This is a genomic window from Colwellia meonggei (genome assembly GCF_057537295.1).
This window is the reverse complement of record NZ_BAAJLZ010000004.1, coordinates 230,686-288,356: the sequence shown is the minus strand read 5'-3', so window position 1 is coordinate 288,356 and position 57,671 is coordinate 230,686. Positions and strand designations below refer to the sequence as shown.

The following is a 57,671-nucleotide window of genomic DNA, read 5'->3' as shown; positions in this document are numbered from 1 at the left end:
CTTGAACAATAACCATATCCATCAACACTCAAGTCTGTCGAGTAGTTCCAAACCCCGCCACCTTGAATATAATTGTCATTCGCGCTAACAGCAACCAATCTATATTGTTGACCTGAAAATAAATTAATATTCACTAAAGAGTATCTATACGAATTCAAAATAAAATCACTAGAATCTACGTCTGTTGAAGCTAATAAAACTCCCGAAGTTTCATCAAAAATTCCAACTTTTATTGAATCACTTAAGAAGCCATTCCCTAAATAATCGTATGCTCCAAGTGAAGTTACATTAATATCGTTAGCGCCAACAGTAAAAATAGTACCAAACGACCACGAGCCATTTGTACCAGGCGAGTTTTCAGAAACCACCGTTCTCATTACAGAGGCATTTGCTGACATAGCAAATAAAGATATAAATAAAAAACCAATAACTTTTACTAACTTCATAACATGTTTTCCCTAAACACTTATAAATAACATACAAGCCAAAGCAAACCTCTTGCCAAAAAGTTAATGCATTGTTTTAAAATGAATTATTTTAATTAATTCAACATTCACATTATAAGTTGCAAAATATTCTGACATTAATATCTTAATATCAATGCCAATAACATATCACCCTAAACATATACTAATCCACATATTGATATTCTAAATTCATGCAAGTTTTCTTAGTGAGAAAATAATAGCAGTTGTTATAATAGCCACATAAACCATTACGATAACAACTATGAATTACACCACAATTGAAGAATTAAAAAACGCTTGGATATTCAAGCATAAAAGTTTACCTATTACTGATAGCGATAAAGAAAAAATTAAACCTATGACCGCTAATAGGGCAAAAGTATTGTGGGACGGCAATATTAGTAAGCAAGTTGATCACCCTGACTTTTTCAAAAAAGGAGATTGGGTTGAAAGTGGCAGTTCATGGCTCGATAGTGGTAAATGGGAAAGTACCTGGGACGGTGATGATAAACAATTACCGGAGCAAATACTGCAGCATCTAAATTGGGATAACAACACAGTAGTTTATTACTGCAGTAGTCGCAATAATGTTATTGAAACGACTTGGGCAGTATTTAAACGTTGCTGGAAAAACTTTTTATTTATGGATGATGGGCCAATTTTAATTGGTAAGAAGCGTAAAGAGACGGTGCAATTTTTATCAACAGGCTATTTTAAAATAGGTAATAAACCAAGCTAAATAAGTTGAGTTTATCTAACTTAGACTTCGATTAAAGGAGCAAAATGCTCCTTTTTCATCAAGCATTTTTTAAAAAACTACCGACAGCTTAGCCCCTGTGTACGCCTGGCTATCAGCTTTCCAGTGCTCTCCATCAACTTGTCTATAACGAGTAAATGCTTCAATTTGCAAGTGCTCGAATTTGAAACCAGCGCCAACGCCAACATAACCATCAATGTCATTTGAGTCATCATGGTGGCTTCTATTTACCACAACAAAATCATTATCGTCATCATTGTGAAAAACTCGGTAATGATGATCTTCATCTCGATCCTGAAATGCCAACTCCCCTAGATCAAAACCGACTTCTGCATAAGCGAAAATGTCAGAAAAATAACCAAATTTAAAGCCAGCTTCCCAAGCGATATAATCATGCTGAGTACCTTCTCGGTCTGTCACTTCTGCTTTACCAATTGAGGTTAACACCGACATACCAAAATTTGAATCTCGGTTAGTTAACCAAATTTCACTGCCAACTCCCGAAATATAATCATCACCGTTAACTTCATTTTTAATAAAAAATCCAAACTTTGGTGATTGACTAGCGCTGGCACTAAAGGCAGATAAAAACAAAATAACAACCAGCGGTGTCATTAAATATTTAATACCAAAAGCTATCGAGTTTTTGTGACTTACTGAGCGAGATAACATAAGTGTCCTTACCAAACGTTTTACTAAAGCTGATGAATACAGCATAAAGTAGAGGAGTGTTCACTTCAGTAATGAAACTGTTAGTTAATCAAGGCAATGTGTTAGAAAGTGTAAGGAATAAAGGAATGGAAAGTAAAAAGGTAGCCTAAGCTACCTTTTGAAATAACACAGAAAAATAAAGTATTACTGAGCATCTTCGCTAGAGAGCATTACCGCAAACCAGCGCCCTTCTGCGGAGTTTTCTAATGCTATTTTAATGACCATAGTTAATGGCACCGATAACAACATACCTACTGTACCAAGCAACCATCCCCAAAAAATTAATGATAAGAACACGACTAACGTTGAAAGCCCTAAGCCTTTACCTAAATAACGAGGCTCAACCACATTACCCATAACCGTATTAATAGTTAAATATCCTAAACCAATAAAACCGGCCGCTGCAGGCCCTAATTGTAATACCGCTAACGACATTGCAGGTACTGCGGCAATAATAGAACCAATATTTGGAATATAGTTGAGTAAGAAAGCTAATACACCCCATAATAAAAAGAAGTCTAAACCAAATGCCCACAACATAACCGAAACACAAACACCGGTTGCTATGCTTACTAAAGTTTTTATTGCCAAATAGTTATTCACAGATTCCAAGAATTGGTCAATTTGCTTTAAACGCGCTTCAGGATCATCCAACGCTAGATGTAACTTATGAGAGACGGTTGATGCTTCAAACAACATAAATATTACGGTGATAATAATTAAGAATAAGTTCGCCATTACGCCACCTAACCCGCTGAGCATATTAGCTGCTAAGCCCATAGCTGCTGCTGGGTCAAAATACTCAATTAATAGATCAGAAGAAATCTTAATATTATATGCATCAAGCTGTTGAGTTAACCAAACAAACTCTTCTTGAAGTTGCGCGCGATAGTCTGGCAATAGTTGCGATAGCTCATTAAGAGAGTTTCCAACTAAGCCAGCTAATGATAACGCGATTGAAACAAAGATACCGATAACAAAAATAACGGCAATCGGTTTGGGAATTTTATATTTAGCCGCTTTAACCACTAAAGGGTTACAAATAATGGCGATAAACGCTGAGAGTAAAAATGGCACTAACAAAGTAGCGGCAGTTTTTATGCCAGCTAAAACCACAAATAATGCCGCCGTAACTAATAAAAACTTTACTGCGCCGTCGGACTTTCCTTGTAAACCCATTCAAATACCTAACATGTTATTATTTTTAGAATTAGCTGCACTATACGCGATTTACTAGCTTTTTCGCTAGTATTAAATCGCGTATAGCGTTGAGCAAAATAAAATTTACATCGTTCGGCGAATTAAGGTAACACTAGATAAATTCAATAATCGCCAGCAACTTAACATGCCAATTAGGCCAACAAATAGCGCGCCAGCACCAATACCCACTAACCAATATTGAAAGTGAAAACTGCCTGACATTTGGAAGACTTGGCTTTGCAAGATGTAAACTGCGATTTCCATACCAATACTCGCCATTAAACCAGCAATAGCACCTAAGGCAACAAATTCATACAATACGCTGTTACGCAGTAATTTACCTTTTGCCCCAAGTGTTCTCAAAATTGCTAATTCACGTTCACGCTCTTCCATGCTGGCTTGCACTTGCGCAATTAACACTAAACTTCCTGCCAGTACCACAAGAATAAGAATTAATTGAATAGCTACCGACACTTGCTCAATAATATTATTGAGTTGTGCCATTATTGCAGCAAAATCCATTAAGGTAATGGTTGGGAAATTAGCCATAAAGCGGTAAACCATATCACGGTCTTGATCGGTCACTGACCAAGCTGAAATAGCCGTTGTTGGAAACTGCTCAAGCACACTCTGGTTAAAAATCATGATGAAATTTAACTGGCGACTTTGCCAATTCACTTCACGAATACTTGTAACCGGTACGGTAAATTCATCTGAGCCTAAAGTAAAAGTTAATTCATCGCCTAAGTTAATTTCTAAACGTTCAGCCATTACGCTTTCAATCGACACTTGTGGTGTTTCATCTTCAACTTGCCACCACTGGCCCTCAATAATTTCATTTTCCACGGGCAATTCATTGCGCCAAGTTAAGCCAAGTTCACGTCCAGCGCCACGTCGACCTTCTTGTCGTTGTTCATTGTCAGCGTCATTAGCTTTTTCATCTTTTGCTTTATTATCTGATTCTGCGCTATCGCCTTGACGACTGTCATCGTCTTCACGAATGGTTTTTTCACCATTTATTGCCGATAAGCGACCTCGATAAACATTGTAGAAACCTTGGTTAGCAATATTATTGTCATTCACAAAGTCCTGCAAAGGAGATACTTGTTCAGGCGTTATATTTATTAAATAGTGATTAGGAGTGTCTTCCGGAAATTGCTGTTCCCATTCCGATAATATCGAGCTTTTCATTACTGTAATTAACAATAACAACTTAATAGCAATGGTAAAGCTAACTAACTGCACACTGTTTTCACTGGCGCGGCGTTTTAGATTAGCCAAGGCTAAATGCCATGATTTACCCGCTTTCGTGCCAACTGTGCGACCTGCACTCATTAAGCCACGGCCAAATAACAACAAAATAAAAGAAACAAAAATGCCGCCCAATAATAATGCCGCACTCATAATGAGGTTTTGACTAAAAATAAATAGTAGTAAAAATAACGCCATTAATGGTGGTAATTGATGCCAACCAAATCGAGCTACTTTTAATTGACTAAAGCCACGAATAACATTAAGTGGTGAACTTGCCACTAAGGTCATGATGGGGTGAATGGCAAAAGCAACGGCACATAATAAGCCAGTAAAAATAGCCGTTAAAAATGGTACAAAAGTTAATGGCGCATCATCCAACGATAAATAACTTGCTATGGCATTTACGCCAAGTAACAGCAAGCCATAACCGACAATTAAACCAACCGCGATGCTTAAGCAGCTTAGTAATGTCCAATGTAGGCAATACAACTTACGCACGTGAGAAATGGACGCTCCCATGGCTTTAAAAATAGATACAGTTGACTGATGACGTTGGCCATAACGACGACTTGCTACCGCAACAGCAACAGCAGCTAGTACAATGCCCAACATACTTGCCAAGGATAAAAACTTTTCAGCCGTATCAAGTATTCTGGATAAGCGGTTTTGCGCCGCTTTAGCGTCATACCAACGTTGGCTTTCATTTATTTGCGGCTTTATCCAGTCTTCAAATGCTTCAATATCATCGGTTTCACCGGCAAATAAATATTTATATCCCATGCGACTGCCTGGCTGAATTAGTTCAGTTTGCGGCATATCGGCAATATTTAAAATAATGGTTGGACCGGCGATAAAAGCGCGATACGAGCGATCAGGAATATCGGTAACAATACCCGCAATCGTAAGTGGCGCAACACCAATTTCTACTGTGTCACCGATATTGACATCAAGTCGACTTAAAACGCTGGGCTCTACCCATACAGAGCCTGGCTTAGGCGCATTAACAATTTCACTATTTTCTTGCGTTAATGACTTTTTAACGCGAAGTTCGCCGCGTAATGGGTAAGTTTCTGAAACGGCGTCAATTTCGCTAAGCAGCATATTATCGCCAGCAAAAGCCATTGATTCAGTTTCAATTTTTCTCGCGTGCAATAACGACAATTGTTGGCTTTTATCTAAAATACTTGTATCTGCCTCGGAGGACATGCGTAAAACACGATCAGCGCCGATAGTATTTGTACTATTAGCAACAATTGCATGTTTTATTTGTCCAGAAAAGCCCGTTAACGAAAATACCGTTGCCACAGCAAGTACAATAGCAAGGAAAATAATGGTGAGTTCACCGCGTCGAAGTTCATGGTGTAATAACCGTAACGACTGCGTAAACCACATAGATGATTTATTAGTATTAGTTACGCTCATATTAACCTACTTGTGGCACTGAACTTGGGGCATTTACGTTGCCGTTGTCATCGTTATCTAGATCGCTTTCTTGAATAACAATTTGGCCATTATCATTGGCCGTAACAGCATCAATTGTATTCGATGATGGTTTTTCTTGCAGTACACCGCTGTCCATTTCTACTTGTCGTTGACATCTAGCGGCAAGTTTTGGGTCATGTGTAACCAGCACTAAGGTAGTACCTTCGTTGGCATTTAATTCGAAGATTAAGTCAGTAATATGTAGCCCTGTTTTACTATCAAGATTACCCGTAGGTTCGTCAGCGAATAAAATATCAGGCTTTGCAATAAAGGCACGAGCAATAGCAACGCGTTGTTGCTCACCACCTGAAAGTTGTGATGGGTAATGATCAAATCTATCGCCTAAGCCAACCTTTTTCAATAACGCTTCACCGCGTTCTTGTGCGTCAGCTTGGTTTGCTAATTCAGCCGGTAACATGACATTTTCTAATGCCGTTAAACTATTGATCAATAAAAACTGCTGGAAAATAAAACCCACATGCTGCGCGCGTACTTGACTTCTTTGTTCTTCATTAAACTGGTGAAGTGGCTGATTTTTAAGGTACACTTCACCTGAACTAGGTAAATCTAACCCTGCTAATATTGACAGTAAAGTGGTTTTACCTGAGCCAGAAGAGCCGACAATAGCGATTGACTCACCTGCCGCAACTGTTAAATTGAGTGGCTGAAGCAAAGCTAAGGTTTTGTCTTCAACTTGAACTGATTTAGTTAAGCTTTTAACGCTTAAAATACTCTCGGAATTTACATGCATGAAAAATTATCCACTTTTTATATTATTTATTAGTTTGTTCATTGTTACTACGGTTAATGCGGCAACTAAGCCCAAAACCAATATATTACTATTAGGTGATAGTATCAGCGCAAGTTACGGGATGAAACCCACTCAGGGTTGGGTCCACTTATTAAACCAGAAACTTGCTCAACAAAATCAACCATACACAATTATAAATGCTAGTGTTAGTGGAGAAACGACGAGTGGCGGTTTATCAAGGTTAGCGGGCATTTTAAACAATGAAAATGTAAATCATTTGCTTATCGAATTAGGCGGAAATGACGGTTTACGCGGATACTCACCTAAGCTAATTAAAAATAATTTGTTACAAATGATCAAGCTAGCACAAGATAAAAACATAAAAGTATCAATGATTAAGATAAAAATAACACCTAATTACGGCCCACGATACAATAAAATGTTTGAACAAGTATTTGAAGATGTAGCAGCCGAAACTGAAATAGAGTTATTACCGTTTTTCATGGAGAAAGTCGCAACAAACAAAGCATTAATGCAAGCTGATGGCATTCATCCCAATGCAAGTGCTCAGCCTATTATTGCAGACTATGTTGAACAACAACTTGCAACTTTAATGACCGTGGAGCCTTAACACTAAATGGAATTTATTTGGATTGGATTTGCTTTTATATGTGGCTTGCTAACTAAGGTTATTGCCTTACCTCCTTCTATTGGATATTTAGCAGCAGGTTTTATTTTGCATTTTTTAGGTTATCAAGCCGATAGCATGGTAACTGCGCTAGCCGATATTGGTATTACCTTAATGCTTTTTACTATTGGATTAAAACTCAATATCAAAGATTTAATAAAGCCTGAAGTTTGGTTTGGTAGTTTAAGTCATACGTTATTATGGCTAGTTGCAGGTGTTGTACTATTAAAAGCTATTGCGCTTATCACCATTCCATTCATTAGTGGTTTAGATCTCACAACCTCAGCGCTGATAGTTTTCGCATTAAGTTTTAGTAGTACCGTTTGTGTGGTCAAATTAATGGAAGATCACGGAGAAATGCGCACTCGCCACGGCAAACTTGCCATTGGCATACTGGTGATGCAAGACGTAGTCGCGGTGATTTTTTTAGTATTGGCGACTGGAAAAGTGCCAAGCCCATGGGCTGCTACACTCTTGCTATTAATTCCATTAAAGCCGCTGATAAAAAGAACGATAGACAAGGCAGGTCATGGCGAATTGATCCCTTTAATGGGCTTTTTCGTTGCTTTTGGGGCTTATGAATTATTTGAATTAGTAAAAATTAAAGGCGATTTAGGCGCCCTACTTGCCGGTATGTATTTAGCTTCACATAGTAAAGCCAGTGAAATTACTAAATCACTGTTAAGCTTCAAAGACTTATTCTTAATTGGCTTTTTCCTATCAATTGGTTTTACTGCTTTGCCTACTTTAGAAATGTTGCTGATAGCTTCAATTTTAACCTTACTTTTGCCAATCAAATTTTTACTATTTTTCTTTATCTTAGTAAAACTTAATCTGCGCGGCAGAACCGCATTTTTATCCGCTTTGGCGCTAAGTAATTTTAGCGAATTTGGGCTGATAATAGCATCGCTAAGCAGTAAATCAGGTTGGTTATCGCCAGAGTGGTTAGTTATTTTATCGCTAGCAGTTTCATTATCGTTTATTTTAACCAATGTTTTATACAACTTTGCCCATGACTACTTTGCCAATAATAAAGAGAAGTTTAAACGCTTTGAAAGTGAAAAACGTTTAGCGGAAGACAATTTTGTTCAGCCTTGTTCTGCCCCAATAGCCATTATTGGTATGGGCCGTGTCGGAATGGGTGCATATAAAGCCTTAAACGCACAAACAGAAAACCAAGCCTGGGGCTTAGACACAGATAAGAATAAAGTAAAATGGCTAAATGAGAACGGTATTCAAGCTTATTTAGGTGATGCGGAAGATGCCGACTTTTGGGAAAGCATTGATCTCAGTAAAATTGAATTAACATTGCTCGCCCTGCCATCAGTACAAGATATTATGAACATTACTGCACAAATTAAGCGTACAAATTACCAAGGGAAAATTGCTGCAATTGCCCGTTACGATGATGAACGCATCGCTTTAGAAAGCTTTGGTGTTGATAAGGTATTTAACTTTTACAACGAAGCAGGTGTCGGTTTTGCAGAAGAAAGTGTCAGTTTAATCAAACAAGTTTAACATTATATAGTAACTAAATAGCTACTGGGCAGTGCACTACCCTCAGTAGCTATTTTTATAACTGACTATAAATTTCGCGCATAAAAAAACCGACATAAGTCGGTTTTTTTATTTTCACTTTTAGCACTGAATATCTGCGTAAAAGCAAAATAAATAGTGGCATCCCTAAGGGGATTCGAACCCCTGTTACCGCCGTGAAAGGGCGGTGTCCTAGGCCTCTAGACGATAGGGACACTAAAACAATGTGATTAAAGTTATAAAATAACCCATTCACGTTTTGTATCTGATTGCTGAACATTAAAAACGTTCATCAATCTAAGTTAATGGTGGCATCCCTAAGGGGATTCGAACCCCTGTTACCGCCGTGAAAGGGCGGTGTCCTAGGCCTCTAGACGATAGGGACACATTAATACCAAATGGAATACTTAATTATAATGCTACCGTAAAAAGCTCTAGCCTAGTGAACTTATGATAACTTTATATATTCCATAGTATGTGTCAAAAACACTTACCATAAACTTGTCTAACTAAAAATGAGTGGCATCCCTAAGGGGATTCGAACCCCTGTTACCGCCGTGAAAGGGCGGTGTCCTAGGCCTCTAGACGATAGGGACACATATAAACTCGAAACACTTAGTATAATAAAACCGTATAAAGCTCTAGCCTAGTGAACTTATGATTTACATATATATTTCTTGTTTGTGTCTAAAACACGAACTCATTTTCTTTTTTACTTCCGTAGAAGTCTTCCGAAGAAGTGGCATCCCTAAGGGGATTCGAACCCCTGTTACCGCCGTGAAAGGGCGGTGTCCTAGGCCTCTAGACGATAGGGACACTAAAACGATAAAACAAACTTTTCAGTTTATTTTTGCAATCCGATAATTTAACAATTACCCAATCGCGTTTATCTTTTTATCTATCTTTTAGAATTGCATAAGCAACACTAAATAATATGGTGGAGCTATGCGGGATCGAACCGCAGACCTCTTCGCTGCCAGCGAAGCGCTCTCCCAGCTGAGCTATAGCCCCACATAGAAATAAAATAAGTGGCCTAATACTTATCTTAATTCTCCTCCAAACAAGTAATCGAGTTACTCGTTGAAAGCGAGGCGCATTCTAAGCAGCGACCATGATACTGTCAACACTTATTTTAGATATTAATACATTTTTTTCAAAGTTTTTGCTCAACTGATTATTTAAAGACCAAGTTGACTATTTTTTGCCTTATCAACTGCTTATATTGCTAAATTTTACGTAAGCTCAGTTAAGAAAACAAAAAATATCAATGCTAGTTTATTCTTTGCAATAAACATCTTATGATTAAAAAGCGCCGTCACATCGCTACTAGGTAGAGAAACTGTGGCTTGTTGCTTTATTTAACGTATAATTAACGTTATGGTTAAAGCTCAATTGAAAAGAATAATAGTTATATGCAACTAAAAGAGCTCAATGTTGTTGCCATTGGTGGAGGTCACGGTTTAGGGCGTGTGCTTTCTACCCTTTCCTTTTTAGGAAACCAACTAACAGGTATTGTCACTACAACAGACAATGGCGGTTCTACGGGTCGTTTAAGAAAACGTAGTAGTTCTATTGCTTGGGGCGACTTACGTAATTGCCTGACACAATTAGTTGACGAACAATCAGTTGGTAGTCAACTATTCGACTTTCGTTTTGACGGCCAAGATGAACTTGGTGGTCACAACTTAGGTAACCTTATCTTATATGGCTTAGGCCAAATACATTCTAGACCGCTAGAGTCAATCAAATTAGTTCGTCGACTACTTGGTGTTAAAACCCCGGTTTTACCTATGTCAGAAACACCAACTGATTTAATGGCCTTTTATCCCGAAGGACGTTGTCGAGTTGGCGAGTTATCGGTTGATGAAATGCCTGTCATGCCAAAAAATTTAATGTTGGCGCCTTTGGTAAAAACACTGCCTAATTGCACTGATGCGATTTTAAATGCTGACCTTATTATTTTAGGCCCTGGTAGCTTCTTAACCAGTATTGTTCCACCATTACTGGTACGTGATATTAGCAACGCGCTTAAACAAACCAAAGCACACAGAGTCTTTATCGACAATATTGTTGCTGAAAACAGTCCAGCTAGTGATTTATCACTAGATGAAAAACTCGATTGGATTGAAGAGAATATTGGTTGTTTACCAATTGACAGTGCTATTTGTCACGATCACAGTGTTACTTCAAATCGTATTGGGGTTTGTCATCATGAATTAAGTAGTGACACGACAGCGCATTATCATAGTCGAGATAAACTGATCGAGGCGTTAAATATGTGCATATCAAAGGCCCTTTCAACTGCCGAGCCACAACAAGCAAGTGCAGTAAATTCCAACTGAACGTAAATAACGTAATAACATTAAAAAAGCCAACGAATAATCGTTGGCTTTTTAGTAATTATAGGGTGATTTATTAGAAGTTACTTCTGTCGTTCGTCTTCACTAATACGACTAGCAACCGCGCCCATTTGACCTTTATATTTAGCGTCATCACGCTTATTGTATGGTCTTAATGCACTCGATGACATAGTTTCAAAATTAAGCGCTGCAATTTTCATTTTTGGACGCAATGCTAGCGGAAGTTTACCACTGTTATAAAATTCTAAGACGATTTGCCCTGACCAGCCAGGATCAATTCGATGTGCTGTAACGTGCACCATAAGCCCTAAACGAGCAAGCGAAGAACGACCGTCCAACCAACCAACGATATCATCAGGCAAAGTCACAGACTCGTAAGTTACCGCTAATGCTAATTCTCCTGGGTGCAAAAAAAATGCTTCACCGTCAGGAATATAAATTTCATCGCTCATTACTGAGTTCATGGCTTTTTGCATTTCATCTTTCGGGCCACTTAGGTCAATATATGGCGCGGTATGATCCTGAAAAACACGAAATTCGTTCCCTAAACGAATATCAACACTTACACCTGAAATCATGCTGCTATCGGGTGTTGGCGCTATTTTAATTCGCCCTTGGCTAATACTTTCTTCAATATCTTTGTCACACAATCTCATGATTATTCTTCTTAGATTTAGGATTTAAATTCTTTAAACGGCTGATGCGACCATTTAACTAGTAATTATGCAGTGATTCTTTTGCAGTGCTATACCTCAACCACATTCGCAGTTGTTGGGCTACGCATATCAAGTTGATAAAAGCTTTGCGCTGCAACATTTCGTGCTATTTTACGATAGAGCTGAGCCAATTCGCCAGCGCTATCTTCATTTATTAAACAACTACCACTGTCAGCCTCTTCTCGAATGCGAATATCTAATGGTAACTGGCCTAATAATTTTGTTTTAGCAGTATTAGCGATACGTTCACCACCACCTTCACCAAATAAATGAGCATGGTGGCCACAGTTATCACATTGGTGATAACTCATATTTTCAATAATTCCCAAGACAGGCAGTTTAACTTGCTCAAACATCGCCATACCTTTTACTGCATCGACTAAGGCAATATCTTGTGGTGTGGTAATAACGAGCGCACCTGCAACAGGTACTTGTTGAGCTAACGTTAATTGAATATCACCAGTACCAGGCGGCATATCTACAATTAAATAATCTAATTCAGGCCAGTCAGTTTCATTAAGCAACTGTGAAAATGCTCGACTTGCCATTGGCCCACGCCAAACGGTTGCGTTAGCATCATCAACTAAAAAACCTATCGACATTGCCGTTAAATTGTTGGATTCAAGTGGAGTGATCAGTTTACCGTCACTTGAGGTTGGCTTTTCTCCTTTTAAACCCAACATAGTTGGGATTGAAGGGCCATAAATATCAGCGTCTAAAATACCAACATTACACCCCTCTGCTATTAAGCCATAGGCTAGATTCACCGCGGTAGTAGACTTCCCCACCCCGCCCTTACCTGACGAAATAGCAATAATATTTTTAACACCCTTAATAGCATGTTGTCTGACAGGCTCAATTTGGTATTGAATATCAAAATGAATAGGTAAGTTAATCAATGCCGTTAATTGTTCAGCAATTTCATTCAACTCTCCGTCACACGGAAATGGCAACTGTGCAGTAATTACTATTTCGTCTTTAATGGTACTCATGCTAATTGATTGACTTACTGATAAAAAACCAGCCGGAAATGAGTCAGAACGATAAGCAACAAGAAAATTACTAATTGCCTGCTGAGTTTCGGCAGAAGTGTCATTTTTAGAAAACATATTTTTAGTAAACTTATTTTTTGATAAAAAACTTGAGAACATTTTTAAAACGCGTTTTATCTAACCTTTTATCACATAAAGGCGATAATTCTTAATGAAAAGTAATGACAAATTCTGTACCATTCACCGCATAATTACCACCAATAATATGTAAACTTTATATGTCTGTATCAAAGTCATCTGTATCATCAGCAGATAAACGTAAAATTTTAGTTACTTGTGCCCTTCCTTACGCCAACGGTTCAATTCACCTTGGTCATTTATTAGAGCATATTCAAACCGATATTTGGGTTCGCTTCCAACGTATGCGTGGTCATGAAACTTACTTTGTATGTGCAGATGATGCCCATGGCACACCTATCATGCTAAAAGCACAAGAACTTGGTGTTACGCCTGAAGAGATGATCGCCGGTGTTCGTGACGAACACATGGCTGACTTTGCCGATTTTCATATTAGCTTTGATAACTATCATTCAACACATAGTGACGAAAACAAAGCTTTTGCCGAAGAAATTTATAATCGTTTGCATGCTAAAGGTCATATAAAAACACGCACTATTTCGCAGTTATACGACCCAGAAAAAGGTATGTTTTTACCAGATCGCTTCGTAAAAGGTACATGTCCAAAATGTAAGAGCGAAGACCAGAACGGTGATAGCTGTGATAACTGTGGTGAAACGTACTCACCTACTGAAGTATTAAATCCGCGTTCAGTGGTTTCAGGTGCTACACCAGTTTTACGTGACTCAGAACACTATTTCTTCGACTTACCAGCTTTTGGCGAAATGTTACAAGAATGGACACGCAGTGGCTCACTACAAGAAGAAATGGCAAACAAGCTAGGCGAGTGGTTTGAGTCTGGTTTACAGCAATGGGATATCAGTCGTGATGCGCCATATTTTGGCTTTGAGATCCCAAATGCCCCAGGTAAGTATTTTTATGTTTGGTTAGACGCGCCTATTGGTTACATGGGTAGTTTTAAAAACCTTTGTGATAAAACAGGCATCGACTTTGATGCTTTCTGGAAATTAGATTCAGACGCTGAGCTTTACCACTTCATCGGTAAAGATATTATTTACTTCCACAGTTTATTTTGGCCAGCAATGCTAGAAGGCGCAGGTTATAGAAAACCAACATCTGTATATGCGCACGGTTTTGTGACCGTAAATGGCGCTAAAATGTCTAAGTCTAAAGGGACTTTTATTAAGGGCCGTACTTATTTAGAGCATTTAAATCCAGAATATTTACGCTATTACTACGCAGCAAAATTAACCAGCCGCATTGATGACTTAGACTTAAATTTGGAAGACTTTGCTCAACGCGTTAATTCTGACTTAGTGGGTAAAGTAGTTAATATCGCTTCTCGTTGTGCTAGCTTTATTACCAAACGTTTCGACGGCATGTTGTCTACAAACATTGATGACCAAGCCTTAGCTGATGAAGTAATGGCTGCGGGTGATAGTATTGCCGCACATTATGAGTCTCGTGACTTTGGTCGTGGAATGCGTGAAATCATGGCGTTGGCTGATAAAGTAAACGAATACATCGCCGTGAAAGAACCTTGGCAGTTAGTGAAAGACGAAACTAAGCAGCAAGAAGTACAAGATATCTGTTCATTAGGTATCAACATGTTCCGTACCTTAATGATTTATTTAAAGCCTGTGCTTCCGGTTTTAGCCGACAGCACGGCAGCATTTTTAAATGATGAATTAATTTGGGAAGGTCATAAAACGTTATTAACAGATCATAAGATTAATAAGTTTAAAGCCCTACTTCAGCGTGTTGATATGGATAAAGTCAATGCTATGACTGATGCGTCTAAAGAAAACTTATCAAGCAAAGCAGAAGAAACTAAAGCGAAAAAAGCAGATAAGAAAAAATCTAAAAAGTCAGAGCCAAAGCAAGAACTTACTGGCAAGCCATTAGTTGATGACCCTATTTCAGAAGAAATTCAGTTTGATGACTTCGCAAAAATTGATTTGCGTATTGTTAAAATTGTTAATGCTGAACATGTTGAAAAAGCCGATAAACTTCTAAAATTAACTTTATCTCTTGATAGCGAAGAAGGTGGTGAAACACGCCAAGTATTTGCAGGTATCAAGTCAGCTTACCAACCTGAAGATTTAATTGGTAAGCATACCGTTATGGTTGCTAACTTAGCACCACGTAAGATGCGCTTTGGTATGTCAGAAGGCATGGTACTAGCGGCAGGACCAGGTGGCAAAGATCTTTGGATTTTAAACCCTGATGACGGCGCACAACCAGGCATGCGTGTTAAATAATTAACTGACATTCATCTAGCAATATAGGCAAACCTTTACGCGAGTTCAGGTTTGCTTTTTTATATGCAGGAATTAGATTGCGAGCAGATAAAAAATTAATAAATAATATGGGCTTAAATACAATTAAAGTCTCAGTTTCGCTCTATTCAAAATAAGCCATTAGCAATCTTGCATCTATATATTTTATTCACTTTACTATAATGTACAAAGTAATAACTCAAATAAGACATAACCTTAGCTGAAAATGAGTAAATTTAAACTTAGTCAAATTCCATTATCTGCGCGCATTATTGTTGCTATGACTATTGGCCTTATTATTGGAAGCCTTGGTTCACCACTTTTCTCAACCGTAAACCATTTAGCAAATGCCTTTGTAATGCTATTACAAATGACAGCACTGCCTTATATTTCCTTATCTTTAATGGTGGGGATTGGAAGCTTATCTGCAAGCAAAGCGAAATCAGCTTTAAAAAGTAGTGTGATATTAACCATGCTACTTATCAGCGTAATGTTATGCTTTATTCTTATCGCACCTTTATCATTCCCAAACTGGCAAACAGCTGAATTTTACAGTGCCAATACCATTAAGGTCAGCCAAGAGTTCAATTTAATTACCTTATTTATTCCGTCGAATCCTTTTAATGCTTTTGCAAATGCCATTATCCCTTCCGTGGTCCTCTTTAGTGTTTTTATTGGGGTTGGTTTAATGCCAATAAAAAATAAACGGCAAACCTTAAGCGTGCTCAATAATTTACAGCAATCTGTTAGCAATATCAGTAACCTTGTGATGCGCTTTGCTCCCATTGGCGTATTTTGTATCGGTTGGCGAGCAGCTTCCACACTTGATGCTTCTCAGCTGGATGGTTTAATGATTTATGTCGCCAGTGCTTTAGTACTCGTTGCCCTACTTTCTTTCGTTGTATTCCCTGCAATTTTAGCCACGATTACCCCTTTTAGTTATCGCGAAGTTTTAAAAGCTTCCCGAGAAGCCATGATCACTGCGTTTGCTACTGGCAGCTTTTTTGTTGTTATTCCTATTATTGTTGAAAAAACTAAGCACCTCATTGCAACGCAATATCCACAAACAGCCAATGCCGATAAAATATCAGACGTTATTGTGCCGATAAGTTTTAGCATGCCCGTAGGTGGTAAATTACTAGCATTACTGTTTGTACTATTTGCGGCGTGGTTTTCTGGCGCATACATTAGCTTTGAAGACTACCTGCAACTCATTGTCATTGGTATTCCACAGTTATTTGGTACTAGCACTTTAGCAATGCAAAATTTATTGGAGTTATTCAATGTTTCGGGTGCAATGTTTGACTTCTTTATTGTCGCTGAGAACTTAGCCGTTGGTCGTTTATCAGCACTATTATCAGTGACTTTTGCTAGTTGTTTACCATTGCTCGTCGCAACCAGCATGGCAAAAGCTTTTCGTATTAAAAAAATTACGCTAATAAAGAATTTGGCTTTTATTCCGGTGCTGTCTGTTGTGGCATTTATTAGTCTCAAGTTTGCATTTAGTTCAATAAGTTACCAATACCAAGGTTATAGTAAATTTATCGAGCGTGATTTTTTAATGGAAAACGTAACCAGCAAATATTTAGATAAACCTGACGCATTCAGTACCACAGCTCAACCATTCACAGGTGTTCTTGAACGTATTAAACAACGCGGCTTTATTCGGGTTGGTTATTTTCGAGATGACCTACCTTATTCATTTCATAATAATGATGGCAAACTTGTTGGTTTCGATATTGAAATAATGAATCAATTAGCGATAGATTTAAATGTTGATATTGAGTTCGTAAAAATCTTTCATAATCAAGCAAAGCCATTGCTTGAGTCAGGCTATTTAGATATTACTTCTGGTGTTCCTGTTATTCCTGACAATATGGCTCAATTCACTTTAACAATGCCTTATAGCACTCAAAATATTGCGATTGTTGTAAAGGATAAACGACGAGCAGAATTTACTGATTGGGATACCATATTACAACGTGAAGATTTAACGTTAGGGATCCCTGAGACCTTTTTCTATAAAAAAGCGGTAGCTCGCAACTTTACCAAAGGCAAAGCTTGGGAAATTTCAACACCAAGATTATTCTTCAAGAGCGAATTCGAACATATAGATGCAATGATATACGGCGCTGCAGCATCCTCAGCTTGGACATTACTTAACCCTGACTACACCGTGGTTGTACCAAAACCTGAACTTGCGCCTTTGTTTATGGCATTTCCAATTAATAAAGATGATCATGCCTTTGAACTATTTATGCGAAATTGGATCTCAATGAAACAACAAAGCAAAACTATAGATAAACTCTTCAATTATTGGATTGAGGGTAATTCCAGCTTAGCAAATTAAACTCTAATGCTTCATCATAGAGCTACAGATAAGAATCGACTTAAAATGACTTTAAAAGCAATGACTAAAACAAAGCAATTATTTACCAAACGTAACACTAGCTGTTTGATAGCCACATTAATATTTACCACTGGTTGTGCAAAAATTAATGATATATCCACTAATTTAGATCGCGATAACTTCAAACATTATTTTTCGCCAACAAAAGTGAAAATTGTTGAAAGCGAAAAGGACTTCTCTGGCAAGTTTAAATTTGTCGGCTTGGTTGAAGGTGAATCGTGTCAGGAAAAAGCGCATCATGCTGCCCCAAATGAAATTGATGCTCGCACAGAAGCAAGACGTAACGCCTATGAGTTAGAGGCGAACGCCATAATTTTTAGTCAATGTGTGATGATAGAGTCAGATCAGGCAGCAAAATACTGTGTTGCTTCAACAGTTTGTTATGGACGCGCTTACCAGGTTGAACAAACAAACAATGACTAATAACGTTAACTTTGATGTTATTGGCACTATAGTTTCCCCATACAAAGAAAAGTTTGCGATACCACGTCAACCCGGTATTGTTAGTGCCGCGCAAGGAAAAGTGATATTAAACGGTAGTGCAAATAACATGGATGCTGTGCGAGGTTTAGAGCAGTTTAGCCATATCTGGCTGCTTTTCGTTTTTCATGGCACACAAGATTTAGGCTGGAAACCTCTCGTGCGACCACCACGTTTAGGCGGTAACAAAAAGCTTGGTGTTTTTGCAACTCGCTCCACATTTCGGCCTAATCCTATTGGTATGTCAGTGGTTAAGCTCGATAAAATTGAACAACAAGGTTCGCAGGTCATCCTTCATATTAATGAATTAGATTTACTCGATGGCACGCCTATAGTCGATATTAAACCTTATGTTCCTTACGCTGATATTATTGATCATGCACAAGGTGGTTATGCACATCAACCACCAGAAACTAACATTAATGTCGAGTTTTCAGATGATGCAAAAACGATTTTAGCTAAAGTAGTTTCAGAGTATCCGACATTACAAAGTCTTGTTGAACAAGTGTTAAAACAAGATCCTCGCCCTGCCTATAAACAAAAAAGCATTGACGAAAAAGTCTACGGGATGACGTTATATGATTTTAATATTCAATGGCAGGTGGTGGGTGCTTCAACACTGCGGGTAATATCTATCAACATAACCAAAAATAAATCATAAATATAAGCATGTTGTCCGATTTTCGCGACTTTTCCAGTACCGCATATGTAATAGTGACACAGACTTTAAACCAACTCATTAAGGAAAAGTATTGAAAGGCTCAAATTCACATAATTACCAAGCAAGCATAGAGTTACTTTTACTAGCTTCTATTTGGGGTGCATCTTTTATGTTTATGCGGGTAGGTAGCCCCGAATTTGGCCCAGTTCTTTTTACAGCAATTAGAACAGCTATTGCCGCTATTTTTTTATTTAGCTGCTTAGTACTTTATAAACAAACGAATGCACTTAATGGTCGATGGCGACAAATATTTATTGTTGGAGCATTAAACACCGCAATACCATTTGTTTTATTTGGTTACGCAACTCTAACGCTTACTGCGGGCACCACATCGGTACTTAACGCCACAACTCCAATGTTCGGAGCTTTAGTGGCATATTTTTGGTTAAAAGATAAATTAACTTTCAGTGCAACAATTGGTTTATTGATTGGTTTTTTCGGGGTTTATTTATTAGTCTCTGAAAACCTGCACTTCACGAGTACCGAAACTCAAGGCAATAATGCTTTATTACCAACCTTAGCGGCAATGTTAGCAGCGCTTTGTTATGGTATTTCAGCGAATTATACTAAAAAGCATTTTACTAGCATAAAACCGTTGGCATTAGCTGCCGGCAGCCAAATTTCAGCGATGTTAATGTTATTACCTGTCAGTTTGTTTTTTATCCCCGAAAATGTCCCAAGCAATAATGCCATTTGGTCAGCATTGCTTATCGGTATTATCTGTACAGGGATAGCCTACATTTTATTTTTTCGCCTTATTGCACAGCTTGGTCCTGCAAAAGCAATTTCTGTCACTTATTTAATTCCGGCCTTTGGTATTTTATGGGGGGCATTATTTCTTGGAGAAACCATTAGTTTAACTATGTTGATTGGCGGTATAGTCATTTTACTTGGTGTAGCTCTCACCACTGGCGTCATTAAAAGAAAATAATACTTATTTCGCGAAGTACTGCATCCAATTATCGACGTATATAAAATAAATAAGCTAAAACAAGAAAAGGCTGTTATTACAGCCTTTTCTTGTTATCAGTCGCAAGATAAAAATACTATTGTTGCTTAACAACTTGTCCTGACTTCATAACAAAATCAACATCAAGTAGTTCATTAATATCATTTAGCGGACTTGCATCTGTGGCAATAATATCAGCAATTTTACCAACTTCTAAAGTGCCTAATGTTTTGCTTTTTCCTATTAAGTCAGCACCATGAATAGTCGCCGAGATAAGAATGTCTTGTGGTGTCATACCTGCTTCAAACATCAATTGCGCTTCCCTAGCATTAGTACCATGCTTTGAAACACCACTGTCAGTACCATAGGCTATTTTAACGCCTGACTTATAGGAGCGTTTAAAATTTTCAATCATGTCACCGCCAACCCGAATTGCCTTGGCTTTAATTTCAGGTGACATAAAATTGGTGGTTTTGGCTAAATTCACCACAGTATCACCTGCCATTAAGGTAGGTACTAAATAAGCACCACCTTTTTTAAACAGTTTAATACTTTCTTTATTGGCATAACTACCATGTTCAATACTATCAACGCCAGCTCGTAATGCCGCATTGATACCGGCGGCGGCATGGGCATGGCTCGCTACTTTTCGCCCTAATGCATGCGCGGTATCAACCACCTCTTTGATTTCATCATCCGCCATTTGTTGGCCGGTGCCAGTATCAGTGTCTGACAAAACACCACCTGTTGAAGTTATTTTAATGACATCTGCACCATATTTAATGGCATGACGTGTCGCTCGGCGACAATCATAAGGGCCATCACATACCGTTTCAGCTGTATTCATTTTCATTAAATCAGGTGCCATACCATCAACATCACCATGACCGCCGGTTACAGCAACACTAGTTCCCGCAGCAATAATTCTTGGCCCAAGTACCCAGCCGCGATTTATACCATCGCGTAAAGCAAACATTTGCTCTGCACTACTGCCTAAGTCTCGCACTGTGGTAAAACCTGCCATCAGGGTTTTCTTAGCAAAATAGGCACTTTTCATTAAAGTATCTGCGTCAGATAAGTTAACGGTTTCACTATCATTTTTAGGCCCCAGTTCACCTTGCAGATGTACATGCATATCCATTAGCCCGGGCATAACAAAACTTGATGATAAATCGATTAATTGCGCATCATCAGCAAAATCACTTGCGGCAGCAAAACCTGACTTAATTGCTGATATTTTGCCATCAGTGATCACTAACGTTTGTTGTTTGAGTGGCGCTTTACCTGCAGTAACAAGTAATTCCCCAGCATGAATAACGGAAGTATCTGCCAGCGCAGGTTGCGATAGTGCTGCACTAACCAATAGCGCAACCGATGTCATTGATGATTTTAAGGTATTCATTTGCCAAGCCTTATTGTTATTATTTAAGCAGAATAAAGACAATAACAGTATGACAAAAAAGGTTGCAAGAGAAATCGACAAACGGTGAATTTATTCAGCTCAATAACTGTGCAAACTAGTTTGAACTCTACTTAAATATTCCAACAATAAAAAAACCGGCTTATAGCCGGCTTAATAAGTTATGTTGCTATACAACTTAATGGTGATGACCGCCAACACCATGAGCATGGCCATGTTCAACTTCTTCAGCAGTTGCTTCACGTACATCAACAACTTCTAAATCAAAAGTTAAAACTTTACCCGCTAGCGGTGGGTTTATATCAACAGTAACCATAAACTTACCTGCTTTAACAACCGTAACCTGGCGTTGACCTGCATCAGTATTAACAACTGCGGTCATGCCCTTTTTCCACTTAGCACTAGGTGTAGGTAAACCTTGTAAATGTTTTACCGGCACACGTTGAATTGCATCATCTTGACGCTCACCGTAGGCATCTTCAGGTTGTAATGTTACTGAAAACTTATCACCAGTTTCTTTATCGGCCAAAGCGTTCTCAACACCAACCAACATGTTCTTATAACCGTGCAAATATGCAAGTGGGTCACCAGAATAAGAGTTTTCTAATTCAGCTCCTGCTTCATCTTTTAAGGTATAGTGAAACTGAACTACAGTTTTATCGGTAATCTTCATTTATCTTCCATCAATGGTTTTATTCAGCTGCATTTTAAATAACAACTATATTTGCTCGGGAGTTTAACAAATTACCAATAACCACACCACTGCCATTTAATACTGGGTATCTAGGTCCAAAGTAATAAAATAACAACGCTGGCAATGATTAAAAACATACCTACATACTCAATTGCTGATATTTTTTCTTTGAAGAAGCGATAAGTAATAAACAAGGTGATAAAAAACTCTACTTGCCCTAATGCTTTAACAAATGCTGCATTTTGTAAACTGGCGGCGGTAAACCAACCAATAGAGCCAATTACACTGGTAATACCGACAAATAAACACAAACGCCATTGAATGAACATTGTCAGTAATTGTTGCTTATCTTGAAAATAAATATAAATAAGTGACATTAATGATTGAACAGTGATCATAAACACTAAAGTAATAGCTGCACTTAACAGTAAATCAGTATTTAAGGCTAAACTTGATTGGCGGATCAGCAAAGTTGTGATCGCTAATCCTAAACCCGAAGCTAAGCCAAACCCTGCCCCGGGATTTTGAAAAACATCACTAAAAGTAAACTTCACTTTCGAAACAAGTAATACACCGACAACGCCAATAATCACTGAAATCCAACCTAGAATAGACATACTGGCTGAGAATAATAACGCCCCAACCACAGCCACTTGAATGGCTTCGGTTTTTGCTAAACTCGTCGCTACAGCAAAATTTCGGTACTTAAACGCGGCCACTAAACAGACAGTACCGATAATTTGCATAACACATGCAACAAGTGCATATTGCAAAAATTGAGAATTTAAATGGGGTAATGGCAATGCTCGGTAATCAAGCATCCACCATAAATATAACCACGCGAACGGCAAGGCATAGATATATCTAACACCTGTGGTTGCCATCGCATTTAAATGCGTTGTTAATTGCTTTTGCCCCGCGGTGCGAATAGCTTGCATCAATGCTGCGAGCAAGGTGAAGTAAATCCAAATGTCCAAAAAGATCTCAAATATCCAGCCAGTTAAGAGCAATATTGTATGGTCTACGCATAGGAAAAACTATAATCGAATTGGTATATTCAATATCCAATCCTTATATTTTTGATATCTTTGCTGCCGATATTATTTTAACTAGCTCTGTCGTTAGTGCCCTGCTACATTAGCCACTAACATTACAGCAATACCATAATTGCTAAGGGAAATTCTTATGCGCCTATTATTACTACTTTTACTTTTGCCATTTATTAGCGTTTCGCAAGTGATCGGAAGCGACAACCATGGTTTTCAATTAAAAATTGAAAGAGAAGTAAACGTCGATAAAGCCACGGCCTATCAACAATTCATTAATGTCGATCAATGGTGGAATGCTGACCATACATGGTTTGGTAATTCTGAAAAACTTTCTCTTGAACCTGTGGTTGGCGGCTGTTTTTGCGAAATTAACGGTGACAAGCAAGCGATGCACATGACTATTTCTTATGTTGAGCCAAATAACGAAATTAAGATGATTGGCGGTTTGGGACCATTACAAATGATGGGATTAAATGGTGGTATGTCATGGAAGTTTGATGCGATTGATGACAAACGCACAAAAATTACCTTTCATTATCAAGTGTCTGGTTATGTTAATGGTGGCTTAACCAAACTAGCACCAATTGTTGATCAGGTGCAGCGTCTGCAATTAACTCAGTTAGCCAATCTGCTTAATACTGGGAATGCTGACGGGACAGATACGGCACAATAACTGGTCTAACCTGTTGAGTTCTATTCCATAAAGAGGTAACTTAATTACACTTAATTTGCCTCAGCCCTTTTTATGAATAAACTGCATCACATAGATGGATATATAGAAACCATTCTGCTCGCTGAATATCCTGATAAATTTCTATTACTCGACGGTTGTTGTCGCGCAGACATTAGCATTATTGAAAACTTTATCTGCAACGAACGTCAGCGTTCAATGTCTGAACTCGAATTAATTGTCGTCACTCATATGCACCCAGATCATGCTGGAGCAGCACAAGCACTTCGAAAAAAATACGGTTGTAAAATTGCCACAGCTAATGTTGCGGGCCAATGGTACTCAGGCATAGACGGAAAACTTATGCACATTACCGACATGCTGCTAACTTGGTGGGTGGCAGGTAAAATGAAAAAGCCAAAACAACTGATTTATTACCCCAGCACTTTAACACCAGATTATTACCTAACGGATTGTCAAAACTTGCCTGGTTTTCCCGACTGGCAGGCGCATTTCACTCAAGGCCATACCGACCGCGATTTATCATTACAACATTTACCAACAGAACAAATATATGTTGCAGATTTAATGGTGAAAGTAAGAGGAAAGTTTATTCCCCCTTACCCAGTTTTCTATCCAAATCGCTATCGTCAGTCTTTGGCAAAAGTTAAAGCACTTAATGCTAAGTCATTGTTATTAGCTCATGGCGCAAAAGTGCAACTTAGCGAACAAGAATGGCAACACCTAATAGCACTAGCGCCAACTAAGCCAGTCACCCATTGGCGTTCGGTAAAAACTAAACTTAAACGCGTATTGTTCAACCGATAACGCTAAATACCATTGAGCGAAGCTCCCTAGCTTTGGTAAATCCAAGCTAGGAATGATTTAGACTCAGTCACATTGGTAAATTGAATAATTTTTTTACCTAATTTATCTGTAACTGCTACAGCATTTTTATTTACGGAAACTGCACGAACCGGTGATACGATCGAATACGTCGTACCTTGATATGTATAAGACATAATAAAACTCTCTTTATGTGCCACGGCACGCAATTGCGCCTAGCGGCTTAAACAACAAAAGCTATATTATTGTGATGTAGAACTTCTATATTTCTTGTTATGCAAGTATGAAAATTAACAACGTTCGCGGGCAAACGGCCCGAAAATTCAGACAATAATTTAAGCTTAATAAATTAAGTGATGACTAACTGTGAAAGGGAAAGACAAAACATGATTATTTAAAATAATCGGTTAGATAAACTAGATAAGGAATAAATAACCCACGCACTATAAGGTTAAAATATTAAAAAGTAAACTTTTTTAAATAGCAATAAAAAATTCACTTCAAAGGTAATCAATATATTAAACATTATTTGCACACCTTTAATGCAATTAAAACCAATTTAAATATCAACATTAATTCCTTACAAAGCAAAGTCTTAAACCTATCAAAAATCTATCATTACAAATAATACCTTTTTGATAAGACCTTTAAATTAACTTTTCATAATCTCTCACTTACTTATAACAAAGGAAATATCTATGAAAGTTAACTTAAAAAGCCATTTACGCAATTTTATAATTATCTTTATAACATTGCCTTTTACTCATGTAACTTGGGCAACGGAAGCTGAAGACTTTATCAATAAACTGAGAGTTCACTACAAAAGCGCGCCAAAACTCCAGGCATTTGCACTCAATTATCATTATTTGGGTAGTGTAGATTCTTATCAGACTTGGGATTATAAACTACCAGAAAGATACATAGCGTTGAGAATGGTTGAAATTGATTTGGCTAAAAAACATTTTTTCGAGAATGATATACATCACTTTCCTGATGGGAGAACATTTAATCGAGTACAATTTCAAAATGCTCAAGAAAGCCTTTTTTACGACAAGAATGGTATAAACCTAGGTAAACGTATAATCAAGCAGAGTATGGATACTTTCGATGAAATCAAAGGCCATATATTCACGAACATCGACTTTCTAGCGGTAAAACCTTTGTTAAATGAAACGAATATTACGGCCAATGTAAAACTTTTTCGCAATATTGAACGTAAAGAAATTACACTTTCTCATAACCTTTCGAGCAATAATGTTATCGACTATACTTTTACCAATATGCCGCTACAACTCGTGTCTATTCATAATAAAGAACAAGAAAAAACATTCACTTACAGTGACTATCAAACCAGCAACGGGATAACATTTGCACACGCTATAGCTAAGTATTTTAATGGTGCTAAAAAACCTAACTTTATACACCGTATTGACCAACTCCATATTATCGACAAAATTGATGCGTCAAAATTTAAAGTTCCACAAAAATTTGGTCCGATAATTCCGAAAAGTAATAGCACACTAACATCATCAAAAGTTGCTCCTAACCTTTACCTTATAACCAGTGTCTCAGGTCGGCGAAATAGCCTATTTACAGTGAATAATAACGAGATAACGCTTTTTGGCGCGGCAGTTAACGTAAAGTTAGCCAAAGAAACCATCGAACTCATAAACAAGCAATTCCCTACTAAGAAAGTCACTGCTATTTACGTTACACACCCTCACAGTGATCATATAGAAGGACTGTCAGTGTATGCGAAACTGGGCATGGTCATTTATGCAGACGCCTATAGTATTGAAGCAATAAAAGCCTTCCCTGACTTTTCTGCTGATATTAACAATTATAAATTTAAAGAAATTAAAGATGGACAAGTCATTGATGGAGTGCAGTTTTATATACTTGAGAGTAGCCATTCTAAACGAGAAAGCTTTGCTCACTTTTTTAATAGCAATATTATTTATCAAGCTGATTTACTGAGTATCGCATTCGATAATGAAATTGCTAATATTGTCCCCAATTCGACTAAAACTTTTATTGACTTTATTCGTCGAAAGCAACTCAAGTTCAAGAGGATTGTTAGTCATCATCATAATAGTAATATATCTGTCGAACTTATAAACAAAATTTACGACGCTAATATGTAGACAACTTCACATAATAGTTTAAAAGTAGAGAGCTTATAGCATTTAAATTAACTAACTTAAAAGCCAATTAAAGGCTAAGTAAGTGCAGTTTTGATTTATTAGTATTTCGCCAATGATCGGTCGCATTGTCATCAATGAATTGCGAATAAAAGTCGCAATTCACTTCTTGATCACACAACAGTAAAGCAACATCTAAACTTAATGTACGATTACCAGCGAGCTGGGCTAATTCGAAAGTACGTTGCGCATGATGAATCGTTTCACTTCGCTGTTGCTTAGCTTGTGCTAATAAAGTTTTGAGGTAAGTGTTGTTATAATTTTCCACTTCATCATTATCGATTAAAGCTTGTGCGTCTGTTAGTCTATTTTGCGCAATATAATACTGTATTAAATCCCTTCGACTATATTGTGCAACCCAATTTTCAGGAATTGATGCTGTAAGTTTAATCGCTTGCTTTAAGTGCGGCTCTTTCTCTGAGAATGTATCAGAAAATAGTGCATACCGATAAAATATCCTAGCAAAGTGATATGTAGGCAACTGGTATTGAGTTATCTTTTTTTCAGCTTGTTGCAAATAGAAATATTTATCTTCGTCCTTATTGTGTGCATGTGCCAACACAGCTAGGTAAATAATGGCATCTATTTCACCTTGCTTGTTATTCGCATAAAAGGCGTATTGCGCTGATTTTAATAAACTAGACTTTATCGCAGGGTAATTGTTTTGTTGGTTGTCTAACCAAGAGCGTGCATACCAAGCATCTGCTAAATGTGTTAAATCATTTATTTTTTCAAGTAGATTAATCGCTAAGGTTAACTTTTCAGCACTTAATTCATAAAGCTTTTTCTTTGTTAAAATTTTACTTTGATAAAGTAATGCTCTTCCCATGTGTTGTGAATCATTCTTAGATTGGGCAAGCGTAAAAAGCTTGTCTGCCATCGCCATCGATTTTTCAAGCTCATCAGTTTTATAGTAGCTAATACTCAATTTTCTCAAAACAATTAAATCATCTGGTGACGCTTGGTGAGCAATTGACAACTTAGCCTGCTTAACTTCAGGTGGTTGAGGCATGTTGATTAAATCGTAAATAACTCGCTGCTTTAAATGTTGTCGCAGTTTTGCGGTAACATCTTGTGTTGTTGAACCCGATAATTGCCCCTGCCAACTAGAAATGGGCCCCGTGATCTTAAAATCTATATAAATCTGCTGCTTATAATCACGAAGTTTTCCAGTTAGTATTAATGGATGCTTTTTTGATAATTCAGGGTATAAAACTTCCTGCATGTTTTCAAAAGTCTGTAAATCGACCTGCTTTAATTCAGTGAAATCAATCTCTTTACTGTCATGCAATATAAGATGTTTATGATGAGTTTCCCCTTCAAACTCAAGCATGGGTATATAAGCTAACTTTATCGGGACGCTAATACTTCCTTTGAGGGGCTGGCTCTGCCAAAACATCACGCTAAATATAATTAGGGTAACTAAAATTATTGCTGTAAACAGTCTAAAACGTCTATTTCGTATAACCGTTGTAAAACTTGCCGGTTGCTGAAGGGGTTGCTGTACTGGAAGCTGTTGATTACTTTGAGCATTGATCTTATCAACAAAGACTGTTTTTGTAGCAAGCTGCCATTGATAACCACGTTTAGGAAAGGTTTTAATCGCTTGATTACCAAACAGGTTTCTTAAGTTACTAATATTTTGAAAAACGACTTGTTCTGATACGACTTTATTTTTCCAAACACGGTTCAAAATTTCGTCCTTATTTAAAACCGTGTCAGAGTACTCAAGTAAAATTGCGAGAACTTTCGCTTCAGTATGACGAAGTGCCAACGCATCGCCGTTTTGGCTAAGTAATAAGCTTTCACTGTTAAATTCAAATTCATTAAATTGATAAAGCATTGTTTACTATATGACTTACATGTCTTGTCGATTTACATATCTTAACTTACTAATATGAAAATAGTATCGAAATTCAGACCAATAACATTCAAAATAAGATGAATTATAATCATTAAACCAACTTTACCGCACAACAAACGAACACTTAAAAGGCTCATGAGTTCGTTCAGCATTACTGTCGAGGCGCATTCAGCGCCCATAGCAAATTAACTACAAATCAAGAATTAATGTCTCCGTACCTTTTGCAGGCACAGCACAACAAATCAATGCTTCCTCACCAGTATGTTCTGCCGTTGGTTTCATTCTATAAGCAACTTTTCCCTTATTGAGCTTAACTTTACATGTACCACAGGCACCGGTTCGACAACCAAACTCAGGTAATACACCATGGGCTTCAGCCGTTTCAAGTAATGTACCGTCACTCTTCTGCCAGCGTTGCTCTAAGCCTGACTTAGCAAACGTTATTAATGTTTCTTCTGCTTCTTCCTGCTCCGCCTTTTTGGAATGAAGAGTATGTGAATAGCGAGTTATTGAAGCGGGGCCGAATGATTCAGCGAAAATTCGATGCTCAGATATTCCTAAATCATGCAATTTATTATACATATCTTGCATGAAAGCTGCAGGTCCGCATAAGTAGAAGTCGTAATCATCCAGCGGCAATATTTGCTGTAATGCTTGTATCGAAATTCGACTATCGCTATTAAAATCAACCCCCGATTTTTCTTCATGAGCCGGCGAAGTTATGAATGAATAGTATTTAATTTTACTTTTACTACTTCGTTGTAACTCATTCAATTGTTTAGAAAAAGCTCGTTGCTTGGTCGTTTTGGCGCTATGAAGAATAAACATTGGCCTTAAGTGACGGCGCCTTATGTTTTCATTATGAATATGTTGTGCCATAGAAATCATCGGAGTGATACCGACGCCACCAGCAATCAATACTGCTGGTCTTTCTTTTGAAGGGTCAATAAAAAATTCACCTCGAGGTGTTTTTAGCTCAATAACATCGCCAACTTTGATTAACTCATGAAGGTATTTCGACACTTTACCTTGACGTTCTTTTTTAACAGAAATACGGTAGTAGTTTTCATTGGGCGCTGAAGATACGGTATATGTGCGCATAATCTCCTTCGGTGTTTCTTCAGATACCTTTTCAGGTACAACTTTCAGAGTAATAAATTGCCCGGCTTCAAACGTTGGTACGGCAAGATTGTCGTTGGCTTCAAAATAAAAAGAGCGAATGTTTTCGCTTTCATCTGCTATTTTAGCAACCTTGAATGGGCGCCAAGTTTCTTTTAATTTTTCAGCTTCAATTAATGCCTTAGTTTCAGCCCAGTTCCCGGTTAGCAATGAATTGGGAGAAAAGTCACCTAATGTACTCCTAAAAGGTAAACCGTCGTATAATACTAAGCCGTGATCGAGGGTAAACTTCCAAGCACGCTCTGCCCCTTTAAATATTGATAGCTCTTTATCTAGCTCCCAAATAATTTCTACAGTACCCGTTAGCATATAGACATCGCCAGAGGTGAAATCAGTAAAAATAAGCCCTGCTTTAGGGTTAAGTAAAAAATTGCCTAATGTATTAAAATGGTAATTCCCCGAATAATCAGGAATGGTTAACGTATTACCGTCAACTTTGACAAACCCTGGCTTACCGCCACGATGAGAAACATCAACGCCTTCAATGTCTGGTCGATTTTTACTTTGTACAAAGCTCGAAACAAAAAAAGTATCAGCATTGCGTATAATGCCTGCTACTTTTGAAGAAATGGTGCTGAAAGCCATCGTTTTACTTAATTTACTAGATTGGTTGGGTTCTCGAATAAAATCAACACTGCGATGCTGTATATATTGCGGGCAATTACCAAATGACTGATCAACGGCAACGGAGAATTCTGTACTGTTCGTTTGAATTACACGACCGTTTAAACGGTTTCTTCTGCGCGTATGTAATTCAATACCAAGTAAACCAAGTGGCGCATCATCACGCTTAATATTTTTAGCCAGCGGATCACCACTAATGGCTTGATTTTTTATATCTAACCTTTTGGCTGTGGGTGATGAAATAAAGCCCGGGCGACCAGGTAAAATTGAAGCCCAAGGCCAGCCATCTTTATCAACACTACCAATAACCATAAATGGTAATTGCGCAAAAAATTCTCGGTGTTGGTCGGGCATAAAAGCACGAATGGCCCGTTGTCCAAACTTTTCCATAGCATCGCGCTTTCCTGTTCGAGATTGCAACTCCTGCTCACCTGCATGAAAAGGTGAAGGCACATTTACCCGCTGATTATGATCTTGGCTATTCATCTTACACCTCGTAACTCTTCAATATTTAAGTATTTTTTACTATAGAAAATTAGCTCGCTTATATAGCATGGTGTACAAATAAACTTTATAAGCAAGCAATATCGGCATTAAGCAATTAAGCCCACTTTTGTGACAGGCATAGGTTTAAAGCGAGCTAGGCCCTCAATATTCGACAATAAACGCCTTACATTTGGAAATTCGGCTAGCGATACTCCTCCTTCAGGCGCATGAGCTGTGTAGCTGTATATCGCAATATCAGCGATACTCGGTTTTTCACCGACAAGAAAATTTTTATTTTCTAAGTGCTTATTAAGTTTAGTTAATACTTTTGTTGCCGTTGCTCTGGCGAACTCAGCATCAAGCGGCGCATTAAACACATTAATTAAACGTGCCGCTGCAGGGCCAAAAGCTAGCTCACCGGCAGCCATCGTTAAATATTTTTGAACTTCGGCTTCTTGGGCCGGGTGTTTAGGTAAGAAAGAAGGAGCATATTTACGCGCTAAATAAACAAGTATTGCATTTGAATCCGTTACAACGGTTTCATCGTCTTGAATTGCCGGCACTTGCCCATCAGGGTTAATGGCCAAATAGGCGGGTTGTTTATGTTCACCTTCAGCAAGCTTAACGTTAATCACCTCATGAGCGATCCCCGCTAAACTAGCGAATAATTCAACACGATGTGCATGACCTGATAACGGGAAGCTGTAGATACGGATTGCGTTTGACATGGTTTTATCCTCAAAAAATTAGGTTGTTTTGTGTTCGGATAAAAATATAGTACGACCACAAGGAAGAGACAATAACCACAATTATGGAATCTTTATGTACAATATAAAGATAATAAATAAAAACCTTAAAGAAAGAGCTCATAGAGAAATAACATTATGGATACTATTAAATGTATGAATGCATTTGTCGCTGTGGCTTCACAAAATTCATTCACTAAAGGTGCAAAACAGCTTGGAATAAGCACTAAATTGATCAGTAAATATGTACAACAGCTGGAAGAACGTTTAGGAGCGCAATTATTTAACCGAACAACACGCAGCGTGACATTAACAGAGATTGGCCGAGCATACGTTGAGCGATGTATTCCGTTATTAGATCAATTTGATGAACTCGAAGGCTTAGTTCAAACGCGACAATCAAAGTTAGCGGGCCCAATAAGAATTACAGCACCAACAGGTTTTGGTGGCAAAGAACTTGTTGAGGTAGTAAAAGGTTTTCAACAAGCGCACCCTGAGGTATACATTGATTTATTTCTTTCAGATCAGCTAGTTCCTATTATTGATGGTGGTTTTGATTTAGCGATACGCTTTGGTGAGCTAAAAGATTCGTCATTAATCGCGAGAAAGCTATTAAATATGCGAGTTGTTGTGGTGGCGTCACCTGAATATTTAGCAAAACATGGTGAGCCCAAACACCCTAACGCTATAGTCACTCATAATTGTTTAACACGATCGGCAATGACAGAGCCTGAACAATGGTCATTCCTAATAGACAAGCAATTGAAAAACTTTCGTGTCAGCGGAAACTTTCGTGCAAACTCGCCGCGAGCCGTTGCACATATGGCGGTGAGCGGTATGGGAATAGGTCGCTGCCCGTTATATACAGTGCAACACTATATAGAAAATGGTCAACTCAACGTTCTGTTTGAAGAAAATGAAGCGTCAACCATAGGCTTACATGCCGTTTATCCGCCAAATCGTCATTTAACGGCACGAATTAGAGCATTTATTGATTATTTAGTTAAAAGTTATGCTAAAAACTAGCCCACGAATATCATGTTAAAATCGTTAAACTAAAGTTTATGGCCACTAATAGATAGCATTAAAATATCGCTGATACTAGTTACTATGTGCCTGTAACTAGTGCGTTATTGATTGCTACATATTTATATTGTTCAGCTAATTCACTAACCCCTAGTCCACTGTGTTTTTTCACTTCAATTTGCACGTCAATACGCTTTTTAAGTGCATCAACGTGGCTGATCACACCAATCATTTTGCCGCTGGCGTTAAGTGAATCTAAGGCTGATAAGGCAATTTCTAATGTATCGTTATCTAAAGTGCCAAAGCCTTCATCAAGAAACAGTGAATCAATACTGGTTTTTGCACTGACTAAATCTGACAGCGCCAACGCTAGTGCTAAGCTAACCAGAAAACTCTCACCACCAGACAAGGTTTTTGTGTCACGCACACTATCAGCCTGCCAAGTATCAAGCACCTCTAACGCTAAGTTGTCACTTTGCTGACGTTGTAATTGATAACGGCCATGTAGTCGATTCAATTGTTGATTAGCTAAGAACACTAAGTGAGATAACGTCAGCCCTTGGGCAAATTTTCTAAACTTAGCACCGTCAGCAGCGCCAATTAAACCATTAAGATGTGATAAATCATCTAATGCTTCGCGCTTATCTTTAATCTCCGCCAACAAATGTTGCTGCTGCTGTTGTTGCTTTTCATTTTGCTCAAGTTGTTGGGTTAATTGCCCTTGGCGCAATTGCAGCTCTTTAAGTGCTTGCTGGCATTTATCTGCTTTCTCTTCAAATGCCGCGAGCTCAATATCAGCCAGGTTTTCTTTACCTGAGAAAATAATCGAGTGAAGGTCACTATCTTCATCAGGAGACTGGTCATCAACTTGCTTTGTAATTTGCTCGTCTATTTTCTCTTCGAAGGCTATTTTTAGGCGTTGTTGTATGTCTTGCTTTTCCTGCTCAAGTTGTGCAAATTGCTGCGTCGCCTGTTTTAATTGACCATTAGCCTGTTGAATTTGTTGCTCAAGGCTAGCTTGCAACTGTTGTAAACTTTGCTTTTGTTCAGGGCTTAAAAGTGCCGCTAAAAAACTCGCTTGATCATCGAAAATACTGGCCGAAAGCTTAGCCAGCCATTGTTGATTTGCTAGTTCTTGTTGTGGTTGTAACTGTATTCTAGCTTCATTATTGCCGGTGATTTGACCATGAATATTCTGCAATTGCTGTTGTTGATCGTTATGAGTCAATTGCAATTGTGCTATTTGTTGTTCAAATTGCTGCTGCTGCTTCTTTAATTGCTCTCTAACTTTTTGTGCATCTTGCTCAGCAAATAATGCTTGTCGCTGCTGTTTAATATCATCCAATTGCTGCTGACATTGCGTTAGCTCTGCCAATAGATTACTAACATGTAATTGTAATTGTTGGCTCTGACTATTTGCTACCGCTAGTTGCTGCTGTGTTTGTTGCAGTGCCTCTTTATCATTACTAAGTGCCTGTAAAGCTTGTTGGTATTGGGCAATATCTTGTTCTAATTTTTGCATCCAATGCTCGGTTTCAGCCTGTGCGTGCTCTACATTTATCTCAACTGTGCTTTCAGTTGTGGCTAATAACGAAAATAAAGCAAAGTTTTCGGGTAAATTAATATTGGCAGTACTGATCTCGGTAGAAAACATTCGCCCTTGCTCAACAAGATAACTCTGCTTTTCAGTAATTGTTGTTTGTAATTGAGTTAGCTCAAGATTTAGCTGTGTAAACTGCACCGTTTGCGTTTGTATTTTTCCTTCTAAATTCAACACCACCTTTTCTTGGTTTGAAAGCAATTGCCCCTGTTGTTGATACGCTTGTTTTAAGGTTTGAATTTGCTGGTTGAGATCAGTTAATTGTTGAAATTGTTGTTGATGGCTTAATAGTACCTGCTCAATTTGCGCATACTCTGCTAGCTCACAACTTAATTGCAACAACGGTTGTTGTTGCTGCCACATTACTTGCAGTTGAGCTTGTTCTTGAATTTTCGCCTGCTTTGCTTCACTTTGAAAACTCATTTTATTTTCAAGCGCTTTGTGTTGCACTCTTAACTCTGAGCCCTGCTTTTCAATATCGGCAAAAAATTGCTTTAATTGTGCTAAACGTAATTGTTGCTCGCTATTGTTGCTGCCAGCATTCGCTGACTCTGCACTTAACGCCTGATAGGTATCAATGGCGGGGTGTTGCTTAGAGCCACATAATGGACATGGCTGCTCAGGCATTAATTTATTACGATGTTCACTTAACGACAGTATTAGCTTTTCTTGCTCAACAATAAGCTCAACATCTGCAATTTCCACTTTCAGCTGTTTATATTGCTCCCTCAACGGCGTAATTTGCGCCATGAGTGCAGTCGACTGCTGTTGATCTTGTTGTACACTTCTTTCAATATCAACAAGTTCAGTGACTAAAGCTTGAAAGCGCTGAGCACTATGTTTAATTTGTGCATGCTCAGCTATATTTGACTGCATATTATGCAACTGTTGTGTTAATGCTTGTTCACTTTCACAACCTTGTTGTTTAAGTAAACTCATTATTTCGGCTTCTTTTACACTAAGCATTTGTTGCTGTTGCTGCAGTGAACTTTGCTCTTGCTGTAATTGCGCTTGTGCTTGCGTTAATGCCTCTGAACCGGCCGATTGCTTCGTAAGTAATTGCCTTTGTTGTGCGCTTTGCTCAATAATGGTTTTCTTTTCAGTCAGCAATAGCTGACTAATGTTACGCCATAGTGCTATTTTTTCTGGCAGTGGCGCTAAGTTCGCATGTTGTTCAATAAATGTTTGTGCATCAGCTAAAGATTTTTTTTGTTGTTGTTCGGTATGATTTAATGTCGCTAATTGCTGCTGATCAGCGCTAAGTTCTTTTTCGCTCGCTTGATGCTTTTGCTGCGCCTGCTGCTTGTGCTCCGCTAATTGACTAATTTTGTGATCGAGCGGTAATACCTGCTCAACAATGAGCTGCTCAGTAACCTGCTGTTGCACTAAAAAGTTTTTTTGCGCCGTTAATGATGCCTCTAGTGCCTGTTTTTCGTTATCAAATAATTGCTGACGTTGCTTTAACTCTGCATCAAGCACACCTTGTTGCTGGCTTAGTTGCGATAATTGCCCTGTTAGTTGCGTGAGTTGTTGATAATCAACACGCAACTGCTCTGCGGGCTCGGCACGTGTTAAAGCTTCAAGCTGCTCTTGCTGTGCAAACTGTCGCTCTTTAGCATCAGCTAAATGCGAACTTGCTTGCTGTTGCTGTTGCTTGACTGATTGCTCGTTTACTAAACAAGCTTTAACTTGGTGCCAAAAAGTAAGATGTTGATCTAATGTTTTTTGTTGCTGGTCATTCCCAGAAATGTCGCTCTCAATACTTTGCTGCTGTTCTTTCGAAAGTAGCTGCATACCATCACGCTGAGCTTCAAGTAGTTTTAAATTATTGCTCGCTTCTTTGTGTTGCTCAAAAACCGCTTTCGAAATATCACCATAAATTTCACTACCAGTTAGCTCTTCTAACAAATCAGCACGGTCATTAGCAGGTGCATTTAAAAATGCAGCAAACTCCCCTTGCGACAGCATCATAGATTTTCTAAAACGTGCAAAGTCCAAACCGGTTAAACGAGCAATTTCACTGCGTATATCTGAAACCTTACTGGCAATAACATTAGCCTCACCGGCCTCTATATCGGTAATTTTTGCGAGTTCCGCTGTCGGCTTTTGTAAATTACCTTCAATACTATTTTTTGCTCTGCGTTGGCTCCAAAATGCCCGGTAAGCTTGTCCTTTAACTTCAAATTCAACTTCAGCTAAACAATTTGCCGTATGGCGTGTCATTAATTGGTTTTGTTTGTCTGTGATCGTTAGTCGTGGAGTTTGATGGTAAAGCGCCAAGCACATGGCATCGAGAATGGTGGTTTTACCGGCTCCTGTGGGACCAACAATGGCAAAAAGTGCACTGGTGTCAAATGGCGCTTGGGTAAAATCTATTTTCCAGTGACCTTTAAGCGAATTAATATTTTCAAAGCGTAGCGATAATATTTTCATTTTTCTTGCTCCACTTTCGTTGAGCTTGATAGTTCTTGAGAACCGGACGACACTTCAGGTTCAGACGCTAACTGAGTTTGCTCAGCAATGTTTGAGTACAAGATATTTAATCGTGACTTTCTTACTAATTGTTCTTCTGATTGCCAATCTTCAAGGGCTATACGGGCATCAAATACTTCTTGCACACTCAGTTCACTTAAGGTGATTTTTTTTTCATTATTAGGCATTTTGGCTCGTGCTTTTTTGCTGCGTCGAACCAATAACACGTCAACAGGTAGCTCTTTAATTACTTGCTCGATACGCGCAGTTAAATCTTGCAAGTACTCTGCACTTTCAATTTCAATATCGAGCCAAATTTTTTCTTCTGTTTTGTTATTTAGCTGCCTTTGTTCGTTAACAACATCGGCAATGTCATTCGATAAGTTTTCCAAATTTGTTTTCACCATAGCCAATGGTTGAAAGCATGGCACATCACATAGTTCAACATTGACAAGTTCACCCTGCGAAAATTCAGCGATTACAATGTTTTTTTGCCATTTTACTTCATCAAAACTCAATGCAATGGGTGAGCCGCTATAGCGAATATGTTCACTCTTTGTCACCTTTTGTGGGCGATGAATATGCCCCAACGCAATATAATCCGCGGCCGGAAATTCACTTGCTGGAAAAGCTTCTAATGTACCTATGTAGATATCGCGTACTGACTCTGAGGTTGATGCGCCAATTGTCGTTAAATGCCCTGTGGCAACGATAGGCAAGCGTGACTCTTTACTCCCCTGTTGCTGAGCTAAGTTCTGCGCAAGATCGAATAAATTTTTGTAATGGTTAGAAATAGCCCGCTGTAGTGATTGCTGCTTCTCTTGTGCTGATTGTCCCGCATAGCTTTTAACTATGTCGCGCGGACGAATAAATGGAATAGCACAAATAACGGCTTGTTGCTCTGTTTTTAAACTATTAAGCACAAACACTTGCTCGGCAATATTATCGCTAGCAGCCGAAATCACCCGTGTTGAAAGCTGTTTTACTAATTGCTTTGACTCTGAAAGCATGGCCACCGAATCATGATTGCCAGCTAACACCACCAATTGACAATTAGCTTTATGCAATTTAGCGATAAAATCGTAATACATTTCTCGGGCATAACTTGGCGGTGTACCGGTATCGAAAATATCACCAGCAACTATTATGGCGTCAATCTCATGCTGCTTTGATTGTTCAATCAACCAATCTAGAAACTGCTGATGTTCATTTGCACGACTTTTGCCGTAAAAATGTTGCCCTAAATGCCAGTCAGAAGTGTGAATAATTCGCATAGTTTTTCAGCGCGCCAAAGTCATGAAAGTCAAAGCAAATATTCTACCTAGTCTCTGCTAGGGTTACTACAGAACTTAACAGAAACATCAGCAAAAGTTATATGCGTTATACTGAAACTGGAAAAGATAAATTCTCATAGCGCAATTTTGCTCAAATATTCAAACATTCAGTAAAATTCTCGCAAAAATTTAAAAGGCTATGTTTATGGAAAATCAGATTGTTTGGGTTGATATTCCCGTCATCAATTTATCACGCGCGATAGAGTTTTATAGCGCAATACTTAAAGGTGAAGTGAAATTGGAGGAGTTTGACAACTTTACATTTGGTTTATTACCCCATGCAGAAACCAATGTTTCGGGCTGCTTAGTACCTTCACCACCCGAACAAATTTTCACTTCTGGTCCACTGATTTATTTTAATGTAAATGGTCGACTTGATGATGCAGTTAAACAATCAGAAATGCATGGCGGACGAATGATTGAAGAAAAACTTTCAATGGGGGGACATGGCTTTCGCGTGATTATTCATGATTCAGAAGGCAACCGTATTGCACTGCATAGTAATACGGCTTAATTTCCAACCGGCTTATTTCATAAAGACTTTAACAATAAAAAAGAGCCATTCAATTTGATATTGAACAGCTCTTTCAGTCTTTAATTAAAGTAAATGCAAGTTTTATCTTCTTACATTGATTGTCACCACAAAATTACAATTGCGTTAACATACCTTCGTTAACTTTAAATTTGTATAAGCGTACTTTTGATAAAAAGTTGTCCGCGTCATCGTAGTAATTACGGGTCACGGTATCCATGTTGTGGAATTCACTACCGGTATTGTGGAAGTTCACCAATACGTTTTCGGCATCAACTTCAACAATAGCAACGCCGTGTTCCCACATACGTGAAAATACCATATCGTCAGTAATATCATCTCGTTTAGTAGCCGTGCGTACTAATGGATCAAAGTAAAATGGCAAATCACTTAACGCTGCAGGTACATCACCCAGTTGAGAGAATATTTGATTCATACCATTTTCTAAGAATGAACCAAAAGTACCTGATGAAACCGATGACGTAGTGAAGTTAAACGACCTTTTGCCTGTAACAGCATTCGGCTTATGCTCAGTAACGTAACTGCTATGGATATCACCACCTAAGCTGATAACGCCAAATTGACTCATAACATTATCGACAAAGTTTGATTTAAACTGTGGAACACCGTCCCATTGGTCTGCTTCTAGATAAAAGCGCTGTTTCAGAGGCGCTGGAATAGCATCTGAATTTAATACTCCTTCAAGTAAGCCTAAACCACTATCTGCACGGCTCGCAGATAAATCAAAGATTAATGGCGAGAACGACACGGAGCTACCGAGCATTTTCCATGTACTAGTTGATGTACCAAAGGTTTGCGCTAACCAATTGGTTTGCATATCATCAAACACTTTTTGTGCACTTGTACCTTGCAAATTGGCAACATGCTCACGATAGCCCGCATATATATCGTATGTGTCTTTAACCACTAAGTAACGACTGCCAATAAAACCAAATAGTGACGTTTTACCCAAGGTATAAAACGCTAAACCTTGTGCTACGCCAGCTTCAGGCAATGCTGGTAGCATTTGAATAGGATGCTCTGCCGGTAAGCTTGCTTTTGCACCTGCTAAGACTTGGTTTAAATAACTTGTGGTTAAGTTACCTTGCACAGCAGCAACAGCACGTTGTTGTGCTTGCGCTAAAGCATCAGCTTGGCTCAGCTCTACACGTGCCATTAACTCTTGCATATAAAGGCCAGTAAATACTTCTAAAAATGCTGCCTTATATGGTGCAAAAGGTGCATCATCGATATTCACATAAGGTGACATTTGGCCAACAATTGCATCAACTTGTGCTTGTACCATCCCTGCACCTAATAAAAAGGCACTTAAGGTCGCTTGGTCCATTTCAACTTTCGCTGGGAATGCGTCTTCTGGCAAAATATGATCAGGGCGGTTAGTACGAAAATCTGTCATTGCTAAATGTAAATGTTGACCAAATTGAAAGTCACGATAAATGCGGGTATTTGGGAATAAGTGTTCTTCATTAATACCAATAGCACCCGCTGCTAGGCCTGCTTCTGTGTGAGGTTGTTCGTGATCAATTGGCATAAATTCAAAATAAGCAATTTCAGAATTCTTTTTACGCTCAGTTTGTTTTTCATCACCTGCCCCATCAAGGTATGTGGCTGTATCACCCCAACTATCATCTGAAAATTCATGATCATCCCAAATGGCAATCATAGGGAAGCGCTCATGAACACGTTGTAATAGTTCATCAGTACGGTAAGTTTTATAAAGCTGGCGATAGTTGTCTAAACTATTGGCTGCTTGCGTTTTATTATCGCCTACGCCTATCGTTAACGCGCCTTCACTATCAGTAAATTCGATACTACGTGCGCCACCTGCTGATTGGAATTGCGAATCGCCTGTTGTTTCATAAATATAATCACCTAGATGTACAACAAAATCTAAATCATCGTTATCCAGTAACGATAAGTAATTATTGAAGTAGCGACCAATGTAATCTTGACAAGAAACGTAAGCAAATTTCACTTTACTATCACTATCTGCTGCTGCAGCCGTTTTGGTACGACCGACACGACTTGAGTAGTTGTTACCGCCACTTTGATAAATAAAACGGTAATAATAGTGTTGCCCGGCATTAAGCTCGGTTACACGAATTTTTAAACAATTATCATACGAGGCTAAGGCATCAAATGTTTCTTCTACCACTAAATTGGCAAAGCCTTCGTCACTTGCAACTTGCAGCATTAACGAAGTATCGGCACCAGAGCCATTATCAACTCGGGTCCATAAAATAACTGAGTCAGCTTTCGGGTCGCCCGATACTACGGATTGCGGGAAATATTTGCTGCCATCTAAAATACTCGGTTCAACTGGGCCTGGGTCGACAACTTCATCTTTCTTATCTGAGCTACCACAACCAACTAGGCTTGAGGTAACAACAGCACCAGCACTTACCGCAAGGGTTTTAATAAATTTACGACGGGTATAATTCATATTTAAATCCTTCTTACTCATTATTTAATTGTTGTTATAATTTGTTTATTTACCAGCATGTTAACTTCAATTTATGACAAGTTATCAGTGCCTTATTTCTTTTTGTTATTTTATTGTTTCTACTCTATTTTTATTTCTCGTCACTATTCTGGATAACCAGTAATATTTTTAATATCTTGATAAATAGGTTTTAATTGTTGGTACATTTTTCGATATACCCGCTGATATAATTTGTTATACAGCTGCACATTTGACTGGTTGGGCAAGAATGACTGTTCAATGCGGGTCATAGCATCAACGGCTTGCTGATAATTTTCAAAATAACCACTACCGACTGCAGCATTAATAGCAGCCCCTAAGCCCGATGTTTCAAAGGTATGTGGCCGATGTGCAGGTAAATTAAATATATCTGCGGTCAGCTGCAACGCCGCATCAGATTGCGAACCACCACCTGAGACTATTAAGCGGGTTATTTTACATTTTTGTCGTTTCTCTAAACTTTCTTTTCCTTCACGCAGTGCATAAGCTAGCCCTTCGAGAATTGAGCGATAAATATGAGCACGGGTATGGACATCACCAAAACCAATAATCGCACCTTTTGCCTCCAAATTTTTCAAGCCTGGAGACCAATACGGCTGTAGCATTAAGCCCATTGAGCCTGGTGGCACTTCAGCGACAAGCTGGTCAAACAAACTTTCCGCGCTTACTCCTAATGTTTGCGCTTTTTCAATTTCATTTTGACCAAACTCCTGCTTAAACCAATTCACCATCCAAAAACCGCGATAGATCATCACTTCAGCATTAAAGTTATCAGGGATAGCTGATGGATAAGGCGGAATAAACGCCTGTGGCTCAACATATTTTGCATTATTGGTATTAATTGTCGCGGTAGTGCCATAACTTAAACTGGCCGTATCAGGGCTGATACAACCAGAGCCAAGTACTTCACAAGCCTTGTCCGACGCTGAAGCAATGAGCTTAGTTCCGACTTTTAAACCTGTATGTGCGGCGGCTTGCTCAGTAATTGAGCCCATGACTTCACCGGGTTTAACTAAAGTTGGTAGCATCGAACGTTTTACTGGTAATGCCAACCACTTCCAATCTAAACGGCCGGCCCAGTTTTGTTTTTTATAATCAAATGGCAAATAGCCAACTATGCTGCCAATTGAGTCTTTAAATTGCCCAGTTAATTTATGGGTAAAAAAGCCAGAGAGTAAGAGAAACTTATCCGTATTTTGCCAAACTTTAGGTTCATTCTGCTGTAACCAATTGGCCTGCGATTTGCGGCGAAAATAATCAATCACCTTACTTTGTCCAATAGCGGCAAAGGCTAATCGCCAATACCATGGCATCGCTTTATTTTGCTGACATAAACGCTGATCAAGCCATAAAATAGCTGGGCGCAGCGGTTTTGCATCTTTATCTAAATTAATAACGGTACCGCGTTGTGTGGTTACCGTAACGGCAGTTACTTTTTCTCGATAACCATTGCTAATAACGTCATCTTGCTGCCAAAGCTGTTGACAACACTTACCCAGCATTTGCCAAAAGTAATCTGCTTCCTGCTCGGCCCAACCTGGATTAGTCGAAAAATAGGCCTCAAGTTCAATGCGGCTTTTAGCAACTAAGTCGCCGTTAAGATTAAAAAGTAAGGCGCGAACACTTTGTGTTCCGTTATCTATGGTCAAGATCAAATCATCTTGCAAGTTCGGCAGTTTTCCCTGCGCCACTTTTTCAGCATTATTAATTTTTGTTTGCTTAGCACTTACGTCTGTCATAGTTAATTATTAATCTCTTGAAACTTTTCATCACTTGCTTTGTTACCCATGCTTTCATCAACACTAGGTAAACTATAAGCTCGGTGCCAAATCGCCATATAGCGTGCTATTTCTTGCTGCCACTTGTTATCATTCCAAGATAAATACGGTGCACACAATTGTTTAATTTTCGGCAATAACTCTCGAGCACCTTCAGGTAATACATTACCTATTCGAGTTCGGCGCATAAGCAAATCATCTAAATGCATTACTTGTTCATACTTCGCAGACCAAATAAGTTCCGCCCACAAGTGTTTACTGTAACGTATTGGATTACAAAAGCTATTATCAACAGTTTTAATAAATACGGTATTAAGTTCACCATAACATGCGTTAATTTGTTGTTTAATATCTTCTGCTAATGGTATTACTAGGTGACTTATAGGAGCGGTTAAAACAGTTTGATTGCATGCCATAGCAAATTTACTTTCAAGCTGAGCTTTTAATGCTTGGTTATTTTTATTTTCACACTTAAGCAACTGCTGACAAACCAAACTTAGTACTTGCTCCGCAATAAGTCTAAAAGTTGTTAACTTACCGCCGGTAACAGAGATAACTGCTGATTGCTGTTCAATATGATGCTCGCGCTTTTCTTTTGATGGCTGTGCTGATGGCTCAGAGGTAGTTACCGGCCTGACACCTGCAAAAGTGGAGATAACATCTGTTTCAGTTATTTTGGCGTCTGGGAATTGCTGCGCTACCGCAGCTAACAAGTAATCGAATTCCCTTTGACTTATTTTGGCGTCTTTAGCCATATTTTGCTGATGTTCAACATCAGTAGTACCGACAATAGTAACGTTCTGCCATGGGTAAACTTGCACGGGACGCTTATCTTCTTTATGCCGAATAGAAATAACACTTGCCACTGGTAATCGCCAGCTAGGTAAAATTAAATGACTACCGCGTAATGGCCGCATATGCATTGCTGATTTTTTGCCATCATTTGCGTTGTTAAGGTCTTCACAGCTTGCTTTCAACATTTTTGACCAAGCACCACAGGCATTTATCACAACTTTGGCATTAATGTTGACGGTTGGTTCTTCATCTTCGAACGCTACAGTCACTTTATTGCCGTGGGTATGCGAAGCTAATTCGACAACCTTAGCGTAATTAATTGCTTGTCCGCCTCGTTGTAAAGACTCTTGAATTAAACGTTGAACTAATCGCGCATCTTCAGTGAGGGCATCAAAAAACTGTGTACCGCCTAAAAGCTGCTTTTCATCAACTTGTGGTGCCAAGGCTAAATACGATGATTTTGACCAGAATTTATGTTGTTTAGTGCCAGCAATAAAGTCGTAGCAGGATAATAACTGATTAAAAATCCATGGCCCGGGGAACACTTTTTTATAATGGCTCATGACAAAGCTTTGCTTCGTCACTAACGGTTGGCCTTCTGCTAACAAGCGCTGGCGTTCAATAACAGACTCACGCGTTAAGGCAATTTGCCCTTGTGCCATATAACGCAAGCCACCATGTACCATTTTTGATGAGCGACTTGAACTGCCCCATGCAAAGTCTTTTTGCTCAAGCAGTAATACTTTTAACCCCATTTGGCTAGCAAGTTTCAGAATACCGGCACCGGTAATTCCTCCACCTATAATCACTAGATCCCAACAGTCAACATCAGCGATACTTGCGATGCGTTGTTCTCGGCTTTGCGTGAAATTTTCAGACAAAGCAACGCCACTTGCCGAGTAATTCACCGAGCTTGTGTTATCACTACTTGTTTGTTGACTAATCTTCATTTTTATTTATCGCCGAAAATTACAACTTCAGTAAATTATTCAAGTAAAGTGCCAGGGTTTAGTTGCTGGTTATTATCAAAATGTTCAACCAAATTTTCTAACACTTTCATCCCTAGCTCTCCTTTTTCAACGTGCAGGTATGGTGCATGATCTTTACCTACACCGTGCTGATGGCTAATAGTACCGGCATTGTTAACTATGGTATTGCTGGCCAAATGTTTTAAGGTTTGCCAACGTTTGAGGGTTTCTTGATAGCTGCTGCCATTTCGATAAACATAGGTTGTATAAAGGCTACAACCTTGGCTATAAACATGTGAGAGATGCGTGAAAACATGCACTTTCTCGTTGTCATCCTTTAGACCGTGACGAATTTTATCTTCAACTTGCGCCATTAAGCTATCAACATTGCCCCAATCAGTGGCAGTTTCAAAAGTATCAACCACATAGCCCTGCTGCCACAACGCATCTCGAAGATATGGCGAACGAAAACGATTCGCCTGCCATTTTTTACCTAACATTTCGCCGGTATTTACACCCTTATACTTTTTAACCACCGCGGTTAATTGTTTCTTGCTGGCCGATATTTGTTGTTTACTGCCAGTTAAGCCAAAAGTCAGCATACACTTACCTTCACCGCAGCCACGTAAAGACAAATAACGCTCTAACCATTTAATTTGATTTTCATGTCCAGCCAATTTTAATTGGGTTTGGGTTTCAATGGCATTACTTACCCTTAACATTGATAATCCAATACGTTGCTGGACTGAGTCTTTACAAAATTGGCTAGCTGATTGCCAGTTTGGGAAGAAAATAACTGAGAATTTTTCTGCCTCTGCCACTTTACTGACCCTAACTTTAACTTGAGTTAAAATACCAAAACGCCCTTCCGAGCCTAATAACAGCTCACGTAAATCAGGACCCGCAGAAGATGCTGGAAAGGTAGGTACATCTAATGAACCCGCAAAAGTTTCAATATTACCGCCGGCAAATAGTTGCTCAATTCTGCCATAGCGTAGTGACTGCTGACCACTTGAGCGACTTGCTACCCAGCCGCCGATAGTTGATAGTTCAAAAGATTGCGGGAAATGCCCTAAAGTGTAGCCTCGAGCTAGCAATTGCGCTTCAACCATAGGCCCTGGAGTTCCAGCGCCAAAGGTAGCAATTTGGCTATTTTCATCGAGGTACAGTAGCTGATTCATTCTACTCATATCAACAGTCAATATTGGCCTTTGCGATTGCTTAGGATTAATATGCCCAGCAACGCTAGTGCCACCACCGTATGGAATGAGTTCAACATTATGATTTTTAGCGTAAGCTAGAATAGCTTTAACATCTTGACAGTTCTCCGGAAAACAAACCCCATCAGGAAAACAGCTAATTTCACCACTACGCATCGCTAAGTAGTCAGGTAATGATTGACCTTTGGCATGTCGAACTCGCTCTTCTGCATCGGTGCTAACCAGTGGGTGCTCCGGTAAACGTGAGCTAGGTACAGCTTTGATAACATTTGCTAAAGCACTATCTGTTAATTGTTGCCCTTTGCCTACAACCTGCGACAAAAATGCACCCGCTGATTGCGGTAAATCCATTGAAGTGCTTTCATCACCCCAGCCATTCCAACGTCTCATTTACGCCCCTGCAATTAATTCACTGTTAGTTCACTTTTAATTATGATAAAACGAAGCTAACAGGGACAAAATGTCCTAAAAAGACAGTCAGGGTGACAATTTAGGACAAAAAAAGGGTCAGGTTGGACCTCTATTGACCACAAAAAGCGTATGACAAACAATAAAACATTAATAAACAATTACATAAATAGTAGAACTGATAATCAAGCTGTAAATCTAGATGAAAATTTAGGTCAAGCATCAGTTCCAGCAGTAAACCAGTATCTACAACTTGCCACTGAACAAGCGCTCGATATAGTGCAGATATGTGATGAAATTGGTATAGAACAATCGACATTATTGGATAACAGCAACCACATCACAGGACTGAAATTCCAACAATTAATATCGACGTTAGTTGCTCAATCTAGTGATGAGTTATTTGGCTTGCATACCGCGAAATATGTGCAACCAGGTTCGTATAGTGTTTTAGGCTACATATTGATGAACTGCGAAAATTTGGGGCAAGCAATAACAAAAATTCAACCATTTGAAAAGTTGGTGGGAGATATGGGCACCACCACGTTTGCACAATTAGGTGAGCAAGTTAAAATTAGTTGGCATTGTCAATTTACCGATCCAAAAGTTAAACGACATATGGTTGATAACTGTTTAACGTCTTGGCTAACCTTTGCCCGTTACCTTGTTAGCCAAGACAGTAATCCTAGTGAACTATTACTAACTCGCAAGCAACCAACATTAAGCCAACAAAACGAATATCAAGAAGTATTCAAGTGCCCGGTACATTATGGCCAACAAGAAAATGCAATAATTTTTGATCAAGCATTATTAACATTGCCATTAAATAAAGGTGATCAGCAGCTATTATCAACGCTAGAAAGCCATGCACAGAGTTTAATTTCCAACTTAGATAGTGAAAGTGACTTTGCCAGCCAATTAAGTACTGCAATAGCGCTGTCATTAAAAACAGGTTGTTTTCATCAACAAGAAATAGCTAAAAGTTTTGGTATTAGCGCTAAAACCATGCAACGCCGCTTAGCCGCTGTAGAATTAAATTTCCAAACGGTGCTTGACGAAACTCGATTAGAACTCGCTAAAAAACATCTCAGTGATAACTTATTAAACCTTAACCAAATAAGTGTTGAGTTAGGTTTCACAGAGCCTAGATCTTTCTATCGTTGGTTTAATAAACTTACTCAAAAAACACCAGGTGAATATAGAAAGTCACTTAAAAGCGGTGTTTAAGAAGTTATGGACAATAACGGCATGACAGCTATTTTCTATCGTTGCATTAAGCTATACATAGTTAATTTTTGTAGATCAACTATTTTATTTTTCAAATATTTAGCAGCCTAAAGCTCACTTTTAGATACTTTCAAAAGCAAAGCACATCATTTAAAAGCCCCTAAATGACATCAAGACCAGACTTTAAGTAAAGCATACTTGACATGATTAATTCCATAACTTACATTAATCAATGTAAAGCAAACTTAACTTTTAGTAAAATACAGCAGACATTGGAGAAATAACTATGACTGACAATACGAAAAATAAGCCAACTAAATGGCAACAAGAACATAAGAAAAATACTGCAAAACTTGGGCTTTGGACCACTATTTGGGTATTAACTATGGCACTAACTAACTTTGGTCCAAGGTTCTTATGGGACAACAACCAAACCCTGACGATTATTGCTGTACTATTAAACTTCGCATTAGGCTTAAAAATGGTGTTAGTAAACATTCAGCATATTAAAGGTTTAGATGAAATGCAGCAGCGCATTCAATTAAATGCTATGGGTATTACACTTGGATTAAGCTTAATTGTTGGCTTAACTTATTCGAACTTAGATGTGGTCAACCTGATCAACTTCCATGCGGAAATTTCTCACTTAGTTATATTTATGGGCTTAACTTATTTAACTGCCACATATATTGGTACTAGGAATTACCAATGAAAAATAAACTGAAAGTACTGCGTGCAGAAAGAGATTGGACGCAAGCACAACTGGCCGCGGCCCTTGAAGTTTCTAGACAAACGATAAATGCCATTGAAAAAGGTAAGTTTGATCCAAGTTTACCGCTGGCCTTTAAAGCAGCAAGGTTATTTAAACTCAGCATTGAAGAAATTTTCCAAGATGAAGAGAATTAACACCGAAAAAACTCCTCATTCAACATTTAACTGAGCTAGTTTTCTCATTAACCTAGCTCAGCGTTTCCTTTATAACATTAAGGCTTCACTGCCACCTCAACGCTTAGTCCAATTGCTCGCAACAATTATTAAATTGCAATGGTACTATGGTGCCAAATCAATCATTAACAAGTTGCGGTATTCTTTAATCACTAATTTTTAACAAACTTATACCCGATTATGTCACTAAGTTTGCAGTATTAAATGAAAAGGATCACAAGCAAATGGTAAACACTCAACCACTAGCGGGAAAAGTTGCCCTGATCACCGGTTCCACTAGTGGCATAGGGTTGGCGACAGCTCACGTTCTTGCTGAACAGGGCATAAATTTAGCACTTCACGGGTTGTTAAATGACAGTGACGGTAAAGTGCTAACAAAACAATTCTCAGATAAATATGATATCAATGTGTATTTTAGCAATGCTGATTTACGAGATGCTAAGGCTATCGAATTACTCATCAATGATGCAATTTCAGCACTGGGCAATATAGACATATTGATTAATAACGCTGGTATTCAACACACTGAGCGTGCCGAAAAATTTCCCATTGAAAAGTGGAGCGATATTATTGCCATTAATTTGTCTGCAGCTTTTCATACCATTCAACAATCATTACCTGCGATGCAAAAAAACAATTGGGGCCGAATAATAAATATCGCCTCCGTGCATGGTTTAGTGGGCTCAGTAAATAAGTCAGCTTATTGTGCAGCCAAACACGGTATTGTTGGTCTAACTAAAGTTATTGCCTTAGAAAATGCCGAACAGAATATTACCGTTAACGCGATATGCCCAGGTTGGGTTGATACGCCACTAATAAAGCAGCAAATCATCGATATTGCTGAGCGTGAAACGCTGAGTTTTGAGCAGGCACAGTACAACCTTGTTACCGCTAAACAGCCATTACCTGAAATGATGAAACCACAACAAATCGGCGAATTTATTTTATTTCTTTGCAGTGATAGCGCTCGTGCAATTACCGGTTCATCGCTACCAATGGATGGTGCATGGACCGCACAGTAAGCCACTGAACGGTATCCGTTCATCGCCAATATCTTGTTTTTTAAATGTAGAGCCGTTAGACATGTGCCCTACCTTTCCTATAAGTCATGCTACTTTTTGCATGACTTTTTTTCGCGAAATTCTAGCTTTAGCCATTTGAGGTAGTAGCACTAAGGTAGCACTTCTTTTTAACGAGTTCTTGATTACAGTTAATTTTGTTCAAATGATGAGCAACTTTTAAATTAACAATAATAAGAAGGTAAAAATGAAAAACTTACTAACGTCAAAACTTAGCAAAGTACTATGTGCACTAACATTAGCTGTTGCACAAACAGCTGCCTATGCAGCCTGTATAGATAATGTCGTTTTAGTACATGGGAATGCTGGCTCCCCTTCTGATTGGGATAATACCTACGACAAATTAATCACCAATGGCTACCAAAGCAGTAATATTTATCGACCCTCATGGGGCAGTTCATTCGCGAGTAATAACAATCATAGCGGCTCAGAAGAAACACCTGTTAAAAACGCCATTAGCAGTGCAATTGCAAACTCGTGTACTGGCAAGGTCGACATTATCGGCCACTCTATGGGTGTAACACTAGCAGCTCAACAAGTTATTAAACTTAATGAAAGTAGCAATGTTGACGCCTTTGTCGGTATTGCCGGTGCTTATCGCGGATTATGGACCTGTGGTGCATACCCGTGGAATGTATTCACTCCAACCTGCGGCGTGAATGGCTTGTCGGTGTCGAGTCCTTTCTTAGACTGGCTAAGTGGTAAAACAATTGCCAATAGAGTGTATTCAATCAAAAGCTGGAGTGATCAAATAGTTTGCGGTAGTGGCGTGTGTACGGTAGGAGGAACTCATTCAAGTCAAATAAGTAATGAGGATGCGAGTTACACATATGTTTTGGGACATTTTGGTTTACAAACCTATACTGCGGATAAACAGTTTGATTTGATAAACTAATTGTTAGCAGATGTTAGCTATGCCAACTGCTTATGCTGGCATAGCGTTCTTAATTACTGTATTTAAGCGCGAATATAATCGGCTATTATTTGATAACTTTGCTGGCATTCTTCTGTTACTAAACTTTCAAGCAGCATATAAGCGTGGATCATGCCATCAAACTGATGATGTTCTACATCAACACCTAACTCTTTTAATGCTGTTACGTATGCTAAACCTTCATCTCGCAATGGATCACACCCCGCAGTTAACACTAAAGTTTTAGGTAAGTTGGTATGTAAATTATAAAGTGGTGATACTGAAATTCTTGACTCGTTATTGCTAAAGTAATTATCGAAATACCAAGATATACGCGCCTTTTCCAGCAAAAAACCATCGCCATTTTCATCTACTGACGGTAAGCGCATAGTGTAATCTACGCTAGGATAAATCAATATTTGCTTATCAATTTTAAGCGCTTGGTTGTGTGCTGAGCGCATAGCTAATGTACTACAAATGGCTCCACCAGCACTATCCCCTAAGGTATAAACTTGGCTCGAATAATTCAATCCATGCAATACTTCCTGATAATGTAATAAAGCATATTCGCAATCATCAACGCCTGCGGGGTAAGGGTGTTCTGGTGCTAGGCGGTAATCAACACAAATAACAATACAATGACCTTGCAAGGCAACTTTGCGGCTGATCGGGTCATACAAATCAATACTGCCGCACATATGACCACCACCATGAAAGTGCAGCACAACTGGCAGCTCTTCAGTCGTTGATGGGCTATATACTCGCACAGCTATTTCGTGGCTATTTCTCACAAATATTCGGTCTTCAACAAACTCAAGTACCGGCCCTGATTCAAGAAATGCTGATAACTTATTTAAATTACCTCTAACTAACTCCGGTGAATATTGCACGTTGTTTGCTTTAGTCTCTGCTGCGGCAACATTTACTTGTTCAAGAAAGTCACTTAACTTTTCGCTGATTATTCCTCGCATGGTTCCATCCTTGTGCTAACACTTTTTTTGCCCGTTTCAGGTAAGAAAAAACTACCAATAAAAAAGCTTGAACTTAAAACAGTAATTAATATAAATGCTTGAAAATAGCTACCATCATTACTATCCACCAAGGCACCAAACCACCATAAAATAAAAGTAGAAACTAAATAACTTATCGAATAAAACAGACTAAATATCACAGTGACTCTCGAGCCTGTCATATTAGGAAGTTCATGGGGTATTGAAACCAAAGCGGTAATAGGAAAGAAAATAAAGAAGCCTAATGTCATTGCCGAGATAATTTGCAACATTGATGATTCACTAAATGATAACCCTGCAATCGTTAACGTGATAATCAAACCTGACCATCGAATGACAGGCAGTCGTGCTGAGATATTCTTACTATAAACAATACCCGCTAAGGTACCAATAATGCCAAAACCTATCACCCATTTGCTTTGGCTAATGCCAGCCTTCGGATAAAAGGTAAATAGGCAAATATAAAATGCGAGTAAACCCGAATAGGTTAACCCGTATGCCCAGTTGAATTTATCTTTTAAACCGTCAAAATATGAGTAACTTACGGGTTCAGCATTATCATGAGTATTTGTTTTTTCTTCAGGGCTAAACTCAACCAAAAGCCACACTAATGCGACAATAATACTCGCAACCGAGAATAGAATTAAACTATTCTGCCAACTTCCTGTAGCGCTATTAATTGTTGGCATAAACCACAATATAATTGCTGTACCAACATTAAAGGCAACGGCATTTAAACCATTAATTACCGGTCGTTCATGAGGTGCAAACCAGCGCATCACTATAGGGTTAAAGTAAACAATCATAAATGCACCGCCTAGGCCCATTAAAAAACGACTGATCAATAACAGTTCATAATTAGCAGCATGCGGCGTAAAAATGCCGATAACAATTAAGACGCTGGATAAAAAGAAAGCGTATTTAACACCGAGCTTAACGGCTATCCAGGCTGCGATGAAAGTACCAACAATCTTAGCAATGGTAACCGCACCACTTATAAAACTAGCAGAAGCTAAACTCTCTATATTCAATGACGCCATTATCTGCGCCATGCTTGCTGCTCCGCCAACCCAGGCCATGGCAAACAATACGTAACTTATGAAAACGAGTACTTCTACCAAGTACTTATTATTTATTGTCATATTTTAATATCTAATCTTGGAAACATTCAGCAGATAGATTAACGTATGAAGATAGGCAAATAACTACTACCTTAGTTCACTACTGTGTTTTGCTACAAATGGTATGCTGTTATTTTAATTAACGAATTTAGTTACTTGCTAACTTCAATTGGCAACTTAAAGGACCTTCTTTGTTAGCTTGGCTCTCCCTTGATACATGGCTTATTTCATTTATTGCTATTGCTTATTTAGCAACGTTATTCATTGTGGCTTATTGGGGTGAAAATCAGTCTATTACGCGCTGGAAAAGTAAACCTTGGATTTACAGTTTATCACTTGGCGTGAGTTGTACCTCTTGGGCTTTTTATGGCACCGTCGGGCAAGCTGCTACGACTGGAGCATGGTTAGCACCAATTTATATTGGCACAATACTGTGCCTAGTGTTGGCTTGGCCGATGCTATTGAAAATATTACAGATTGTTAAACAGCAAAACTTAACCTCTATTGCTGACTTTATTGCCTTTCGCTACGACCGTTCCCCCAAAATAGCTGCTACCGTTGCCCTGATTGCACTAATAGGTACCATTCCCTATATTGCCTTGCAACTTCGAGCCATTAGTACCAGCTTTGATTTACTTACAGGGACATATCAGTCGGGGATCAGTACCGCTTTTATCGTCACTATTGTGTTAATCATCTTTAGCATTCTATTTGGTACCCGACAAATTGCAGCCAGTAAACAAAATCAAGGTTTAGTGCTAGCAATTGCCTTTAGTTCAATTGTGAAACTAGTAGCATTAACAACCATTGGCATTTTTGCGACTTTCTTTATTTTTGACGGTTTTAATGACCTGCTTACCCAACAACAAAGCTTAGGAAAAAGTACCGACACCCTCACTGGTAGCAACTCGATATATCTGGCATTCGCACAAGCAACATTAGGGGCAATTACGGTTTTCATATTGCCACAACAATTTCATATGATGATGATAGAAAACCATCATCAACAAGAATTAAAATCTGCTCGTTGGCTATACCCGGGTTATTTACTACTGATTAATATTTTTGTACTGCCTATTGCCATTGCTGGCCAATTAACTTTTCCTGGCGGAAGTGTTGACGCTGATACTTATGTACTTACTATCCCTCTTTTTTATCAACAAGCGTGGCTTGGTATTTTGGTTTTTATTGGCGGTTTAGCGGCAGCAACCAGTATGGTAATAGTGGCAGCTATCGTGTTAAGCACCATAATTTCAACGGAAATCTTAACGCCCATTATTTTGAAGCTTAAGCTATTTCAACAACAACCAAGCCAGCAATTATCCAACGTTTTTGTTAATTTAAGACGAGTTTCAATTGCTGCAATATTACTACTGGCTTTCGCATTCGAACGAATATTAAATCAGCAAAATCATCTGGCTAGTATTGGTCTGTTGTCGTTTGTCTTATTAGCTCAAATTGCACCCGCGACAATTGGTGCACTGTACTGGCGAAAAGCCACCACAAAAGGTGCTTACATTGGACTTATTATTGGAAGTTTAGTTTGGCTCTATACCCTTTTATTGCCAGCAATTACTCCAACAATTATGCCTGATGCCACTTGGCTAGAAACAGGCCCGTTTGGACAACTTTGGCTAAAACCAACCGCCCTGTTTGGCATAACCTCCTTTGATACGGTCAGCCATGGCGTTTTTCTTAGTCTGCTTTCTAACGTACTTTGCTATTGGCTCATCTCTGCTTTAAGCCATCGAAGTGTTGGTGAAAAATTACAAGCAGAGTTATTTGTCAATAAAAGTCAGCGTCAGTTTGAACGACAACTAAGTCTAGATGATTTGTATAATTTATTGCTGCGATTTATTGATCAAGACGCCGCTGATGACTTTCTTAGTTATGCCAAAAATAGTGCTAAGCATTCCACTAAAAAAACAGAGCATAATAATCATGCCTTGGTTGAATACACCCGTATTCAACTGTCTGGTGTGTTGGGCTCAGCATCAACACGTATGGTAATGAAAGCAGCCTCAACTGCAGAAGAAGTACCACTTGAAGATGTAGTTAGCATTGTCGATGAAGCGAATCAAATGTTCCGGTTTAATCGAGAGTTGCTGCAGTCGGGAGTGGAAAATATTGAGCAAGGTATTTGTGTTATAGATGCAGATATGCGTGTTGTTGCTTGGAATCAACGTTACATTCAACTATTAAACTACCCTGAAGGCTTAGTTACCGCCGGTAAACCTATTGAAGAATTGATTCACTACAATATTGAACAAGGTGTTATTTTAGGAGATGAAGCGCACAGCATTGTTGCTCGACGACTCGACCATATGCGCAAAGGTAATAGACATCATTTTCAACGTTCAATGCCTAATGGCATTGTATTAGAGATACGTGGTCAACCTATGCCGGGTGGAGGATTTGTTAGTACGTTCTCCGATATCACCGCACATATTGAAGCAGAAAAAGCCCTACAGCAAGCAAACGAAACGCTAGAAAAACGCGTGACATTGCGAACGGAAGAATTATCACAAGCAAAAGCAGAAGCCGAAGCGGCAAATAGTAGCAAAACACGATTTCTTGCTGCCGCAAGTCATGACTTAATGCAGCCATTTAACGCTCTATCACTTTTTACATCCATGTTAAAAAAGAAAGTAAAAGATAACGAGTTAGCAGACTTGGCCAACCACATCGATGATTCACTAAATGTAGTAGAAGCCTTACTATCTGATTTAGTTGAAATATCAAGATTAGATGGTGCCTCGCAACAACTAGACAGCCAAGATTTTGCAATTAGCGAGATACTAACACCACTTAAGAATGAATTTACGGTTTTGGCTGAACAAGACAACATTTTATTTCGATATGTGCAAAGTAGCTGCCATATTCATAGTGATAAGCGCATGCTAAGACGAATTATTCAAAACTTTTTATCAAATGCTGTGCATTACTGTGACGACAAAATAAATGAAAAAGTGCATCAAAAAAATAAAATTTTATTGGGTGTTAGGCAGTTAGAAAATTATGTTCGTATTCAAGTATGGGATAACGGCCCAGGCATAGCACCAAAACAACAACAACAGATATTTCAAGAGTTTGAACGTTTAGAAAAAAACCGAGAAGTGCCCGGTTTAGGACTTGGCTTAGCCATTTCCGAACGTATAGCTAAGTTGCTTGGCTTGCACATTTCATTGCAATCAATTGAAAACAAAGGCACTGTCTTTATGATTGATGTGCCACGAGTAAAGAATGCCACTGTCACTACAGCCATTCAGCCAACAACACTCCCAATAAATGAGCAGCAAGAAGTATTCTCACAATTATCTAAACCCATTTTAGTCATTGATAATGATCATTTAATGCTTACGGCTATTGCTTCGCAATTAGAAGATTGGGGCTGTGAGGTTATTACCGCAAAAGATCGACTTAACGTTGAAAGTCAGCTCAGTAATATAGATGAAATGCCAGCGTTAATTATTGCTGATTACCACTTAGATAATGATGAAAACGGCGTTGATTTATTGCTGACTATATTTAAAAAATATAACTGGAAAGTTCCAAGTGTAATTTGCTCTGCCGACCCTTCTGAACAAGTAAGGCAACACACGAGTGATGCAAACTTCTTATTTCTACGTAAGCCAGTTAAAGCCTTAGCGTTAAAGCGCACAATTAGGCAGCTGTTAAACTCAAATGAATAAAGTTGCTTTAGCTTTAATTTTTTAAGCTACAACTGTTTGTTCTGACGCTTTAACAGGTTGAATATTTTCAGCACTTGCCAACATCAACTCTTGATAAGCCAACCCAGCCAAAGTGCGATTATTAACGTCTAATTTTAACAGAATCGCCGATACATGCTTTTTGACTGTAGTTTCTTTAATGTCTAGGTCGTAAGCAATTTGTTTATTCAGCTGACCATCAGCAATTTGCGTTAAAACGATATACTGCTGCGGTGTTAATTGCGCTAACTGTTTAGCAAGCTTTTGATGTGCAATAACTTGCTGCTCATCTATATTTGCTTCAAGGTTTTCAGGTAACCAAATATCACCATCGAGCACCGTATCTATAGCTGAGCCTATGACTGTTAAATCAGCCGACTTAGGAATAAAAGCGGCGGCGCCAAAGTTGATAGCTTTTTGCATCGTGTCACTATTGTCATCAGAAGACACCATAATCACGACTAAGTCAGGATAATGATTCTGTAGTTGCGTTAAGCCGGTAAAACCATTATTTCCAGGCATATGCAAATCAAGAAAAACAATTTCAAGCGACGGCATTTGCTCTATCATCGTCAGTAACTCTGAAAAGTTTTCTGCCTCGACAGTATTTGCATCATCAATGCATTCAACAATAGCTTGCTTTAGCGCAGTACGAAATAACGGATGGTCATCAGCAATGATAACTTTTGGTTCAAGTGCTACTGTATCGTTCATGACAAGCTCCAAAGCTTTTAATTAAAACAATTATGTGAAAAAGAGCTGACCTTAGCCAGCTCTATTACCAATATTCTCAAATCAATTTAGGTTTAGAATTGATAGCCTATGGTTAATGAAACCGTTCTTGGGTCACCGTAATAAGCAATTAAAGTATTATCACCACCCAACCCAGGGGCATAGCCACCACCATCAAGTGGCGCAACAAATTGATAACCGCCAACCATATACTCTTCATCAGCTAAATTTTTGATATGTAATCCTGCACTCCAATCGCCTTCAATGCTATACCAACTAACACTCAAATTGGCGATTCCATAACCGTCTTGTGTTAACAGACTGTCTTCTTCAAATAGCACATAATCATCGCGATAGTAGTAATTAGCATTGACAATAAAGTCACCAACTGATGAATCTATAGTGTAATTTGCCCCAATGTTAAACGTATACTTAGGTGTATTAGAAATAGTAAAGCGGTCAGATTTATCAAAAGACTCACCTGTTACAGGGTCAGTATCAATAACTTCCTTAAAGTCAGTATCAATGTAACCTAAACTTGCTGACAACATTAAGTTTTCAGTCGCTAAATAAGTAAATTCAGCCTCAATACCTGTTGCATCAGAGGTACCAATATTACCTAAACGTT

At 38.6% G+C, this 57,671-nt stretch carries 43 protein-coding genes and 5 tRNA genes (2 of these 48 only partly in view); 20 read left to right on the top strand and 28 right to left on the bottom strand.

Going from position 1 to position 57,671, the window contains the following annotated elements:
* Positions 1 to 446: the 5' portion of a PEP-CTERM sorting domain-containing protein gene (locus AC27E9_RS12135; RefSeq protein WP_487130519.1), read on the bottom strand. 163 nt of this gene lie to the left of the window's left edge; the window shows 446 of its 609 coding nt (coding positions 1–446); the start codon lies at positions 444 to 446; the stop codon falls past the left edge of the window.
* Positions 447 to 729: 283 nt separating this feature from the next.
* On the opposite strand from AC27E9_RS12135, the gene AC27E9_RS12130 reads away from it, so the two are divergent.
* Positions 730 to 1,206, top strand: coding sequence for a DUF2947 domain-containing protein (locus AC27E9_RS12130; protein WP_487130517.1), 477 nt, complete (start codon positions 730 to 732; stop codon positions 1,204 to 1,206).
* Positions 1,207 to 1,275: 69 nt separating this feature from the next.
* Here the strand turns inward: AC27E9_RS12130 and AC27E9_RS12125 are convergent, their stop codons facing one another.
* The 4 genes from AC27E9_RS12125 to AC27E9_RS12110 all read right to left on the bottom strand — a co-directional run bounded on the left by AC27E9_RS12125 (position 1,276) and on the right by AC27E9_RS12110 (position 6,622).
* Positions 1,276 to 1,896, bottom strand: coding sequence for a hypothetical protein (locus tag AC27E9_RS12125; RefSeq protein ID WP_487130515.1), 621 nt, complete (start codon positions 1,894 to 1,896; stop codon positions 1,276 to 1,278).
* Between the two features lie 183 nt (positions 1,897 to 2,079).
* On the bottom strand, positions 2,080 to 3,114 hold the full coding sequence (locus AC27E9_RS12120) for an AI-2E family transporter (protein ID WP_487130513.1): 1,035 nt from the start codon (positions 3,112 to 3,114) through the stop codon (positions 2,080 to 2,082).
* 105 nt (positions 3,115 to 3,219) lie between these two features.
* Complete coding sequence (locus AC27E9_RS12115; RefSeq protein ID WP_487130511.1) at positions 3,220 to 5,811, bottom strand: ABC transporter permease; 2,592 nt, start codon at positions 5,809 to 5,811, stop codon at positions 3,220 to 3,222.
* Position 5,812: 1 nt separating this feature from the next.
* A complete protein-coding gene (locus tag AC27E9_RS12110) occupies positions 5,813 to 6,622 on the bottom strand; it encodes an ABC transporter ATP-binding protein (RefSeq protein ID WP_487130509.1) in 810 nt (269 codons plus the stop codon).
* Between AC27E9_RS12110 and AC27E9_RS12105 the strand changes: the two genes are divergently transcribed.
* Entirely contained in the window at positions 6,621 to 7,253 is a 633-nt protein-coding gene (locus AC27E9_RS12105; RefSeq protein WP_487130507.1) for an arylesterase, read from the top strand. The two genes, AC27E9_RS12110 and AC27E9_RS12105, sit on opposite strands and share 2 nt — an antisense overlap.
* A gap of 6 nt (positions 7,254 to 7,259) precedes the next feature.
* Complete coding sequence (locus tag AC27E9_RS12100) at positions 7,260 to 8,828, top strand: cation:proton antiporter domain-containing protein (RefSeq protein WP_487130505.1); 1,569 nt, start codon at positions 7,260 to 7,262, stop codon at positions 8,826 to 8,828.
* A gap of 157 nt (positions 8,829 to 8,985) precedes the next feature.
* Here AC27E9_RS12100 and AC27E9_RS12095 read toward each other — a convergent pair.
* From AC27E9_RS12095 to AC27E9_RS12075, 5 genes are all read right to left on the bottom strand, one after another.
* A tRNA-Glu gene (locus AC27E9_RS12095) sits at positions 8,986 to 9,061 on the bottom strand.
* A 94-nt stretch (positions 9,062 to 9,155) separates the two neighbouring features.
* A tRNA-Glu gene (locus tag AC27E9_RS12090) sits at positions 9,156 to 9,231 on the bottom strand.
* 135 nt (positions 9,232 to 9,366) lie between these two features.
* Positions 9,367 to 9,442, bottom strand: a tRNA-Glu gene (locus tag AC27E9_RS12085).
* A 144-nt stretch (positions 9,443 to 9,586) separates the two neighbouring features.
* A tRNA-Glu gene (locus AC27E9_RS12080) sits at positions 9,587 to 9,662 on the bottom strand.
* A 119-nt stretch (positions 9,663 to 9,781) separates the two neighbouring features.
* Positions 9,782 to 9,857: transfer RNA gene (locus AC27E9_RS12075), tRNA-Ala, on the bottom strand.
* A 401-nt stretch (positions 9,858 to 10,258) separates the two neighbouring features.
* On the opposite strand from AC27E9_RS12075, the gene AC27E9_RS12070 reads away from it, so the two are divergent.
* The gene (locus AC27E9_RS12070; RefSeq protein ID WP_487130503.1) at positions 10,259 to 11,188 is read left to right on the top strand and encodes a gluconeogenesis factor YvcK family protein; all 930 of its coding nucleotides are present in this window, start codon (positions 10,259 to 10,261) and stop codon (positions 11,186 to 11,188) included.
* An 80-nt stretch (positions 11,189 to 11,268) separates the two neighbouring features.
* Here the strand turns inward: AC27E9_RS12070 and dcd are convergent, their stop codons facing one another.
* Both dcd and apbC read right to left on the bottom strand, forming a co-directional pair.
* A complete protein-coding gene (gene dcd, locus AC27E9_RS12065) occupies positions 11,269 to 11,862 on the bottom strand; it encodes a dCTP deaminase (protein ID WP_487130501.1) in 594 nt (197 codons plus the stop codon).
* A gap of 89 nt (positions 11,863 to 11,951) precedes the next feature.
* The gene (gene apbC / locus AC27E9_RS12060) at positions 11,952 to 13,031 is read right to left on the bottom strand and encodes an iron-sulfur cluster carrier protein ApbC (protein ID WP_487130499.1); all 1,080 of its coding nucleotides are present in this window, start codon (positions 13,029 to 13,031) and stop codon (positions 11,952 to 11,954) included.
* Between the two features lie 161 nt (positions 13,032 to 13,192).
* Here apbC and metG point away from each other — a divergent pair, with 161 nt between their 5' ends.
* The 5 genes from metG (at position 13,193) to AC27E9_RS12035 (ending at position 19,873) form a co-directional block, all read left to right on the top strand.
* Positions 13,193 to 15,313: a methionine--tRNA ligase gene (metG, locus tag AC27E9_RS12055; protein ID WP_487130497.1), complete on the top strand. Its 2,121-nt coding sequence runs from the start codon at positions 13,193 to 13,195 to the stop codon at positions 15,311 to 15,313.
* Positions 15,314 to 15,557: 244 nt separating this feature from the next.
* The gene (locus AC27E9_RS12050) at positions 15,558 to 17,681 is read left to right on the top strand and encodes a cation:dicarboxylate symporter family transporter (protein WP_487130496.1); all 2,124 of its coding nucleotides are present in this window, start codon (positions 15,558 to 15,560) and stop codon (positions 17,679 to 17,681) included.
* Positions 17,682 to 17,726: 45 nt separating this feature from the next.
* A complete protein-coding gene (gene rcsF / locus AC27E9_RS12045) occupies positions 17,727 to 18,164 on the top strand; it encodes an Rcs stress response system protein RcsF (RefSeq protein ID WP_487130494.1) in 438 nt (145 codons plus the stop codon).
* On the top strand, positions 18,157 to 18,882 hold the full coding sequence (gene tsaA / locus AC27E9_RS12040; RefSeq protein WP_487130492.1) for a tRNA (N6-threonylcarbamoyladenosine(37)-N6)-methyltransferase TrmO: 726 nt from the start codon (positions 18,157 to 18,159) through the stop codon (positions 18,880 to 18,882). Before rcsF ends, tsaA begins: the two co-directional genes overlap by 8 nt.
* Before the next feature lie 91 nt (positions 18,883 to 18,973).
* On the top strand, positions 18,974 to 19,873 hold the full coding sequence (locus AC27E9_RS12035; RefSeq protein WP_487130490.1) for a DMT family transporter: 900 nt from the start codon (positions 18,974 to 18,976) through the stop codon (positions 19,871 to 19,873).
* A 115-nt stretch (positions 19,874 to 19,988) separates the two neighbouring features.
* Here AC27E9_RS12035 and AC27E9_RS12030 read toward each other — a convergent pair whose 3' ends face one another.
* The 3 genes from AC27E9_RS12030 to AC27E9_RS12020 all read right to left on the bottom strand — a co-directional run bounded on the left by AC27E9_RS12030 (position 19,989) and on the right by AC27E9_RS12020 (position 22,982).
* Complete coding sequence (locus AC27E9_RS12030; protein ID WP_487130747.1) at positions 19,989 to 21,272, bottom strand: metal-dependent hydrolase family protein; 1,284 nt, start codon at positions 21,270 to 21,272, stop codon at positions 19,989 to 19,991.
* A gap of 217 nt (positions 21,273 to 21,489) precedes the next feature.
* Positions 21,490 to 21,984 carry an FKBP-type peptidyl-prolyl cis-trans isomerase gene (locus AC27E9_RS12025; protein WP_487130488.1) on the bottom strand — a complete coding sequence of 165 codons (495 nt, stop codon included), beginning with the start codon at positions 21,982 to 21,984 and terminating at the stop codon, positions 21,490 to 21,492.
* Positions 21,985 to 22,094: 110 nt separating this feature from the next.
* Complete coding sequence (locus AC27E9_RS12020) at positions 22,095 to 22,982, bottom strand: DMT family transporter (RefSeq protein WP_487130486.1); 888 nt, start codon at positions 22,980 to 22,982, stop codon at positions 22,095 to 22,097.
* A 208-nt stretch (positions 22,983 to 23,190) separates the two neighbouring features.
* On the opposite strand from AC27E9_RS12020, the gene AC27E9_RS12015 reads away from it, so the two are divergent.
* From AC27E9_RS12015 to AC27E9_RS12005, 3 genes are all read left to right on the top strand, one after another.
* Positions 23,191 to 23,727, top strand: coding sequence for an SRPBCC domain-containing protein (locus AC27E9_RS12015; protein ID WP_487130484.1), 537 nt, complete (start codon positions 23,191 to 23,193; stop codon positions 23,725 to 23,727).
* 72 nt (positions 23,728 to 23,799) lie between these two features.
* Positions 23,800 to 24,552 (top strand): MBL fold metallo-hydrolase, encoded by a 753-nt coding sequence (locus AC27E9_RS12010; RefSeq protein ID WP_487130482.1) that lies wholly within the window; start codon positions 23,800 to 23,802, stop codon positions 24,550 to 24,552.
* Between the two features lie 716 nt (positions 24,553 to 25,268).
* Positions 25,269 to 26,714, top strand: a complete 1,446-nt coding sequence (locus tag AC27E9_RS12005; RefSeq protein WP_487130480.1) for an MBL fold metallo-hydrolase — start codon at positions 25,269 to 25,271, stop codon at positions 26,712 to 26,714.
* Between the two features lie 67 nt (positions 26,715 to 26,781).
* Here the strand turns inward: AC27E9_RS12005 and AC27E9_RS12000 are convergent, their stop codons facing one another.
* From AC27E9_RS12000 to AC27E9_RS11990, 3 genes are all read right to left on the bottom strand, one after another.
* On the bottom strand, positions 26,782 to 28,614 hold the full coding sequence (locus tag AC27E9_RS12000; protein WP_487130478.1) for a winged helix-turn-helix domain-containing protein: 1,833 nt from the start codon (positions 28,612 to 28,614) through the stop codon (positions 26,782 to 26,784).
* A gap of 210 nt (positions 28,615 to 28,824) precedes the next feature.
* Positions 28,825 to 30,924 (bottom strand): FAD-binding oxidoreductase, encoded by a 2,100-nt coding sequence (locus AC27E9_RS11995; protein WP_487130476.1) that lies wholly within the window; start codon positions 30,922 to 30,924, stop codon positions 28,825 to 28,827.
* A 107-nt stretch (positions 30,925 to 31,031) separates the two neighbouring features.
* Positions 31,032 to 31,652, bottom strand: a complete 621-nt coding sequence (locus tag AC27E9_RS11990) for a glutathione S-transferase family protein (RefSeq protein WP_487130475.1) — start codon at positions 31,650 to 31,652, stop codon at positions 31,032 to 31,034.
* A 156-nt stretch (positions 31,653 to 31,808) separates the two neighbouring features.
* On the opposite strand from AC27E9_RS11990, the gene AC27E9_RS11985 reads away from it, so the two are divergent.
* The gene (locus AC27E9_RS11985; RefSeq protein WP_487130473.1) at positions 31,809 to 32,696 is read left to right on the top strand and encodes a LysR family transcriptional regulator; all 888 of its coding nucleotides are present in this window, start codon (positions 31,809 to 31,811) and stop codon (positions 32,694 to 32,696) included.
* 82 nt (positions 32,697 to 32,778) lie between these two features.
* Here AC27E9_RS11985 and AC27E9_RS11980 read toward each other — a convergent pair whose 3' ends face one another.
* Positions 32,779 to 36,729, bottom strand: coding sequence for an AAA family ATPase (locus AC27E9_RS11980; RefSeq protein ID WP_487130472.1), 3,951 nt, complete (start codon positions 36,727 to 36,729; stop codon positions 32,779 to 32,781).
* Positions 36,726 to 38,042 (bottom strand): exonuclease subunit SbcD, encoded by a 1,317-nt coding sequence (gene sbcD / locus AC27E9_RS11975; protein ID WP_487130470.1) that lies wholly within the window; start codon positions 38,040 to 38,042, stop codon positions 36,726 to 36,728. The genes AC27E9_RS11980 and sbcD overlap by 4 nt, the downstream gene beginning before the upstream one ends.
* Before the next feature lie 205 nt (positions 38,043 to 38,247).
* On the opposite strand from sbcD, the gene AC27E9_RS11970 reads away from it, so the two are divergent.
* Positions 38,248 to 38,616 carry a VOC family protein gene (locus AC27E9_RS11970; RefSeq protein WP_487130468.1) on the top strand — a complete coding sequence of 123 codons (369 nt, stop codon included), beginning with the start codon at positions 38,248 to 38,250 and terminating at the stop codon, positions 38,614 to 38,616.
* 133 nt (positions 38,617 to 38,749) lie between these two features.
* Here the strand turns inward: AC27E9_RS11970 and AC27E9_RS11965 are convergent, their stop codons facing one another.
* The 4 genes from AC27E9_RS11965 to AC27E9_RS11950 form a co-directional block, all read right to left on the bottom strand.
* Positions 38,750 to 41,098 (bottom strand): alkaline phosphatase D family protein, encoded by a 2,349-nt coding sequence (locus AC27E9_RS11965; protein ID WP_487130466.1) that lies wholly within the window; start codon positions 41,096 to 41,098, stop codon positions 38,750 to 38,752.
* A gap of 143 nt (positions 41,099 to 41,241) precedes the next feature.
* The gene (locus tag AC27E9_RS11960; protein WP_487130464.1) at positions 41,242 to 42,876 is read right to left on the bottom strand and encodes an FGGY-family carbohydrate kinase; all 1,635 of its coding nucleotides are present in this window, start codon (positions 42,874 to 42,876) and stop codon (positions 41,242 to 41,244) included.
* Positions 42,877 to 42,878: 2 nt separating this feature from the next.
* Positions 42,879 to 44,660, bottom strand: a complete 1,782-nt coding sequence (locus tag AC27E9_RS11955; protein WP_487130463.1) for a glycerol-3-phosphate dehydrogenase/oxidase — start codon at positions 44,658 to 44,660, stop codon at positions 42,879 to 42,881.
* Positions 44,661 to 44,695: 35 nt separating this feature from the next.
* A complete protein-coding gene (locus AC27E9_RS11950; protein ID WP_487130461.1) occupies positions 44,696 to 46,288 on the bottom strand; it encodes an FAD-binding oxidoreductase in 1,593 nt (530 codons plus the stop codon).
* A 150-nt stretch (positions 46,289 to 46,438) separates the two neighbouring features.
* Here AC27E9_RS11950 and AC27E9_RS11945 point away from each other — a divergent pair, with 150 nt between their 5' ends.
* From AC27E9_RS11945 to AC27E9_RS11925, 5 genes are all read left to right on the top strand, one after another.
* Positions 46,439 to 47,533 (top strand): AraC family transcriptional regulator, encoded by a 1,095-nt coding sequence (locus AC27E9_RS11945; RefSeq protein WP_487130459.1) that lies wholly within the window; start codon positions 46,439 to 46,441, stop codon positions 47,531 to 47,533.
* Between the two features lie 286 nt (positions 47,534 to 47,819).
* The gene (locus AC27E9_RS11940) at positions 47,820 to 48,245 is read left to right on the top strand and encodes a hypothetical protein (protein WP_487130457.1); all 426 of its coding nucleotides are present in this window, start codon (positions 47,820 to 47,822) and stop codon (positions 48,243 to 48,245) included.
* A complete protein-coding gene (locus AC27E9_RS11935) occupies positions 48,242 to 48,439 on the top strand; it encodes a helix-turn-helix transcriptional regulator (RefSeq protein ID WP_487130455.1) in 198 nt (65 codons plus the stop codon). The genes AC27E9_RS11940 and AC27E9_RS11935 overlap by 4 nt, the downstream gene beginning before the upstream one ends.
* 263 nt (positions 48,440 to 48,702) lie before the next feature.
* Positions 48,703 to 49,500 carry a 3-hydroxybutyrate dehydrogenase gene (locus tag AC27E9_RS11930; protein ID WP_487130453.1) on the top strand — a complete coding sequence of 266 codons (798 nt, stop codon included), beginning with the start codon at positions 48,703 to 48,705 and terminating at the stop codon, positions 49,498 to 49,500.
* A gap of 244 nt (positions 49,501 to 49,744) precedes the next feature.
* Positions 49,745 to 50,452: an alpha/beta fold hydrolase gene (locus tag AC27E9_RS11925; RefSeq protein ID WP_487130451.1), complete on the top strand. Its 708-nt coding sequence runs from the start codon at positions 49,745 to 49,747 to the stop codon at positions 50,450 to 50,452.
* Positions 50,453 to 50,514: 62 nt separating this feature from the next.
* On the opposite strand, the gene AC27E9_RS11920 is transcribed toward AC27E9_RS11925, so the two are convergent.
* Together AC27E9_RS11920 and AC27E9_RS11915 are read right to left on the bottom strand one after the other, a co-directional pair.
* Positions 50,515 to 51,441 carry an alpha/beta hydrolase gene (locus AC27E9_RS11920; protein WP_487130449.1) on the bottom strand — a complete coding sequence of 309 codons (927 nt, stop codon included), beginning with the start codon at positions 51,439 to 51,441 and terminating at the stop codon, positions 50,515 to 50,517.
* Positions 51,429 to 52,622, bottom strand: coding sequence for an MFS transporter (locus AC27E9_RS11915; RefSeq protein ID WP_487130447.1), 1,194 nt, complete (start codon positions 52,620 to 52,622; stop codon positions 51,429 to 51,431). The genes AC27E9_RS11920 and AC27E9_RS11915 overlap by 13 nt, the downstream gene beginning before the upstream one ends.
* A 170-nt stretch (positions 52,623 to 52,792) precedes the next feature.
* Between AC27E9_RS11915 and AC27E9_RS11910 the strand changes: the two genes are divergently transcribed.
* Positions 52,793 to 56,293 (top strand): PAS domain-containing hybrid sensor histidine kinase/response regulator, encoded by a 3,501-nt coding sequence (locus AC27E9_RS11910; RefSeq protein ID WP_487130446.1) that lies wholly within the window; start codon positions 52,793 to 52,795, stop codon positions 56,291 to 56,293.
* Positions 56,294 to 56,314: 21 nt separating this feature from the next.
* On the opposite strand, the gene AC27E9_RS11905 is transcribed toward AC27E9_RS11910, so the two are convergent.
* Together AC27E9_RS11905 and AC27E9_RS11900 are read right to left on the bottom strand one after the other, a co-directional pair.
* Positions 56,315 to 57,025: a response regulator gene (locus AC27E9_RS11905; RefSeq protein ID WP_487130444.1), complete on the bottom strand. Its 711-nt coding sequence runs from the start codon at positions 57,023 to 57,025 to the stop codon at positions 56,315 to 56,317.
* Positions 57,026 to 57,117: 92 nt separating this feature from the next.
* On the bottom strand, positions 57,118 to 57,671 hold the 3' portion of the coding sequence (locus AC27E9_RS11900; RefSeq protein WP_487130442.1) for a TonB-dependent receptor. Its footprint extends 1,708 nt past the window's final position; only the last 554 of its 2,262 coding nucleotides appear in the window; its start codon lies beyond the right edge, outside the window; the stop codon is at positions 57,118 to 57,120.

Coding starts and splice junctions, on each gene's coding strand:
- AC27E9_RS12130 (WP_487130517.1), top strand. CDS start 730: ATGAATTACACCACAATTGAAGAATTAAAAAACGCTTGGATATTCAAG.
- AC27E9_RS12125 (WP_487130515.1), bottom strand. CDS start 1,896: ATGTTATCTCGCTCAGTAAGTCACAAAAACTCGATAGCTTTTGGTATT.
- AC27E9_RS12120 (WP_487130513.1), bottom strand. CDS start 3,114: ATGGGTTTACAAGGAAAGTCCGACGGCGCAGTAAAGTTTTTATTAGTT.
- AC27E9_RS12115 (WP_487130511.1), bottom strand. CDS start 5,811: ATGAGCGTAACTAATACTAATAAATCATCTATGTGGTTTACGCAGTCG.
- AC27E9_RS12105 (WP_487130507.1), top strand. CDS start 6,621: ATGAAAAATTATCCACTTTTTATATTATTTATTAGTTTGTTCATTGTT.
- AC27E9_RS12110 (WP_487130509.1), bottom strand. CDS start 6,622: ATGCATGTAAATTCCGAGAGTATTTTAAGCGTTAAAAGCTTAACTAAA.
- AC27E9_RS12100 (WP_487130505.1), top strand. CDS start 7,260: ATGGAATTTATTTGGATTGGATTTGCTTTTATATGTGGCTTGCTAACT.
- AC27E9_RS12070 (WP_487130503.1), top strand. CDS start 10,259: ATGCAACTAAAAGAGCTCAATGTTGTTGCCATTGGTGGAGGTCACGGT.
- dcd (WP_487130501.1), bottom strand. CDS start 11,862: ATGAGATTGTGTGACAAAGATATTGAAGAAAGTATTAGCCAAGGGCGA.
- apbC (WP_487130499.1), bottom strand. CDS start 13,031: ATGTTTTCTAAAAATGACACTTCTGCCGAAACTCAGCAGGCAATTAGT.
- metG (WP_487130497.1), top strand. CDS start 13,193: ATGTCTGTATCAAAGTCATCTGTATCATCAGCAGATAAACGTAAAATT.
- AC27E9_RS12050 (WP_487130496.1), top strand. CDS start 15,558: ATGAGTAAATTTAAACTTAGTCAAATTCCATTATCTGCGCGCATTATT.
- rcsF (WP_487130494.1), top strand. CDS start 17,727: ATGACTTTAAAAGCAATGACTAAAACAAAGCAATTATTTACCAAACGT.
- tsaA (WP_487130492.1), top strand. CDS start 18,157: ATGACTAATAACGTTAACTTTGATGTTATTGGCACTATAGTTTCCCCA.
- AC27E9_RS12030 (WP_487130747.1), bottom strand. CDS start 21,272: ATGACATCGGTTGCGCTATTGGTTAGTGCAGCACTATCGCAACCTGCG.
- AC27E9_RS12025 (WP_487130488.1), bottom strand. CDS start 21,984: ATGAAGATTACCGATAAAACTGTAGTTCAGTTTCACTATACCTTAAAA.
- AC27E9_RS12015 (WP_487130484.1), top strand. CDS start 23,191: ATGCGCCTATTATTACTACTTTTACTTTTGCCATTTATTAGCGTTTCG.
- AC27E9_RS12010 (WP_487130482.1), top strand. CDS start 23,800: ATGAATAAACTGCATCACATAGATGGATATATAGAAACCATTCTGCTC.
- AC27E9_RS12005 (WP_487130480.1), top strand. CDS start 25,269: ATGAAAGTTAACTTAAAAAGCCATTTACGCAATTTTATAATTATCTTT.
- AC27E9_RS12000 (WP_487130478.1), bottom strand. CDS start 28,614: ATGCTTTATCAATTTAATGAATTTGAATTTAACAGTGAAAGCTTATTA.
- AC27E9_RS11995 (WP_487130476.1), bottom strand. CDS start 30,924: ATGAATAGCCAAGATCATAATCAGCGGGTAAATGTGCCTTCACCTTTT.
- AC27E9_RS11990 (WP_487130475.1), bottom strand. CDS start 31,652: ATGTCAAACGCAATCCGTATCTACAGCTTCCCGTTATCAGGTCATGCA.
- AC27E9_RS11985 (WP_487130473.1), top strand. CDS start 31,809: ATGGATACTATTAAATGTATGAATGCATTTGTCGCTGTGGCTTCACAA.
- AC27E9_RS11980 (WP_487130472.1), bottom strand. CDS start 36,729: ATGAAAATATTATCGCTACGCTTTGAAAATATTAATTCGCTTAAAGGT.
- sbcD (WP_487130470.1), bottom strand. CDS start 38,042: ATGCGAATTATTCACACTTCTGACTGGCATTTAGGGCAACATTTTTAC.
- AC27E9_RS11970 (WP_487130468.1), top strand. CDS start 38,248: ATGGAAAATCAGATTGTTTGGGTTGATATTCCCGTCATCAATTTATCA.
- AC27E9_RS11965 (WP_487130466.1), bottom strand. CDS start 41,098: ATGAATTATACCCGTCGTAAATTTATTAAAACCCTTGCGGTAAGTGCT.
- AC27E9_RS11960 (WP_487130464.1), bottom strand. CDS start 42,876: ATGACAGACGTAAGTGCTAAGCAAACAAAAATTAATAATGCTGAAAAA.
- AC27E9_RS11955 (WP_487130463.1), bottom strand. CDS start 44,660: ATGAAGATTAGTCAACAAACAAGTAGTGATAACACAAGCTCGGTGAAT.
- AC27E9_RS11950 (WP_487130461.1), bottom strand. CDS start 46,288: ATGAGACGTTGGAATGGCTGGGGTGATGAAAGCACTTCAATGGATTTA.
- AC27E9_RS11945 (WP_487130459.1), top strand. CDS start 46,439: ATGACAAACAATAAAACATTAATAAACAATTACATAAATAGTAGAACT.
- AC27E9_RS11940 (WP_487130457.1), top strand. CDS start 47,820: ATGACTGACAATACGAAAAATAAGCCAACTAAATGGCAACAAGAACAT.
- AC27E9_RS11935 (WP_487130455.1), top strand. CDS start 48,242: ATGAAAAATAAACTGAAAGTACTGCGTGCAGAAAGAGATTGGACGCAA.
- AC27E9_RS11930 (WP_487130453.1), top strand. CDS start 48,703: ATGGTAAACACTCAACCACTAGCGGGAAAAGTTGCCCTGATCACCGGT.
- AC27E9_RS11925 (WP_487130451.1), top strand. CDS start 49,745: ATGAAAAACTTACTAACGTCAAAACTTAGCAAAGTACTATGTGCACTA.
- AC27E9_RS11920 (WP_487130449.1), bottom strand. CDS start 51,441: ATGCGAGGAATAATCAGCGAAAAGTTAAGTGACTTTCTTGAACAAGTA.
- AC27E9_RS11915 (WP_487130447.1), bottom strand. CDS start 52,622: ATGACAATAAATAATAAGTACTTGGTAGAAGTACTCGTTTTCATAAGT.
- AC27E9_RS11905 (WP_487130444.1), bottom strand. CDS start 57,025: ATGAACGATACAGTAGCACTTGAACCAAAAGTTATCATTGCTGATGAC.